At 71.4% G+C, this 53,752-nt stretch carries 50 protein-coding genes, 1 tRNA gene and 1 pseudogene; 34 read left to right on the top strand and 18 right to left on the bottom strand.

What is annotated here, in order from left to right; translation table 11 throughout:
- Positions 1–39: 39 nt before the first annotated feature.
- The 3 genes from AYO52_RS09270 to AYO52_RS18275 are packed head-to-tail and all read right to left on the bottom strand — an operon-like array spanning position 40 to position 1,573.
- A complete protein-coding gene (locus AYO52_RS09270; protein ID WP_067716258.1) occupies positions 40–921 on the bottom strand; it encodes an MBL fold metallo-hydrolase in 882 nt (293 codons plus the stop codon).
- Positions 922–926: 5 nt separating this feature from the next.
- Entirely contained in the window at positions 927–1,403 is a 477-nt protein-coding gene (locus AYO52_RS09265) for a RidA family protein (RefSeq protein WP_067716255.1), read from the bottom strand.
- Positions 1,403–1,573 carry a hypothetical protein gene (locus AYO52_RS18275; RefSeq protein WP_156523578.1) on the bottom strand — a complete coding sequence of 57 codons (171 nt, stop codon included), beginning with the start codon at positions 1,571–1,573 and terminating at the stop codon, positions 1,403–1,405. Before AYO52_RS18275 ends, AYO52_RS09265 begins: the two co-directional genes overlap by 1 nt.
- A gap of 66 nt (positions 1,574–1,639) precedes the next feature.
- Here AYO52_RS18275 and AYO52_RS09260 point away from each other — a divergent pair, with 66 nt between their 5' ends.
- Together AYO52_RS09260 and AYO52_RS09255 are read left to right on the top strand one after the other, a co-directional pair.
- Positions 1,640–2,695, top strand: coding sequence for an ArsA-related P-loop ATPase (locus tag AYO52_RS09260; RefSeq protein ID WP_082923908.1), 1,056 nt, complete (start codon positions 1,640–1,642; stop codon positions 2,693–2,695).
- Position 2,696: 1 nt separating this feature from the next.
- Positions 2,697–3,806, top strand: coding sequence for an ArsA-related P-loop ATPase (locus AYO52_RS09255; RefSeq protein ID WP_067716252.1), 1,110 nt, complete (start codon positions 2,697–2,699; stop codon positions 3,804–3,806).
- A gap of 106 nt (positions 3,807–3,912) precedes the next feature.
- Here the strand turns inward: AYO52_RS09255 and AYO52_RS09250 are convergent, their stop codons facing one another.
- On the bottom strand, positions 3,913–4,290 hold the full coding sequence (locus tag AYO52_RS09250) for a WhiB family transcriptional regulator (RefSeq protein ID WP_082923905.1): 378 nt from the start codon (positions 4,288–4,290) through the stop codon (positions 3,913–3,915).
- A gap of 263 nt (positions 4,291–4,553) precedes the next feature.
- Here AYO52_RS09250 and AYO52_RS09245 point away from each other — a divergent pair, with 263 nt between their 5' ends.
- The 4 genes from AYO52_RS09245 to AYO52_RS09230 all read left to right on the top strand — a co-directional run bounded on the left by AYO52_RS09245 (position 4,554) and on the right by AYO52_RS09230 (position 10,327).
- The gene (locus AYO52_RS09245) at positions 4,554–6,935 is read left to right on the top strand and encodes a transglycosylase domain-containing protein (protein ID WP_067716250.1); all 2,382 of its coding nucleotides are present in this window, start codon (positions 4,554–4,556) and stop codon (positions 6,933–6,935) included.
- A 28-nt stretch (positions 6,936–6,963) separates the two neighbouring features.
- Positions 6,964–7,947 (top strand): metallophosphoesterase, encoded by a 984-nt coding sequence (locus tag AYO52_RS09240; protein ID WP_067716247.1) that lies wholly within the window; start codon positions 6,964–6,966, stop codon positions 7,945–7,947.
- Positions 7,948–7,999: 52 nt separating this feature from the next.
- Positions 8,000–8,073 (top strand) — tRNA-Pro (locus AYO52_RS09235).
- 160 nt (positions 8,074–8,233) lie between these two features.
- Positions 8,234–10,327, top strand: a complete 2,094-nt coding sequence (locus AYO52_RS09230; RefSeq protein WP_067716244.1) for an acyl-CoA dehydrogenase — start codon at positions 8,234–8,236, stop codon at positions 10,325–10,327.
- A 111-nt stretch (positions 10,328–10,438) separates the two neighbouring features.
- Here the strand turns inward: AYO52_RS09230 and AYO52_RS09225 are convergent, their stop codons facing one another.
- Complete coding sequence (locus AYO52_RS09225) at positions 10,439–11,896, bottom strand: hypothetical protein (RefSeq protein WP_067716241.1); 1,458 nt, start codon at positions 11,894–11,896, stop codon at positions 10,439–10,441.
- A gap of 137 nt (positions 11,897–12,033) precedes the next feature.
- On the opposite strand from AYO52_RS09225, the gene mbhE reads away from it, so the two are divergent.
- The 9 genes from mbhE to AYO52_RS09180 all read left to right on the top strand — a co-directional run bounded on the left by mbhE (position 12,034) and on the right by AYO52_RS09180 (position 21,724).
- Positions 12,034–15,108: a hydrogen gas-evolving membrane-bound hydrogenase subunit E gene (gene mbhE, locus AYO52_RS09220; protein ID WP_067716239.1), complete on the top strand. Its 3,075-nt coding sequence runs from the start codon at positions 12,034–12,036 to the stop codon at positions 15,106–15,108.
- Positions 15,105–15,437, top strand: a complete 333-nt coding sequence (locus AYO52_RS09215) for a sodium:proton antiporter (RefSeq protein ID WP_067716236.1) — start codon at positions 15,105–15,107, stop codon at positions 15,435–15,437. The genes mbhE and AYO52_RS09215 overlap by 4 nt, the downstream gene beginning before the upstream one ends.
- Positions 15,434–17,029 (top strand): proton-conducting transporter membrane subunit, encoded by a 1,596-nt coding sequence (locus tag AYO52_RS09210; RefSeq protein WP_067716234.1) that lies wholly within the window; start codon positions 15,434–15,436, stop codon positions 17,027–17,029. Before AYO52_RS09215 ends, AYO52_RS09210 begins: the two co-directional genes overlap by 4 nt.
- Positions 17,026–17,358, top strand: a complete 333-nt coding sequence (locus AYO52_RS09205) for a Na+/H+ antiporter subunit E (RefSeq protein ID WP_067716231.1) — start codon at positions 17,026–17,028, stop codon at positions 17,356–17,358. The genes AYO52_RS09210 and AYO52_RS09205 overlap by 4 nt, the downstream gene beginning before the upstream one ends.
- A complete protein-coding gene (locus tag AYO52_RS09200; protein WP_067716228.1) occupies positions 17,355–17,627 on the top strand; it encodes a monovalent cation/H+ antiporter complex subunit F in 273 nt (90 codons plus the stop codon). Before AYO52_RS09205 ends, AYO52_RS09200 begins: the two co-directional genes overlap by 4 nt.
- 5 nt (positions 17,628–17,632) lie before the next feature.
- The gene (locus tag AYO52_RS09195) at positions 17,633–17,989 is read left to right on the top strand and encodes a monovalent cation/H(+) antiporter subunit G (RefSeq protein WP_067716225.1); all 357 of its coding nucleotides are present in this window, start codon (positions 17,633–17,635) and stop codon (positions 17,987–17,989) included.
- Positions 17,986–19,371, top strand: a complete 1,386-nt coding sequence (gene mgtE, locus AYO52_RS09190; protein ID WP_067716223.1) for a magnesium transporter — start codon at positions 17,986–17,988, stop codon at positions 19,369–19,371. Before AYO52_RS09195 ends, mgtE begins: the two co-directional genes overlap by 4 nt.
- 171 nt (positions 19,372–19,542) lie before the next feature.
- A complete protein-coding gene (locus AYO52_RS09185) occupies positions 19,543–20,670 on the top strand; it encodes a TIGR03857 family LLM class F420-dependent oxidoreductase (RefSeq protein ID WP_067716220.1) in 1,128 nt (375 codons plus the stop codon).
- Positions 20,663–21,724 (top strand): phosphotransferase family protein, encoded by a 1,062-nt coding sequence (locus AYO52_RS09180; RefSeq protein ID WP_067716218.1) that lies wholly within the window; start codon positions 20,663–20,665, stop codon positions 21,722–21,724. Before AYO52_RS09185 ends, AYO52_RS09180 begins: the two co-directional genes overlap by 8 nt.
- Positions 21,725–21,842: 118 nt before the next feature.
- Here AYO52_RS09180 and AYO52_RS09175 read toward each other — a convergent pair whose 3' ends face one another.
- Both AYO52_RS09175 and AYO52_RS09170 read right to left on the bottom strand, forming a co-directional pair.
- Positions 21,843–23,369, bottom strand: coding sequence for a catalase (locus tag AYO52_RS09175; protein ID WP_082923904.1), 1,527 nt, complete (start codon positions 23,367–23,369; stop codon positions 21,843–21,845).
- Between the two features lie 69 nt (positions 23,370–23,438).
- Positions 23,439–23,879, bottom strand: coding sequence for a Fur family transcriptional regulator (locus AYO52_RS09170; RefSeq protein WP_067716276.1), 441 nt, complete (start codon positions 23,877–23,879; stop codon positions 23,439–23,441).
- Between the two features lie 211 nt (positions 23,880–24,090).
- Between AYO52_RS09170 and AYO52_RS09165 the strand changes: the two genes are divergently transcribed.
- Complete coding sequence (locus AYO52_RS09165) at positions 24,091–24,945, top strand: universal stress protein (RefSeq protein WP_067716215.1); 855 nt, start codon at positions 24,091–24,093, stop codon at positions 24,943–24,945.
- Positions 24,946–25,305: 360 nt separating this feature from the next.
- Here AYO52_RS09165 and AYO52_RS09160 read toward each other — a convergent pair whose 3' ends face one another.
- Entirely contained in the window at positions 25,306–26,964 is a 1,659-nt protein-coding gene (locus tag AYO52_RS09160; protein WP_253702033.1) for a hypothetical protein, read from the bottom strand.
- Between the two features lie 114 nt (positions 26,965–27,078).
- Here AYO52_RS09160 and AYO52_RS09155 point away from each other — a divergent pair, with 114 nt between their 5' ends.
- Both AYO52_RS09155 and AYO52_RS18575 read left to right on the top strand, forming a co-directional pair.
- The gene (locus tag AYO52_RS09155) at positions 27,079–27,999 is read left to right on the top strand and encodes a class E sortase (RefSeq protein ID WP_082923907.1); all 921 of its coding nucleotides are present in this window, start codon (positions 27,079–27,081) and stop codon (positions 27,997–27,999) included.
- A 4-nt stretch (positions 28,000–28,003) separates the two neighbouring features.
- On the top strand, positions 28,004–28,156 hold the full coding sequence (locus tag AYO52_RS18575; protein ID WP_172812140.1) for a hypothetical protein: 153 nt from the start codon (positions 28,004–28,006) through the stop codon (positions 28,154–28,156).
- A gap of 57 nt (positions 28,157–28,213) precedes the next feature.
- Here AYO52_RS18575 and AYO52_RS09150 read toward each other — a convergent pair whose 3' ends face one another.
- Positions 28,214–29,005 (bottom strand): SurA N-terminal domain-containing protein, encoded by a 792-nt coding sequence (locus tag AYO52_RS09150; RefSeq protein WP_253702030.1) that lies wholly within the window; start codon positions 29,003–29,005, stop codon positions 28,214–28,216.
- A 149-nt stretch (positions 29,006–29,154) separates the two neighbouring features.
- The gene (locus AYO52_RS09145) at positions 29,155–30,294 is read right to left on the bottom strand and encodes a hypothetical protein (protein ID WP_067716212.1); all 1,140 of its coding nucleotides are present in this window, start codon (positions 30,292–30,294) and stop codon (positions 29,155–29,157) included.
- Positions 30,295–30,400: 106 nt separating this feature from the next.
- Here AYO52_RS09145 and AYO52_RS09140 point away from each other — a divergent pair, with 106 nt between their 5' ends.
- Complete coding sequence (locus tag AYO52_RS09140) at positions 30,401–32,050, top strand: MFS transporter (protein ID WP_067716266.1); 1,650 nt, start codon at positions 30,401–30,403, stop codon at positions 32,048–32,050.
- 50 nt (positions 32,051–32,100) lie between these two features.
- On the opposite strand, the gene AYO52_RS09135 is transcribed toward AYO52_RS09140, so the two are convergent.
- Both AYO52_RS09135 and AYO52_RS09130 read right to left on the bottom strand, forming a co-directional pair.
- Positions 32,101–32,433, bottom strand: a complete 333-nt coding sequence (locus AYO52_RS09135; RefSeq protein ID WP_067716210.1) for a cupin domain-containing protein — start codon at positions 32,431–32,433, stop codon at positions 32,101–32,103.
- A gap of 74 nt (positions 32,434–32,507) precedes the next feature.
- Complete coding sequence (locus AYO52_RS09130; protein WP_067716207.1) at positions 32,508–34,577, bottom strand: NADPH-dependent 2,4-dienoyl-CoA reductase; 2,070 nt, start codon at positions 34,575–34,577, stop codon at positions 32,508–32,510.
- Between the two features lie 333 nt (positions 34,578–34,910).
- Between AYO52_RS09130 and AYO52_RS09125 the strand changes: the two genes are divergently transcribed.
- The 3 genes from AYO52_RS09125 (at position 34,911) to AYO52_RS09115 (ending at position 37,092) form a co-directional block, all read left to right on the top strand.
- Entirely contained in the window at positions 34,911–35,462 is a 552-nt protein-coding gene (locus tag AYO52_RS09125) for a CAP domain-containing protein (RefSeq protein ID WP_067716204.1), read from the top strand.
- 253 nt (positions 35,463–35,715) lie between these two features.
- Positions 35,716–36,360 carry a CAP domain-containing protein gene (locus AYO52_RS09120; RefSeq protein WP_067716201.1) on the top strand — a complete coding sequence of 215 codons (645 nt, stop codon included), beginning with the start codon at positions 35,716–35,718 and terminating at the stop codon, positions 36,358–36,360.
- A gap of 162 nt (positions 36,361–36,522) precedes the next feature.
- Positions 36,523–37,092, top strand: a complete 570-nt coding sequence (locus tag AYO52_RS09115; RefSeq protein WP_007628333.1) for a CAP domain-containing protein — start codon at positions 36,523–36,525, stop codon at positions 37,090–37,092.
- Positions 37,093–37,135: 43 nt separating this feature from the next.
- Here AYO52_RS09115 and AYO52_RS09110 read toward each other — a convergent pair whose 3' ends face one another.
- The gene (locus tag AYO52_RS09110) at positions 37,136–37,672 is read right to left on the bottom strand and encodes a TetR family transcriptional regulator (protein ID WP_067716199.1); all 537 of its coding nucleotides are present in this window, start codon (positions 37,670–37,672) and stop codon (positions 37,136–37,138) included.
- A 106-nt stretch (positions 37,673–37,778) separates the two neighbouring features.
- Between AYO52_RS09110 and bioB the strand changes: the two genes are divergently transcribed.
- The 4 genes from bioB to bioD are packed head-to-tail and all read left to right on the top strand — an operon-like array spanning position 37,779 to position 42,295.
- Positions 37,779–38,930, top strand: coding sequence for a biotin synthase BioB (gene bioB / locus AYO52_RS09105; RefSeq protein WP_067716196.1), 1,152 nt, complete (start codon positions 37,779–37,781; stop codon positions 38,928–38,930).
- 1 nt (position 38,931) lies between these two features.
- Entirely contained in the window at positions 38,932–40,326 is a 1,395-nt protein-coding gene (locus AYO52_RS09100; protein WP_082923902.1) for an adenosylmethionine--8-amino-7-oxononanoate transaminase, read from the top strand.
- On the top strand, positions 40,323–41,507 hold the full coding sequence (locus AYO52_RS09095; RefSeq protein WP_067716193.1) for an 8-amino-7-oxononanoate synthase: 1,185 nt from the start codon (positions 40,323–40,325) through the stop codon (positions 41,505–41,507). Before AYO52_RS09100 ends, AYO52_RS09095 begins: the two co-directional genes overlap by 4 nt.
- Entirely contained in the window at positions 41,504–42,295 is a 792-nt protein-coding gene (bioD, locus tag AYO52_RS09090) for an ATP-dependent dethiobiotin synthetase BioD (protein WP_067716190.1), read from the top strand. The genes AYO52_RS09095 and bioD overlap by 4 nt, the downstream gene beginning before the upstream one ends.
- Here the strand turns inward: bioD and AYO52_RS09085 are convergent.
- Positions 42,273–43,196 carry an acyl-[acyl-carrier-protein] thioesterase gene (locus tag AYO52_RS09085; protein WP_067716187.1) on the bottom strand — a complete coding sequence of 308 codons (924 nt, stop codon included), beginning with the start codon at positions 43,194–43,196 and terminating at the stop codon, positions 42,273–42,275. The two genes, bioD and AYO52_RS09085, sit on opposite strands and share 23 nt — an antisense overlap.
- Before the next feature lie 201 nt (positions 43,197–43,397).
- Between AYO52_RS09085 and AYO52_RS09080 the strand changes: the two genes are divergently transcribed.
- The 3 genes from AYO52_RS09080 (at position 43,398) to AYO52_RS09070 (ending at position 45,214) form a co-directional block, all read left to right on the top strand.
- Positions 43,398–44,192: a phosphatase PAP2 family protein gene (locus AYO52_RS09080; RefSeq protein WP_156523577.1), complete on the top strand. Its 795-nt coding sequence runs from the start codon at positions 43,398–43,400 to the stop codon at positions 44,190–44,192.
- Between the two features lie 112 nt (positions 44,193–44,304).
- Complete coding sequence (locus tag AYO52_RS09075; RefSeq protein WP_067716182.1) at positions 44,305–44,493, top strand: antitoxin VbhA family protein; 189 nt, start codon at positions 44,305–44,307, stop codon at positions 44,491–44,493.
- Between the two features lie 16 nt (positions 44,494–44,509).
- Positions 44,510–45,214 (top strand): Fic family protein, encoded by a 705-nt coding sequence (locus AYO52_RS09070; protein ID WP_067716179.1) that lies wholly within the window; start codon positions 44,510–44,512, stop codon positions 45,212–45,214.
- Positions 45,215–45,267: 53 nt separating this feature from the next.
- On the opposite strand, the gene AYO52_RS09065 is transcribed toward AYO52_RS09070, so the two are convergent.
- Positions 45,268–45,618, bottom strand: a complete 351-nt coding sequence (locus AYO52_RS09065) for a helix-turn-helix transcriptional regulator (RefSeq protein ID WP_067716176.1) — start codon at positions 45,616–45,618, stop codon at positions 45,268–45,270.
- Positions 45,619–45,716: 98 nt separating this feature from the next.
- Between AYO52_RS09065 and arsB the strand changes: the two genes are divergently transcribed.
- The 3 genes and pseudogenes from arsB (at position 45,717) to AYO52_RS18865 (ending at position 47,662) form a co-directional block, all read left to right on the top strand.
- Entirely contained in the window at positions 45,717–46,829 is a 1,113-nt protein-coding gene (arsB, locus tag AYO52_RS09060; protein ID WP_067716174.1) for an ACR3 family arsenite efflux transporter, read from the top strand.
- A pseudogene (locus AYO52_RS18870) lies at positions 46,826–47,230 on the top strand (low molecular weight phosphatase family protein); the annotation flags it as partial. The gene arsB and the pseudogene AYO52_RS18870, both read left to right, overlap by 4 nt.
- A gap of 18 nt (positions 47,231–47,248) precedes the next feature.
- Complete coding sequence (locus AYO52_RS18865) at positions 47,249–47,662, top strand: arsenate reductase ArsC (RefSeq protein WP_067716261.1); 414 nt, start codon at positions 47,249–47,251, stop codon at positions 47,660–47,662.
- Between the two features lie 55 nt (positions 47,663–47,717).
- On the opposite strand, the gene AYO52_RS09050 is transcribed toward AYO52_RS18865, so the two are convergent.
- The 3 genes from AYO52_RS09050 to AYO52_RS09040 all read right to left on the bottom strand — a co-directional run bounded on the left by AYO52_RS09050 (position 47,718) and on the right by AYO52_RS09040 (position 50,986).
- Positions 47,718–49,220: a glutamine synthetase beta-grasp domain-containing protein gene (locus tag AYO52_RS09050; protein ID WP_067716171.1), complete on the bottom strand. Its 1,503-nt coding sequence runs from the start codon at positions 49,218–49,220 to the stop codon at positions 47,718–47,720.
- Between the two features lie 92 nt (positions 49,221–49,312).
- Positions 49,313–49,990: a trimeric intracellular cation channel family protein gene (locus AYO52_RS09045; protein WP_067716169.1), complete on the bottom strand. Its 678-nt coding sequence runs from the start codon at positions 49,988–49,990 to the stop codon at positions 49,313–49,315.
- 15 nt (positions 49,991–50,005) lie between these two features.
- Positions 50,006–50,986, bottom strand: coding sequence for an LLM class flavin-dependent oxidoreductase (locus tag AYO52_RS09040; protein ID WP_067716166.1), 981 nt, complete (start codon positions 50,984–50,986; stop codon positions 50,006–50,008).
- Between the two features lie 305 nt (positions 50,987–51,291).
- Between AYO52_RS09040 and AYO52_RS09035 the strand changes: the two genes are divergently transcribed.
- Positions 51,292–52,446, top strand: a complete 1,155-nt coding sequence (locus AYO52_RS09035; RefSeq protein ID WP_067716163.1) for a phosphotransferase family protein — start codon at positions 51,292–51,294, stop codon at positions 52,444–52,446.
- A 90-nt stretch (positions 52,447–52,536) separates the two neighbouring features.
- Positions 52,537–53,652: a hypothetical protein gene (locus AYO52_RS09030; protein ID WP_067716160.1), complete on the top strand. Its 1,116-nt coding sequence runs from the start codon at positions 52,537–52,539 to the stop codon at positions 53,650–53,652.
- Positions 53,653–53,752 lie beyond the last annotated feature (100 nt).

The following is a 53,752-nucleotide window of genomic DNA, read 5'->3' as shown; positions in this document are numbered from 1 at the left end:
GCGGGGCGGGCGGGTCGGGCGGGTCAGGTCGCGGGCGGGTCAGGCGTCGGCGGCGCCACCCGTGCCCTCCGTGCCCCCTGTATCCAGGCGGTCGAGGTAGCGCAGCGCGACCTTGGTGGACTGCTCGGCCACCTTGAGCAGGAACGGCGTCACGTCGCGGTAGATGTGCTGCGTGATCGCCTCGGCCGAGGCGTCGCGCCCCAACTCGGCCCGGGCGGCGATGATCTGGTCGAGTCGATCGCGCCGGTGCCGACCGAGTACCTGGGCCGCGCGGCCGGTGTTCTCCACGTCGGGCCCGTGCCCCGGGATGCCGATCACCCCGTCGGCCCGCGCCGCGAGGAGATCCATGCTGCCGAGGTAGTCGCCGAGATCGCCGTCGGTCGAGTCCAGCACCGTCGAATCCCGGCCGAGGATCGTGTCCCCGAGGACCACGCAGTCCGGCCGAGCCGTGAACCCGGTGCCCGCGGCCCGCACCTCGAGACTGATCGAGTCGGCCGTGTGCCCCGGGGTGCCCAGTACGATGATGTCCAGGCCGGCGGCGTGGATCACCTCGTCGTCGTCACCGCCCGTCACCAACGGCGCGGCGTCCCGGCAGAACCGTTCCTCCACGGCCCTGACGGGGGCGGAGGTGAATCCGCGCAGGTGATCGATGCCGTCGGTGTGGTCGCCGTGACGATGGGTGACGACGACGAGCTCGATCTCCCCCACGATGGCCGCGATCCGCTCGGCGTGCGCGAGGTCGTCGGGCCCGGGGTCCACCACCACGCAGGTGTGCGACCCCGGGGCCCGCAGGATGACGGTGTTGGTCCCCTCGAAGGTCATCTCGGAGGGGTTGTCGCAGAGGATGACCCCGGACAGCTCCGTGACGGGCCGGAGGGTCTCGTACGCCGGGAAGCTGATCGGGGCCAGGCCTGCGGACATCGCGTCTATCCCTCGACCTCGACCACGAGCTCGACCTCGACGGGCGCGTTCAGTGGCAGCTCGGACACGCCGACCGCCGACCGGGCGTGGACGCCGGCGTCGCCGAAGATCTCACCGAGCACGTCGGAGGCGCCGTTGAGGACACCCGGCTGCCCGCTGAAGCCGGGCGCGGAGGCGACGAACCCGACCACCTTGACGACCTTCACCACCGAATCGATGCCGACGAGCCCGTCGACGGCCGCCAGCGCGTTGAGTGCGCAGGTGCGGGCCAGGTCGGCGGCCTGCTCGGCGGTGACCTCGGCCCCCACCTTGCCCGTGGCCGCCAGGGCGCCGTCGACCATGGGCAGCTGCCCGGAGGTGTAGACGAACGCGCCGGTGCGCACCGCCGGGACGTAGTTGGCGACCGGCGGGACGACCGTCGGCAGCTCCAGACCCAGCTGCTCCAGCTTGCGGGTCCAGTAGCCGGTCTCGGTCTCGGGCATCAGAGCCGTCGCTTCATGTAGGCGACGTGCTGCTCACCCGTGGGGCCGGGCAGCACGGAGACCAGCTCCCAACCGTCGCCTCCCCACTGGTCGAGGATCTGCTTGGTGGCGTGCGTCAGCAGCGGGACCGTGACGTACTCGAACCGGGCTGCTCCAGTGGATTCGCTCATGTGACCCACTCTAGGTAAGTCACGAGCGCCCCGCGCGCGGTGGTGTGAGCGCTTAGTGTGGAACGCATGCCGTCCACGATGAGTCCAGGTACGCGGTCGACCCGGTCGACCATCGCCGACGAACTGTCCACCGGGTGGTCCGACAGCTCCGCGCGGGCCGAGTTGCACTACGTCTCGGGGAAGGGCGGGACCGGCAAGACGACCGTCGCCACCTCCCTGGCGCTCGCGCTGGCCTCCACCGGTAAGCGGGTGTTGCTGGTGGAGGTGGAGGAACGTCAGGGCATCGCCCGGATCTTCGACCGCGCCCCGCTGCCGTACCGCGAGGAACTCGTGGCCAGGGTCGACGGCGGCGGCAAGGTGTTCGCGCTCGCGATCGACATCGAGGCCGCGATGCTCGACTACCTCGACACCTTCTACCGCCTCGGGGTGGTGGGCAAGGTGATGAAGTCGGTCGGCGCGATCGAGTTCGCGACCACCATCGCACCCGGGCTCAAGGACGTCCTGCTCACCGGCAAGATCTATGAGGTCGTCGCGCGCGAGCACGCCAAGCGCGAGGTCGTCTACGACGCCGTGGTGGTCGACGCCCCGCCCACGGGCCGGATCGGCAAGTTCCTCGACGTCACCACCGCGATGGCCGACCTCGCCGGCGGGGGCGGCCCCATCCGACGCCAGGCGGAGGCAGTCTCGGAGCTCGTCCACTCGACCCGCACGGTCGTGCACCTGGTGACGTTGCTGGAATCGTTGCCGGTGCAGGAGACCATCGAGGCGATCGCCGAGCTCGAGAGCCACGGCCTGCGGATGGGCCAGGTCATCATCAACCGCGCCGAGACCCGGCACCTCGACGACGACGCGCTCCGGCGGATCGCCGAGGAGGACATCGACGCCGAGGCCGTCGCGGACGGCCTCGACGCGACCGGCGTGGAGGTCGACGACGAGGGACTGCAGGGCCTGCTGGTGCAGGCGATCGAGCACGCCCGCGTGGCCCGCGGCCAACTCCGCGCCGGCGAGACGCTCACCTCCGCCGCCTGCCCCACCCTCGTGCTGCCGGCGCTGCCCAACGGGGTGGAGGTCGCGGACCTCTACGACCTCGCCTCCGCCCTCGTCGACCAGGGAGTCCACTGACATGACACGCCGCCTCGACATCACCGCCATGCTCACCGACCCCGCCACCCGGGTGGTGGTGTGCACCGGCGCCGGCGGCGTGGGCAAGACGACCACCGCCGCGGCGGTCGCCCTGCGGGCCGCCGAACTCGGCCGCGACACGGTCGTGTTGACCATCGACCCGGCCCGTCGCCTCGCGCAGGCCCTCGGCATCGACGAGTTGTCCAACGAACCGTCCCCCGTGGATCTCGGGCAGGAGAAATCCGCCGCCGGCGGGTCACTGCACGCGATGATGCTGGACATGCGCCGTACGTTCGACGAACTGGTGGTGGCCAACACCACGGAGGCCAAGGCCCGGGACATCCTGGACAACCGCTTCTACAAGACGATGGTCACCTCCTTCGCGGGGACCCAGGAGTACATGGCCATGGAGAAGTTGGGGCAACTCCTCGACGACTCCGCGTGGGACCTCGTCGTCGTCGACACCCCTCCGTCGCGCAACGCACTGGACTTCCTCGACGCACCGCGCCGCCTCGGCGCGTTCCTCGACAGTCGGCTCATGCGGTTGCTCTCCACGCCCGGCCGCGGGGTCGGACGCCTGGTGACCGGCGCGATGAGCACCGCGATGCGCGGCGTGTCCACGGTGGTGGGGTCCTCGATGCTCAAGGACGCCTCCGAGATGGTGGTGGCGCTGGACTCCACGTTCGGCGGGTTCTCCACCCGCGCGTCCCGGACCCAGGCGATCCTGCGCCGCAAGGGCACGGAGTTCCTGGTGGTCTCCTCCGCGGAGCGGCCCGCCCTGCGCGAGGCCGCGTTCTTCGCCGAGCGCCTGTCCGAGGAGAAGATGCCGCTGGCGGGGGTCGTGGTCAACCGCACCCATCCGCGACTGACCGACCTGAGCGCCGAACAGGCCTGCGCGGCCGCCGACCGCCTGGCCGGGGAGAACCCGGAGGCCGAGGCGGTGCTGCGCATCCACGCCGACCGGGCGGGCACCGCCAAGCAGGAGGTCCGACTGCTCGAGTCGTTCACCGACACCCACCCGGACGTGCGGATCGTCGGCGTGCCCTCACTGCCGTTCGAGATCTCCAACCTGGAGGCACTGCGGTCGGTGGGCGACCAACTCTGCGGCTGACGGATACGAGCGCGGCCCGCGGCGGGTGCCGCGGGCCGCGCTCGAGGTGTCCGGGCCTCGACTCGCCAGGACTCGGTGGACCTCAGGACTCGGTAGACCTCTGGACTCAGTAGACCGCGGTGTGCCGCTCGATCTGCTGCGCGAAGAAGTCTGCCCAGGAACGGACCTCGGGGTGCTGCTTGAGCAGGGCGCGGCGCTGACGCTCGGTCATACCGCCCCAGACACCGAACTCGACGCGGTTGTCGAGAGCGTCGGCGCGGCACTGCAGCAGGACGGGGCAGTGCCGACAGATGGAGGCGGCCTTGCGCTGCGCCGCGCCGCGGACGAACAGCTCGTCCGGATCGATGTCCTTGCACCGGGCCTGGGCCACCCATTCCTGGCGGCCCTCCCCGATGATGATCTCCTCGGAGCCGAGGGGGTTGCCGGCACCGGGGCGGACCCCGTGGTCGGAGGTGCGGGTGGTCCCGGGGAGGGTGGCCGTCATCGAAATACCCCTTGCGTGAGTGGAGTCGTGGACGGGTTGACCGCGCACGTCTCCGGCCTTCTGAGCCCGCCCGGCGCGGCGGGCTCACTGTGTCCGTGGGCGGTCGCACCTGGGATTCGTGTATCGCGATCCTATTCCGATCCGTCCCGCGTTCCCCCATATTGTTACCGCAGTCACACAACAGAAGTAAAGAGTCGACACATGATCGCCGCGCGACGGGTGGTCCCGGAGGGGTGGTCACGTACCCTGTGCGTGTGTCGGCTATGAGTTCGCTGGGAAAGCTGGTCGCGACGTGTGTCGCCGCCGGGGTGGTCACGGCGGGGTCCCTGTTCCCGATCGCGGGGGCAGCGGGGCTGGCCTCCAACAAGATGGCCGACACGTTGGCCGGGACGTCCGCGGACCTCATCAAGGGTGACCTGCCGTCGATCTCCACGGTGACCGACTCGGCCGGCGCCCCCATCGCGTGGCTGTACGACCAGCAGCGCGTGCCGGTGCCCAGCGAGGAGATCTCGCAGCAGATGAAGCTGGCGATCATCGCCATCGAGGACCGCCGGTTCGCGGACCACAACGGCGTCGACTGGCGAGGCACCGTCCGCGCGGCCCTGACCAACGCCACCTCCGGCGAGGTCGAGCAGGGCGCGTCGACGATCGACCAGCAGCTGGTCAAGAACTACCAGTTCCTCGTCTCCGCCGAGAACGACGCGGAGCGTCGCGCCGCGGTCGAGACCACGCCCGCGCGCAAGATCAAAGAGATCCGGATGGCGCTCACCCTCGACGGGGAGTTGAGCAAGGACGAGATCCTCACCAAGTACCTCAACCTGATCTCGTTCGGCAACGGTACGTTCGGCGTCCAGACCGCGGCACAGACCTACTTCGGCGTCGACGCCCGCGACCTCAGCGTCTCCCAGGCGGCGATGCTGGCGGGCATGGTGCAGTCCACCAGTCGGTTCGACCCGTACACCAACCCCGAGGGCACCACGCAGCGCCGCAACACCGTCATCGACACGATGGTGCAGACCGGCGCCATCACCCCCGCGGAGGGCGAGGACTACGCGGCCGAACCGCTGGGCGTGCTCGAGCGACCGAACCCGCTGCCCCGGGGATGCATCACCGCCGGTGACAGCGGATTCTTCTGCGACTACGTCCTCCAGTACCTCGAGGAGAACGGCCTGAGTCGGGACATGGTGGAGCAGGGCGGGTACACGATCCGCACCACCCTTGACGAGACCGTGCAGTCGAACGTCCAGCGCTCGGTCGACACGTACGGCAACCCGACCGCCCAGGGCGTGGCCGAGGTCATGAGCGTCGTCCGGCCCGGCAAGGACGCCCACAAGGTCGTCGCGATGGCCTCCAGCCGCCAGTACGGACTCGAACTGGGCGACAGCCAGACCGTGCAACCGCAGCCGTTCTCGCTGGTCGGTGACGGCGGTGGCTCGGTCTTCAAGGTCTTCACCGTCGCCGCCGCCATGGAGAAGGGCATGGGCACCAACACGAGCCTCCCGGTGCCGCGTCGCGTCCAGGTCTCCGGACTCGGCGCCGGTGGCGCCGCCGGGTGCCCGCCCGCTCAGTACTGCGTGGAGAACGCCGGCTCGTACCCCTCTTCCTTGTCCGTGACCGACGCCCTCGCGCAGTCGCCCAACACGACGTTCGTGAATCTCATCAAGGACGTGGGCGTCTCGCCCACCGTCGACATGGCGGTCCGCCTCGGCATGCGTTCCTACGACCGCAAGGGCACCGCGCCCGGAGGCGACTCGATCAGCGAGTTCGTCAAGAAGAACAACCTCGGCTCGTTCACCCTCGGGCCCACCGCCGTCAACGCGCTGGAACTGTCCAACGTCGGCGCCACCATCGCCTCCGGCGGCGTCTGGTGTCCCCCCAGTCCCATCGAGTCGATCACCGACCGCACCGGCGCACCCGTCGAGCTGAACGAGCCGGAGTGCGAGCAGGTCGTCGAGGAAGGGCTCGCCGACACCCTCGCCGTCGCCATGTCCAAGGACCACGTGGGCGCCGGCACGGCGGCCGGCGCCGCATCGGGCGCCGGGTGGAGCCTGCCGATGTCCGGCAAGACGGGCACATCCGAGGCCAACCGGTCCTCCGCCTTCCTGGGCTTCACCAACAACTACGCGGCGGCCGTCTACGCGTTCAACGACGGCACCACCACCACCGAGCTGTGTACCAGCCCCCTGCGCCAGTGCTCGTACGGCAACCTCTTCGGTGGCCTCGAGCCGGCACAGACCTGGTTCTCGGCCTTCTCCCCGATCGCCGACATCTACGGCCCGCTCCGACTGCCCGCACCCGATCCCGCCTACCAGGCCGGGACCAGCGGGGCCGCCGCCCCGGACGTCGCGGGCATGAGCCAGTCCGCCGCGACGTCGCTACTCACCAACGCCGGGTTCGTCGTCAACACGCAGTTCGTCTCCGGCACCGGCCGCCCGTACGGCACCGTCATCGGCGTCGACGGCAGCACCGGCATCCCCGGGTCCCAGCTCACCCTCCGCGTCTCCGACGGATCGGGCGGCGGCGGGGGCGGGGGCACCGGCGCGCAGGGGCAGGGCGCCTCCGGCCCGGGGGCGCCGGTCGGGGACGAACCCATCGTGCTCAACGTGCCGGGCCTGGCCCCCATCACCATCTCGCCGCCGCGGTGACCCCGCCCGGCGTCGGTAGTCTGGACTGATGTCACGCCCTTCACGCAAGACCCGGGTTTCGACGACCTCCCCCGCCCGCGCGGCGGCCGTCCTCGCCGGGGCGGTCGTGGCGGGAACCGTGTACGCCACGGGCTGGGAGCGCAACGCCTTCACGCTGCGCCGCCACTCCCTGCCGCTGCTCGCGCCCGGCTCGCGGCCCCTGACGATCCTCCACGTCTCGGACCTGCACATGATGCCCGGCCAGAAGCGCAAGCAGCAGTTCGTCAACTCGCTGGCGGAGTTGGAGCCCGACCTGGTCGTCAACACCGGTGACAACCTCTCCGACGCCCGGGCGGTGCCCTCCGTGGTCCAGGCCCTCGGGCCACTGCTCGACCGGCCCGGGGCGTTCGTGTTCGGCTCCAACGACTACTACGCCCCGGTCCCCAAGAGCCCGCTGCCGTACATCGGGATAGGCCGCCAGAAGCACTCGGCCGTCCCGTTGCCGTGGCGGGATCTCAGGGCCGCCTTCAACGAGCGGGGCTGGGTCGACGCCACCCACCAGCGCGCCGAGATCGCGGTCGACGGCCGTAGCGTGCTCGTCGCCGGTGTCGACGACCCCCACATCGGACGGGACCACTACAACGAGATCGCCGGACCCGCCGGGCCCGCCTTCGACCTGCGGATCGGGTTGCTGCACTCCCCGGAGCCACGCGTGCTGGACCGGTTCGACGCCGACGGGTACGACCTCGCGCTCGCGGGGCACACCCACGGTGGTCAACTCTGCCTCCCCACCGGCGCGATCGTCACCAACTGCGGCATCGACCGCTCGCGGGCCCAGGGTCTGTCCGCGTGGGGCCGGAACCTGGTGCTGCACGTCTCCGCCGGCCTGGGCACCTCCCCGTACGTGCCGGTTCGGACGTTCTGCCGCCCGGAGGCGACCCTGCTGGAACTGGTCGCCGCCCCCGGTGGTGGCGGCGAGGGATCCGAGGTCCCGGTGACCCCGCAACGGGTGAAGGTGCCCCTGCCGGCCTGACCCGGTTTCGCGATTCCGGCGGCGGGGCGCTAGAGTATCCCTCGTTGTCGACCGGGGTGTGGCGCAGCTTGGTAGCGCGCTTCGTTCGGGACGAAGAGGCCGTGGGTTCAAATCCCGCCACCCCGACAATGCGAGGGCCCGGATCACGTCGGTGATCCGGGCCCTCGGTCTTTTCGTGCCCTCGGCCAGTTCGTGCCGTGCCCTCGGGTTCCCCCTGCCGTGGTGCCGCCGACGTGGGGCCGCTCTTCCGGTGCACAGCGGCGCGGACTCTCCGTAGAGTCGTGTCATGACCTCCGAGACCGACGTCCAGAACGCCGCCGCCGCAGGGGACAGTGCACCCGGGACCGGCCCGGCCGTGCACCCGAACTACGGCCGCATCACCACCACCGGGGCGGGGGACGCGGTCCTCGCGGCCTCGCTGCAGAAGGTCCTCGACGGGACCTGGGCCGATGCCCGCGAGTTCACGCGCGAGGCCATGACCCCGGACATGCTCAACCCGATCGGGCTGGGCATGGAGGAGCATCGCGACCATGTACTGGCGCAGCTCCAGCGCCTGGCCGACTCCGGGATGCCCAAGCTGGGGTTCCGCGAGGAGGACGGTGGGACCGGTGACACCGGCGGGGCGTTGACGTCCTTCGAGATGCTCGGCCACCTCGACCTGTCCCTCATGGTCAAGGCCGGCGTCCAGTGGGGCCTGTTCGGCGGCGCGATCGCCAACCTCGGCGACTCCGAGACCCGTAAGAAGTACCTGCCGGACGTCATGTCCCTGGACCTGCTCGGCTGCTTCGCCATGACCGAGGTCGGCGGCGGCTCGGACGTGCAGAACCTGGAGACGACGGCGACGTTCGATCGTGAGACCGGCGAGTTCGTCGTCAACACCCCCACGCCCAGTGCGGAGAAGGCCTACATCGGCAACGCCGCCCGCGACGGCCGGATGGCCGCCGTGTTCGCCCAGCTGATCACGACCGCGGACGACGGCGGGGAACTCCGCCACGGTGTCCACTGCCTGCTCGTGCCGATCCGCGACGAGGCCGGTAACGACCTGCCGGGGGTGCGCACCTCCGACCACGGCCCCAAGGGCGGCCTCGCGGGCGTGGACAACGGCAAGATCTGGTTCGACGACGTGCGGGTCCCGCGGGAGGCGCTGCTCGACCGCTTCGGCGCCGTCGACGCCGACGGGGAGTACTCCTCCCCCATCGATTCGGTGGGCGCCCGATTCTTCACCATGCTCGGCACGCTCATCCGCGGTCGGGTGTCGGTGGGAGCGGCGGCGGGCGCGTCCGCGCGCACCGCGCTGGCGCTGGCCGTGCGGTACTCGCTGGTCCGCCGGCAGTTCGACCACCCGGAGACCGGCAAGGGCATCCCGCTGCTGGAGTACCGCGAGCACCAGCGTCGGCTCATGCCACGGGTCGCCCGCGCGTACGCGTTCGCGTGCGCCCAGAACGCCATCATCCTCGAACTGGACGAGTTCGAGAAGAACCCGGAGGCCTTCGACGAGGTCCGTCGCCGCGAGATGGAGACCCACGCCGCGGGCATCAAGGCCTCGGTCACCGCGTTCGCCAACGACACGATCATCGAGGCCCGCCTGGCCTGCGGCGGCGCCGGCTACATGGCGGAGAACCTGCTCACAGAGATGCGCAAGGACTGCGACGTCTTCTCGACCTTCGAGGGCGACAACGTGGTGCTCACCCAGTTGGTGGGCAAGGAGCTCCTGAGCTCCTACGCCGCGGACTTCGGCGACATGGACCAGCGCGAGACCGTCGCGTTCGCGCTGAGCACGGCCGTCGACGTGGTGCAGGAGAAGGCCCGCGCCTCCACCCTGTGGCAGAAGCTCGTCGACGCCGTGACGGACCGCGAGCACACCGACCTGCTCGATCGCGGCAACCAGCTCCAGCTCCTCGTCGACCGCGAGGAGCACCTTCTGGAGACGGTCGCGCGACGGCTGCGCAAGGCGCAGGGCCAGGACGGTTCGGCGGCGTTCAAGGTCTTCAACTCGGCGCAGGATCATCTCCTGCAGGCCGGTCGCGCCCACATGGACAGCTGGGTGTTCGCCCGCTTCGCCGAGGCCGTGGAGGCCTGCGAGGACCCGGAGGCCAGGGAGGTCCTCGGGATGTTGTGCGACCTGTACGTGCTCGACATCGTGGACGGCGACAAGGGCTGGTTCCTCGAGCACAACCGCCTGACGACCGAGCGGACGAAGGCGGCCACCGCGGCCCGCAACCGTCTCTGCACCAAGTTGGCCGGCCGGGCGCGCACGCTGGTCGACGCCTTCGCGATCCCCGAGTTCGTCTTCAGCGTCCCCATGCTCACCGACGGCGGCGTGGACGCGATCACCGACGAGCCCTCCGACGAACACGAGGTCGTCGGCCTGGCCGACTGACCTCGCGCGACCCCTGCATCCCGAAGAGCGTTCCGCACACGTTTCCCGAGAGGGAGGCGTGCGGAACGCTCTTCTCGTCGGCGCGGGAGCGGGTCCGCCTCGGCGCGACGTCTACCGGCGGGCGCGGGGCCGCCCGGCGACGATCACCGCCAGAAGCGAGAACACCGCGACCGCCAGCAGGACCGCCGCGCCGGTCCAGGCGACGGAGGCGGGCCCGGACAGGAGCACGGCGTCGAGCGCCGCGGTGGCCTGCCCGGTCGTGGTCGCCGAGGTGACGGTGACGATCGCCGAGGGCGCACCGCCGGCGACCCACACCCACCACGCCGCGCCGGCCGACGCGGCGGCGAGGATCACCGCCGTGATCCGACCGGGCCACGGGCCGAGCACCGCGACGAGTGCGCGCCACAGGGCGGAGGAGGCGACGACGACGAGGGCGACGAGAGCCACGGCGGCAGTAGCCCCGCCCGCGGTGGGGCCGTCGGCGGTGGCCAGCGCCCACGCGGACAGGCCCGCGGTGAGCAGGGTCAGCGCGAGAACCGACTCCGCGATCGACGAGCCGGGCCGGCGGACGAGCTGGACGAGCAGTGCTCCGAGCATCGCTGCGGCGGCCACGCCGAGGATTCCGGCGGAGGTGCGGCGCTCGGAGTCGTCGGCGGCCGCGGCGGCCTCCAGCCCGGCGTCGCCCTGCTCGACGGCCAGGGCCCGCCCGGTCTTGCTGATGGACTCCTGGGTGCGGCCGGCGGAGTCGGCGACGCTGGCCGCACCGTCGCGGAGCGTGTCGGCTCCCGTGGCGAGCTCGCCCGCGCCGCCGGCGAGTTCGCGGGCGCCACGGGTGGCGGAGTAGACGCCGTCGCGCAGCTCGGCGCCCGGGGCGGAGAGTTGGCGGGCGAGTTCCGCCGCGCCGGAGTCGAGCTGGTCGAGGTTGCTCAGCGTGTTCTGGTCGAGGCCCTGGGTGGCCAGCTGGTCACGGAGCCCGGTCAGGGCGTTGCGCGCCTGGACGACCTCGGGGGCGTCGCCCTGCAGCCGCGACAGGGCGTCCTCGATCGCGGTGGAGACCTGCCCCTGGATCACGGCGACCCCGCGGACCGCACCCACGACCTGACGGACGCCGCCCGCGACCTCCTCGGCCCCGGATCCGGCCTGCCCCATCCCCGCCTGCAACTGCTCCATGCCCGTGGCCAGCTCCGCGGAGCCGTCGCGCAGCTGCCCGGCACCGTCGGCGAGTTCGGCCGTCCCGGAGCGCAACTGCTCTGCTCCGGCGACCGTGAACGACGAGTTGGCCGACGCCTCCGACAGCGCCGAACGCAGCGGCCCGCCGGCGCCGGGGGCGGCGTCCTCCTGCTGGGGGGTCGGCCCGACCACCGCCCACAGTGCGGCCAGGACGAGGGGCAGGACGATCAGCGCCAGGCCCAGCAGCCGCCGCGCGGGTCCCCCGCGGGCGGCGCCGACCTCGTGGCCCGGGGCGTCCGGCGCGTCCGGGGGGTCTGATCGAGGGGAGGTGCCGGGGTCGGTGACGGGCAGGATGTCGGTGTGCGGCGAGGTCTCAGAGGGGGCGTCCGAGGAGGTCATGGCCGGATCGTAGCCCCCTGGAACCGGTGTTCCCGCAGGTCACTCGGCATGCCCCCGCATCGGTGTCCGTGGCTGTTGATAAACTTCCGTGGAAACCTTCGCACCCCTCGCCACCCGCTGCCGCGCAGGAAGGAGCCATGAGCCCCGTCCTCGCGATCGCTGCTGCAGGTCTGGCCACCCTGCTCGCATGGCCGCTCACACGGTGGTTGGGCCGGGGCGCGGGATGGCCGCTCGCGGCGCTCTACCTACTGGGGGCGTCCGCGCTCCTGTGGCCGCTCTCGCTGGCCCTGTCGGGGAGGCCCACCGAGGTCGTACGCATCCCCTGGGTGCCCGCCCGCGACTGGACCCTGGACCTGTTCGCGGACCCCACGGGCCTGCTCTTCGCGATGCTCGCGTTGGTGATCGGCGCGATCGTGTTGATCTATTCGTCGTCGTATCTCTCCGGCGGCGGTGACCACGGGCACGGGCGTCGGCACGCCCGCGGGCGGCGCCCACAGCACTACGGCTTCTACCAGCTCATGACCCTGTTCACGGTATCCATGCTGGGGCTCGTCCTCACGGACTCGATGGTGCTGCTCTACGTGTGCTGGGAGCTCACGTCCCTGGCGTCGTTCGCGTTGATCGCCAACTCGGGCCGCCCCGCCTACGCCGCCGCGCTGCGCACCCTCACGGTGACCGTCGTCGGTGGCCTCGTGCTGCTGGGCGCGCTCGTGGCCATGTGGTTGCGCACCGACACCACCTCCATCTCGGAGGCCCTCGCGCACGACGTGTGGTCCACCGACCCCGGCTTCACCGCAGCGATCGCGGTCGCCGTGGCGGTGGCCGCGTTCACCAAGTCCGCCCAGTTCCCGTTCCACTTCTGGCTGCCGGACGCGATGGCGGCGGCGACCCCGGTGAGCGCGTACCTGCACGCCGCGGCCGTGGTCAAGGCCGGGATCTTCCTGTTCATGCGGTTCTCCCCGGCCTTCCACGACGTGCCGGTGTGGAACGCACTGCTCGTGTCCGTGGGCATGGGAACCGCCGTGATGGCGGCCGTGTTCGCCCTGCAGAAGACCGACCTCAAGCAGCTCATGGCCTATTCCACCGTGAGCCAGCTGGGGTGGATCACCGCGGCGATCGGCGTGGGGACGCAGGAGGCGCTCGCCGCCGCCGCACTGCACACCGTCGCCCACGCCCTGTTCAAGTCCGGGCTGTTCATGCTGGTCGGCGTGGTCGACCACGAGGCGGGGGCCCGCGACATCCGCGACCTCGGCCCGCTGTGGCGCCGCATGCCGTGGACGTTCGGCGCCACCGTGCTCGGCGCGGGCGCCATGGCCGCCGTGCCGCCCACCCTGGGCTTCGTGTCCAAGGAGTCCATGCTCATCGCGTTCGGCGACGTCGCCGGCGGGAACACGGTGGCGGTGACCGCCCTGCTGACCGCCGCCGTGATCGGGGCGATCCTCACCTTCCTCTACTGCGCCCGGATCGTGCTGGGCGGCTTCCTCGGCGTCTACCGCGACCCGGCCCGGACGGCGGCCGACCCGGACGAGGTCCACGAGGCACCGGTCCGGCTCTGGCTGCCCGCGGCCCTGCCCGCCGCGATCGGGTTGCCGCTGGCGCTCGTGGTCTGGGTCTTCGACGTGCCGATGTCCGCGGTCGCCGAGGCCGCGGCCGGTTCGTTCGGCTGGCCCCCGAACGAACCGGGCACCGCCGTCGTCTATGGCACCGCTCCCGCCGGGACGATCGACGACCTGACCTACGAGGCCCACTTCGTCCTGTGGCACGGGCTGACCCTCGAGGTCGGGCTCACCGCCCTGATCCTCGTCGTCGGTGCCCTGCTGGCCTGGAAGCGCACGCCGATCGACCGCGCACTCGACCGGGCGCTGCTGCCCTTCACGGGCGCCTCCGTCCTCGAGGGCCTGACGTCGGCGGCCACGCGCGCCGGCCGCGCGCTGGTCCGTCCCACCGCGTCGGACTCCCCCGCTCGGCACGCCGGCGCCCTGCTGGCGGTCCTGAGCGTCTACGCGGTCGGGATCGGCGGCTGGGCACTGGCGACGGGCAGTGAGATCCCCCCGCGCGTCGGCGGGCTCGAGAACGCGATCGACGTCGTGTTGCTCCTCGTGGTCGCGGTGGGCGTGCTGGGGCTGTGCGTCACGCGCTCGCGCCTGTCGGCCGCGGTGCTGCTGTCGGCCGTCGGGATCGCCGTGACCATCCAGATCTTCGGCCTCGGCGCGCCCGACGTCGGACTGACCCAGCTGCTGGTCGAGGCGCTCACGATCATCATGTTCGTGCTCGTCCTGAGGCGGTTGCCCCGCGACTTCATCACCGCCTCCCGCCCGAGGAACACCGCCGCCATCGTGCTGGCCGTCCTCACCGGCATCACAACCACCATCGGTGTGCTGGTCTTCACCGGGCGCCGGGAACGCTCCCCGATCGGCGTGTACCTGCTGGAGAACAGCCCCGAGATCACCGGCGGGAGCAACATCGTCAACACGATCCTCGTGGAGTTCCGCGCTCTCGACACCTTCGGCGAGGTGGCCGTGCTCGGCGTGGCCGGCATCGCGATCCTCGGCGTCCTCGGCTCGGTCCGGGCCACCGCCCAGACCATGGATCCCGAGTCCGTCCGCGAGACCCTGCCCGGTTCCGCGAAGAGCACCGGCACGGCCGCGGAGGCGTTGGAGGACGCCGCCCGCAACACCGTGCCGTTGAAGCTGCTCGCACGGGGCGTGACGCCGGTCCTCGCCGTGGTCTCCGTGATGCTGCTGTGGCGTGGCCACAACGAGCCCGGCGGCGGTTTCATCGCCGCCCTGGTCGCGGCGTGCGCATTCGCGCTGGTCTACCTGGCCCGCGAGTCGGATCGCCCCGTGAGCCGACGCTCCACCCCGGTCGCGCTCATCGGCGGGGGGCTGGTGGTCGCCGGACTCACCGGGATCGGCGGCTACGCGCTCGGGCAGTTCCTCCAGCCCGCTAACGGGTACTTCCTGGGCCAGCGCCTCTCCAGTGCCCTCATCTTCGACCTCGGGGTCTACGCCGGCGTCCTCGGACTGGTCATGACCGCGTTCAACACGCTCGGCGCGGGCCGCGCCCCCGCAGAGGTCGTCTCCGGCCCCGACGCGCCGGACACCGGCCGCCGGAAGTCAGGCCCGCGGAAAACCAGTGGTGGGGCCGGTACCGGCGTAACCGGGGGCACCCCGGGGACTCGTCGCGGAACCGACGAGGAGGTCGCCCGGTGACCATCGCGATCATGATCGGCGTCCTCACCGCGGGCGGCGTCTACCTGATGATGCAGCGCGGCATGGTCCGTGTCGTGTTCGGTCTCGCGCTCATCAGCCACGCGGTCAACCTCACGTTGCTCAGCGCTGGCGTGGCGGCCTGGCGGGCCGAGCCACTCGCCGACGTCAACGCAGTCGACGTGTCCGCCGACCCGCTCCCCCAGGCGTTCGTCCTCACCGCGATCGTCATCACGCTCGCGGTGACCGTGTTCATGCTCTCGCTCGCGGTGGTGAGCCGCGACGACGACACCCACAACGTCCCGCCCACCGGTGAGGAGTACGCGTCGTGACCGCCCTGCTCCTGCCCCTGCTGGCAGCCATTCCCGTGATGGCGGCCGCCGTGACGGCGATCCTGCCGTCCCGGCAGGCCGGCCGTCTCGTGGCGCTGGCGGTCCCGGCGGCTACCGCGGTCGCCGGGGTCGTGCTCCTCGTACTGCACCGGTCCGAACCGGTGATCGCCGCCTCGGTGGGCGGCTTCGTGCCGGGCGTCGCGATCCCCTTCGTCTCCGACTCGTTCGCCGCGCTCATGCTGGTCACCACCGGTGTGGTGGCGTTGATGTCCCTGGTGTTCTGTGACCAGACCGGGGAGTTCGGCCGGAGCCGCTACTTCGCCCCGCTGGCCCTGCTGCTGCTCGCCGGCGCCAACGGCGCCCTGCTCACCGGCGACCTGTTCAACCTCTTCGTCTTCGTCGAGGTCATGCTGCTGCCCTCGTACGCCCTCATCGCCATGACCGGTACGTGGCGCCGCCTCGGCGTGGGCCGGTTGTTCGTCGTGATCAACCTCCTCACCTCCACGCTGCTGCTCGCGGGCGTCGGCTTCGTGTACGGCACCGCCGGGAGCGTCAACCTCGCCGTGCTCGCGGGAGCGGCACAGGAGGACGGCCGGGTCGCCGCCGCCCTGGGCGTGGTGCTCATGGCCCTGTGCATCAAGGCCGGCGCCGTACCCGTCCACGGGTGGCTGCCCCGCGCCTACCCCGGCACCTCCGCCGGGGTCATGGCGCTGTTCTCCGCGCTGCACACCAAGGTGGCTCTCTACGCGGTCATCCGGATCTGGGCCACCGCCTTCGACCTCGATCCGGCATGGGGCCGCGTCCTGTTGGTCGTGGCGCTGGTGACCGCGCTGTGGGGTGCCGTCGCCTCGGCGTCCCCCGTCGGTGCCCGCGAGATCCTCGCCTGGCAGATGGTCTCCGGGGTCGGCGTCATCCTCGCCGCGCTGGCGGTCGCGCAGGCTCCCGGCGGCGCGATCGTCTACATGATCCACCACATGGTCACCATCGGGGCGCTCGTGATGCTGATCGGTGCCGCCGAGCACGTCTACCGCAGCGGGCAGCTGGGCGGGCTGTCGGGCCTCTGGTACCGCGAACGTCCGCTGGGGGTGCTGCTGGTGCTCGCCATCGCGGCCCTCGTCGGACTGCCGCCCACCTCGGGGCTGACCGGCAAACTCGAGGTCGTGACCGCCGCCCTGGGGACGGGTGGCGCATGGGGAGTCGCCACCGTCGTCGTCGTCCTGGTCTCCTCCCTCATCGGGCTCGTGGCCATGCTCCGGTTGTGGCGCGGCATCATGTGGGGCGGACCCGCGCCCCGTCCCGGCGATGACGACGGTGACAGCGACGAGCGCCAGCGGGAGGTCAACGAGCACGGCGACGACGGTGACGATGATGACGACGACAACGTTCGCCCGTCTCCGCGCGTGCCGGCGCGTCTGCTCGTGCCCGGGGGCGTACTCGCGGCCCTGTCGGTGGCCATCTTCCTGGGGTACGGGGCGATGGCCCCGGAGGTGGACCGGGCGGTGGCCGGCCTCGTCGACACCGACGCGTACGTCTCGGCCGTGCTCGACGGCCCCGATGCGATGACGGACTCGACGATCGGGGGACGCTCGTGATCCGCCGGGTACTCCGCGCCCCGGTCGTCCTGGGATGGTTGTTGTGGAACGTCGTGCTGTCGTCGGTGGCCCTGGCCAAGGAGGCCGTCACACCCGGTCCGATCGGCACCCCGGTGCTGGTGCGCTATCCCATGCGCTGCCGCACCGACGTGGAGATCACGGCCCTGGCCTGGGCGATCACCGTCACGCCGGGGACACTGGTGACGGTCATCGGTGACGACGAGATGTGGGTCCACGTCGTGCTCGGCGGGCCCCGTCAGGAGATGATCGAGTTGCTCGGTCAGACCGAGGACCGGGTGCTGTCCGTTCTGCGAGGTGAAGACGAATGAGCCCGCTGTTGACGGTGCTGCTGGCCGTGTCGACCGTGATCGTCGTCGCGAGCATGGTGGTGGCGGCGGTCCGCGCGGTACGTGGACCGGGCGACGCCAACCGTGCCGTCATGGCCGATCTGAGTTACTTCTGCGCGGTGGCACTGTTCGTGTTGTTCGTGATCCGTCAGGGATCTGCGGTGGCCCTGGACGTGGTAATGCTCGGATCGCTCATCGGTGTGCTCTCGACCGTCGCCCTCGCGCGGTTGCTCTCCCGAGGACAGCGGTGACGGGGATGGAGGGCTCGATGATCGCGGACCTGGTGATCGGTGTACTGGCGCTTCTCGGGTCGCTGTGCTTCCTGGTGGCCGCGGTGACCATGTCCCGGGCCGGCGACGCGCTGACCCGGATCAACATCCTTTCCGTGGCGACCGGCCTGGGGATGATGCTGTTCATCTTCTCGGCCTACGGGCACGAGCTGAGATCCGGGTTCTCCTGGGCGCAGCTGCTCATGGCGCTGGTGGCCCTGGGAGCGACGGTGGTGGTGACGACGGTCGCCTCCATGACGCTGGCCCGCGCCGCCTACCGGGCGGACGGCAGACTCGATCCGCTAACGGCCTACGACGACATCGCCGAGGAGACCGGGACATGACCGGGCCGGGTGACGCGCGCGACGGCCGGGACCAGACCCTGCGTGATCCGGCCGACGCCGCCCGACGGATCGACTCACTGATCGCCAGTGGTGACCTGCGCACGGCCTCCGACATGGTCGAGGAGATGCCGCCCTGGCTGATCGTCGACGTCCTCGAGCGCAGCGGCGCCAAGGACCGGGCCGTGCTGTTCCGGTTGCTGTCCAAGGGCACCGCGCTGGTGGTCTTCGAGGCCCTCGACCCGCCGCTGCAGTCCGAGCTGATCCGCGCGCTGCACACGGACCGCGTCAGCCAGATCTTCACCGACCTCGACCCCGACGACCGGGCCGGGCTGATCGACGAACTCCCGGCGCGCGTCGCCACCCGGCTCATGCGGGAACTCGACCACGACGAGCAGGCCCTCACCGCAGCGGTGCTCGACTACCCGGTCGGCTCGGTCGGTCGGCGGATGAGCCCGGAGTTCATCTCCACCCACCCCGACGTCACCGCCGGCGAGACCCTCGACCGTGTGCGCCAGCGGATCGACGAGGCCGAGACGATCTACGCCATCCCGGTGACCGACGACCAGCGTCGCCTGGTGGGGATCGTGGGCCTGCGCGCGATCATGCGCGCCGAGCCGGGGACACCGGTCCGCGACCTGATGAACGACGCGATCACCGCGCGGGCACGCGAGTCCGCCGAGACCGCCGCGCGAAGGTCAGCGGAGGAGCGCCTCATCGTGATGCCGGTCGTCGACGACGAGGGCCGGCTGGTCGGGATCCTCACGTTCGACGACGCCCTGCGGGTCCTCGAGGACGCCGAGACCGAGGACACCGCGCGCGCCGGTGGTGCGGAACCGCTGCGCGCGCCCTACCTGGCGACCCCGGTGCGATCGCTGGTGCGGTCGCGTGTGGTGTGGCTGCTGGTCCTCGCCCTCGGCGCCGCGCTCACCGTCCAGGTGCTCGAGGTGTTCGAGGGGACGATCGAGCAGGTGGTGGCACTGTCACTGTTCGTGCCGCTCATCATCGGCACCGGCGGCAACACCGGAAACCAGGCGGCCACCACGGTGACCCGCGCGCTCGCGCTGGGGGACGTGCGTCCCCGGGATGGGCTGCGCGTACTGGCCCAGGAGGTGCGGACGGGGTTCACGCTGGGTCTGGTCCTCGGCGGGGTCGGGGCGCTGGCCGCGGGACTGATCTACGGCACCGATCTGGGACTCGTGATCGGGTTGACGCTGCTCATATTGTGCACCGTCGCGGCGACCGTGGGCGGGCTGATGCCGCTGCTCGCGCAGGCCGTCCGCGCCGACCCGGCCGTGTTCTCCAACCCGTTCATCACGACGTTCGTCGACGCCACCGGGCTGATCGTCTACTTCCTCATCGCGCGGGCGGTCCTGGGCCTGTAGGCCGAACTCCCCGGTGCGCTGCGGTGCGCTGCGGTGCGACGCTCGACCCGCGACACCGTAGGGCGACCGTGCCGACGGAGCGCGGGAACCGCCGCTGCCGGACACCACGTGGCGCTAGGGTGACACATGTCACATCCGGTTCGTCCGGAGTCCCTCGCCCCGAAGGTGCCCATGGCCGACGACGCCGCCCGACCGCCTGCCGCTCCCCCCGCCCTCATGCCCGAGCTCGCCTGCTACGGGCTGGCCGGACACAGCGCCTCTCCGGCGGATCTCATCGCCGAAGCCGCGCGGGCCGAGGAGCTGGGCCTGGGATCCATCCTGCTGTCCGAGAGGTTCGCGCTCAAGGACGCCGCGGTGATGGCGGGCGCGGCGGTAGCGGCGACCTCCCGGATCGGAGTGGGCACCGCCGCGACCAACCACAACACCCGCCACCCGCTGGTGACCGCGACCATGGCGACGACCCTGCACCGGATGTCCGGCGGGCGCTACGCCTTCGGACTGGGCCGGGGCATCTCCCTGCTCTTCGACATCATGGGCCTGCCGCACGTGACGTCGGCGCAGCTCGAGGACGCGATCGGTATCTACCGCACGCTGTGGGGCGGCGGGGCGGTGGTCGGTCACGACGGCCCGGCCGGCAGCTACCCGTACCTGATGCAGGACGCGTCGTTCGACGAGGACATCCCGGTGCTGATGATGGCGATGGGCGACAACCAGCTGCGGCTGGCCGGGCGGATCGCCGACGGCGTCGTGCTCCACACCTTCATGTCGGATGCGGCGGTGCAGCGCTGCGTCCGCCTGGTCCGGGAGTCCGCGGAGCAGGCCGGCCGCGACCCCGCGGGCGTGCGGATCTGGTCGGTGATGGCGACCATCGAGGACTCGCTCGACGAGACGGCCCGGTTGCGCAAGCTCGTCGGGCGATTGGCCACCTACCTCACCGGCTACGGCGATGTCCTGGTGCGGGTGAACGGGTGGGACCGGGCGGAGCTCGAGGCGTTCCGCGCGGACGAGCGACTGTCCTCCCATTCCGGCGCGCTCGACGCCACCGACGATCTCGACCTTCTGCGCCATGCCCGCGAGGTCCTGCCCGAGGCGTGGCTCGCCACGGCCGCCGTCGGCAGCGCCGCGCAGTGCGCCGACCGGATCGAGGGCCAGCTCGCGCTCGGCGCCGACTCGGTGGTCCTGCACGGTGCCACTCCCGACGAGCTCGCCCCGGTGCTCACCGAGTGGCGCGGGCGCCGGGACCCCGACCGCTTCGCCCACCTCGAGCCCAATCCCGGAAGGATCTCCCGTCATGACTAGTGTCGCGTCGAACCCGCAGGTGGTCTGTACGCCGGAGGAGGTCACCGCGCCGTGGCTGTCGCAGGCCCTGGGCACCGAGGTCCGGTCGGCGCGGACGGAGCTGGTCGGCACCGGTCAGATCGGATGCGGCCTGCTCGCCCACGTCGACGGCGACGGGCTCCCGCCGACGCTGTTCGTGAAATTGCCGAACCCCGACGAGGGCATGCGGCCGCTGTTGCACGGCGTGTACCGGACCGAGGTGCTGTTCTATCGTGACCTCGCGCCGACCGTGGCCGTGCGGGTCCCGCGGGTCCGGTTCGCCGCACTCGGCGAGCGGGAGGGCGAGTTCACGCTCATCCTCGACGACGTCACCCCGCTCGTCCAGGGCGACCAGCTCGCCGGGCTGACGATCGACCAGGCCCGCGACTGCGCCGTCAACCTCGCAGGACTCCACGGACCGCGCTGGTGCGACCCCACGCTCCGGAGCATCGAGGGCCTCGCGGCGCCGACGGTCGAGGACAACGTCACTCTCCAGGAGCTCGGCGGGCCGGCGCTGGAGGCGTTCCTCTCCGAACTCGGGGGAAGACTCGACGACGACGAGCGCCGCATCATGGCGGAGATCGCCCCGCTGATCGCCCGGTGGGCCAACGGGCGGGCCGAGCGGTTCGCGCTCCTGCACGCCGACTACCGGGCCGACAACATGCTGGTGGACCCGGCCGGGAACCGTCCCTCGCTGGCCTGCGACTGGCAGACGCTCGCGGTGGGCCTGCCCGGGCGTGACCTGGGCGGGTTCCTCGGTTCGAGCCTCACCGTGGACGACCGGCGGGCAGCCGAGCGCGACATCGTGGCGGACTACCACCGGGCCCTGCTGGATCACGGTGTCACCGACTATTCCGCCGACGCCTGTTGGGACGACTACGTCTACGGCCTGCTGCAGACGCCGGTGCTGGGGATCTTCGGCTGGATGTACGGCACCCGGACGGATCGGGGTGACGAGATGTTCGCCCTGCTGATGCGGCGGGCGTGCCGCGCCATCGCGGATCACGACGCGCTGGCGGTGGCCCGGGCCGGTTGACCGACGACGACACAACGAAATCCGCTACCCCGCCCCCGGATTCGCTAGTCCAATCGGAGTAGCGAATCCGTAGGGGGAGTAGCGGATGTCGGCCTGCTACTGGCCGGCTACCGGGGTGTCACTCCTGCAGCGTGTGGTTGCCGCGGGGGCTCGCCTCGACGCCTGCCTTGACGGCCTCGCAGAGGCCCTGGTCGACGGCGGCCCAGTAGGCATAGACGCGGTCGAGCAGCTCGGTCTCCGACGGGTCGATCGCCGAGACGTGACCGGCGATGTTGGCCGCCAGCCGCTCGCGGGCGGCGTCGTCGAGGACCTCGCGGTACAGGATTGAGGCCTGGACCGAGTCGGTGTCCTCGGCGTGCGGGCTCACGTCGCCGCGGTGGATGTCCGAGCCCTTGGTGTCCCAGGCGCCGATGTCGAACGCCTTGGACGCGTCGGCGGTCGGACCACCCAGCGAGTTGGGGTGGTACTCGGCCTGCGCGGGGTGCGGGTACTCGTACTGCATGGCGCCCTCCTTGGAGTAGGAGTTCACCGGAGACAGCGGACGGTTGACCGGCACCTGCTGGTAGTTGGCGCCGATGCGGTAGCGCTGGATGTCCGGGTAGGCGAAGACGCGGCCGAGCAGCATCTTGTCGGGCGAGAAGCCGATGCCCTTGACGATGTTGGTCGGCGCGAACGCGGCCTGCTCGATCTGCGCGTGGTGGTTCTGCGGGTTGCGGTTCAGCGTCATGGTGCCGACCTTGCGCAGCGGGTAGTCCTTCTGCGACCACGTCTTGGTGAGGTCGAAGGGGTTGTACTTGTACCCGTCCGCCTCGTCGACCGGCATGACCTGGACGTGAAGGTCCCAGGACGGGAAGTCACCGTTCTTGATGGACTCGAACAGGTCCTGACGGTGGTAGTCGGCGTTCTCGCCGGCCAACTTGTCGGCCTCGGCCTGCGTGAGGAAGTCGATGCCCTGGTTGGTCTTGAAGTGGAACTTGACCCAGTGGCGGACGCCGGCGGCGTTGATGAACTGGTAGGTGTGCGAGCCGAACCCGTCCATGTGGCGCCAGGTCTTGGGGATGCCGCGGTCGCCCATGAGCCAGGTCACCTGGTGGGTGGACTCGGGGCTCAGGGTCCAGAAGTCCCACTGCATGGCGTGGTTGCGCAGGCCGGAGGCGTTCTTGCGGCGCTGCGAGTGGATGAAGTCCGGGAACTTCATCGCATCGCGGATGAAGAAGATCGGCGTGTTGTTGCCGACCATGTCGTAGTTGCCCTCTTCGGTGTAGAACTTCAGGGCGAAGCCACGCGGGTCGCGCCAGGTGTCCGGGCTGCCCTTCTCACCGGCGACGGTGGAGAAGCGGGCGAGCATCGGGGTCTTGACGCCCTTCTGGAACAGGCCGGCGCAGGTGATGTCCGAGATGTCCTCGGTGGTCTCGAACTCGCCGAACGCGCCCGAGCCCTTGGCGTGGGGCAGGCGCTCCGGGACGTTCTCCCGGTTGAAGTGGGCGAGCTTCTCGATGAGGTGGAAGTCGTGGATCGGCTGCGGACCCTGCGGGCCGACCTGGGCGCTGAACTCGTCGTGCGGGACGGGCTGGCCACTGTCGGTGGTGGTGTGGGAGTTCGGCTGAAAGTCGCGCACGCCGCGGTCTGCGGGATGAATGGTCACGTCAGTTGCTCCTCGAGATGGGGTGTGGAGTAGAAGGTGCGGAGTAGTGGTGTGGTCCAGGCCTCAGTATCAGACAAGCGAGGCCTGCCCTGCCTGGCATTCGGGGCAAGTTCCCCAGTAGTTGACCTCTGCTTCATCGATCTCGAAGCCGTGGTCCCGGTCGGCGGTGAGGCAGGGGGCGTGTCCGACCGCGCATTCGACGTCCTCGATGCGCCCACACTTCCGGCACACGAGGTGGTGGTGGTTGTCCCCCGTCCGACGCTCGTACAGCGCCGGGGAGCCGGCGGGTTCGATGCGGCGCATGAGGCCGACGTCGGTGCACACGCGCAGCGCGTCGTAGACGGTCTGCGTGGACACCGCGCCCAGCCGTTCCCTGACGAGAGTCGCGACGTCCTCCGCCGCGATGTGGGGACGACCGGCGACGACGGCGAGGACCGCCAGCCGCGGCGAAGTGACCCTCAGCCCGGCATCGCGGAGCACTGCCCCCTGGTCCTCGGTTGCTGTCGTCATGGGCATCACCCTAGCCCACTTTCTGGAACAGGTCCAGAAAACGAGGGGCTCTGTTCTAGGAATCCCATCGGCCGACCCGGCACGCGTCCGGGGTCCGCGGAGCACGGGCGACCGTCAACGGGCTGCGACTAGGCTGGACCCGGACCCCGGATCGCCGTCACCGCACCGCGGCGGCCCTGACCGCGTGCCCCCGAACCTGCAGGAGGAACCCATGTCGGAGACCACCACCGGACCGGTCGTGTGCGGGTACGACGGTTCGCGTGACGCCCGCAGAGCCGTGGCCTGGGCGGCCGCCTGGGCCCGCGACCACGGCACGTCACTCGAGGTGATCTCCGCCGACCGGGCGGTGGGCCGCGTCGTGGCGTTCGACGAGACCGCCCGCGCGAACGTCGAGGGCGCGATGCGCGACCAGCTCGCCGACCTCACCGCCGACGTGCCGACCACCCACCGGGTGATCGCGGACAGTCCCGTCAGCGCGCTGGTCGGGGTCGGCCGCGACGCCTCGGCGATCGTCGTGGGCAGCCGCGGCCTCACCGCGCGCGAGGACTTCGCGATGGGGTCGACCTCCGCCGGCGTCGTCGAGCACGCGACCTGCCCGGTCCTCGTCATCACCCCGCGGACGCCCGAGAGCCCCACCGGGGGCCCGGTCGTCCTGGCCGCCGACGGTTCGGCGGCGAGTGACCCCGCCGTGGCGTTCGCGTTCGCCGAGGCCGAGCGCCGGGGTGTCACCCTGCGCGCCGTGCACTCGGTGGAGGTGCCCAGATTGCCGGGCACGTCACTGTTCGACCTCGATCAGCTGGCCGAGAGCGTGCTCGCCGAGGACGAGAAGGACATCCTCGACTCCCTCGCCCCGCACGAGGCCCGCCACCCGGAGGTCAGCGTCGAGCTCATCCTCGTCGTCGGCGAGCCCGCCGTCACGGTCGCTGACGAGGCCACGGGGGCGTCACTGCTGGTCACCGGCTCGCGTGGCCACGGCGGATTCGCCGGATTGCTGCTCGGGTCGGTCAGCCGCCGCCTGCTCCAGACAGCGCCGTGCGCGGTCGCGGTCGTCCGCCCCGCCGACTGACCCCCGCCGCCTGACCCACCCACCGCCTGATTCGCGCGCCTGACCCACGCACCGGCTGACCCCACCCACCACCTGACCCACGCACCGCCTGACCCGCGCGCCTGACCCGCGCACCGCCTGCCCCCACCCGCCGACAAGAGGATTTCGCGTGTATCGCCCGAGAGCGGCCGCGCGTTTTCCTCTTGTCGGCGGCAGGGTCGGCTTGTCGGCGGCAGGGTCGGCTTGTCGGCGGCAGGGTCGGCTTGTCGGCGGCAGGGTCGGCTTGTCGGCGGGTGCGCGGGTGCGCGGGTGCGCGGGTGGGCGGGAATACAGTTCGGGGCGGGTGGGCGGGCGTGCGTTGCAGCGGTCGCGCGATCGGCGTCAGGCGGGGCCGATGCGGAGCATGCGCGTGAGGGTGGGTTGCCACATCACGCCGGGCGCGTCGCCGCGGGAGGCGATGGTGCCGGTGAGCTCCATCGGTTCGTCCAGCGGGGCGTGGCCGAGGAAGCTGCGGGCCACCTCGCGGCCGGTCTCCACATCGGTCGAGGTCACGTCGACGGGCCCGAACTTCTGCGCCAGACCCTGATCGAGCGCCGAGGCGAGCCCCGGGTCGGTCGCGGAGCCGGGCGCGGACAACACTCGGGGCGGGCCGTAGGCCAGCGCGTGGATCTGCCCGTCGCCGGTGGTGAGCTTCGGCAGCGACGCCGTCCGGGACAGCGAGGTCCACGCGCGCGAGCACGCGTCGTCTCCGGCGCCGACGCCGACGCCGTCCGGTCCCCCGGCCCCGTCGGATCGCACGTCGATTCGGGTCATCCCGCCCGTGTACGGCGCCGACGGGGGCACCGCGGGACCGTCGACGGCGAACGGCGGGTATTCGAACCCGTACGTGTTGACCAGCACCAGCGCGTTTCCGGTCGCGATGATCGAGTTCTCGGTGGCCGAGGGCCCGTCGATGAGGACCCCGTCGGTGGCGGCCGAGTCGGGCCGCAAGGTCGTGGCGAACGCGGGCATCCGGCACAGCTGCGACCCGTCGTCGCGGCGCAGGACGATCAGCTCGGGGTGCTCGGCGTCGTCGGTGATAGCCACGAGCGAGTCGCCGGGCCCGAAGTAGGTGGGCGTGGTCCCCGACCCGTGGGCGAGCAGGCCCGGTTTCCGCGCCTGCCCCACCTCGTAGCCGCGCCGCCAGCGCACGCTCGGCGTCCCGTCCTCGGAGCTGTCGATCTCGTAGAGGGCGCGGGTGGTGATCACCGATGCGCCGCCGGGCCGGACCGTCAGCCCGTTGGAGATCTTCTCCCCTGCCGGCAGGGCGAGACTGCGGAGCTCGTCGTCGTCGCCCCCGGGCCGCACGGTCCCCACCACCCCGCCGGAGGTGGCGAACCACACCCGCCCGTCGAAGGCGGGCATGAGGCCGGTGACCGCGTCACCGGCCGGGACGGACCGGGAGAGATCGGCCAGGACGTCGACCGTCATGCGCCACGGGCCGGCGTCCGTGCGCTCGTGCCCGACGGCCAACAGCCTGCGGTTGCCGTCCGCGACCACCACCCGGTCCTGCTCGTCGAGGTATCCGTAGACCCCGCCGAGCAGCGCCCCCTTGGCCAACTGCACCTCCGCCAGGACTGCCGCGGTGTCGGGGTGGAACAACTTGACCGTCGGCGCGAGCGGGGTGGGCGGGGCGAGTCCGACGTACGAGGTGCACAGGGCGACCGGGAGGCCGTCGGTGCCGACGAAGACGGTCGAGCAGGTGGCTCCGGTGAGTGCTGACGCGACTGCCGGGTTCGTGCCGGGACCGCGGCCGGGCAGGGTGTCGGTCGAGGCCGCGTCACCGTGGACGGTGGCCGTGCCCGCGGGACCGAGCCCGGGCGGGGCGGCCGCCTGCGGCGCGGCGACGGCGGGCGCCGACGGTGCTTGCGCGGTGGCAGAGGCGGGCAGCAGGACCGCGCCGGTGCCGAGGCCGACGACCAACGCCGCAGCCGAGACCGCCCGGGCGGCCGAGACCCTCCGGGCAACCCGGACCGTCGTCGCCGGGGGCTTCCGTCTCATCGAGCGCATGGGGTTGATTCCATCACCGCCGGGGCCGCGGTGTCCCCGGATCCCGTCGTGAGACCATTCCAGCGTGGCGCCGAGGCACGGGCATGCACCGGGGTGGTCGAGCAGATGAGCCGACCCCCCGCCCCGTCGCGCACACCGGCCCGCAGCGCAGCCGGCGACTCCCGCCGCGAGCCCGGCGAGCCCCGCCGCTCGCCCGGCAAGCCCCGCCGCGCACCGGGCGTCGGCCAGATCCTCGGCGAACTGCTGCTCACCGTGGGTGCGGTCCTGCTGCTGTACGGGTTCTACGAGGCGTTCTGGACGAACCTCGCCTCCGGGCGACTGCAGGCCGAGGCCGCCGCCGGCCTCGAGGAGCAGTGGGGCGACGGTCCCGGCCCCGACGCGAGTGGCCCCGGCGCAGCCGGTCGGCCCGCCCGCGAACCGATCCCGCCGCCTGTGCCGACGCTCGGCGACCCCTTCGCCCGGATCCACCTGCCGACGCTCGGCCCAGACGCGGTCTACGCGGTGGTGGAGGGGACGCGCGCCGAGGACCTGCGCACCGGGCCGGGCCACTACCCCGGAACCCAGCTGCCCGGCGAGCCGGGCAACGCCGCGCTCGCGGGCCACCGCAACGGCTCCGGCGCCGTCTTCGAGCACCTCGACCGGCTGGACTCGTGCGATGCGATCGTCATCGAGACCGAGACACAGTGGCAGACCTACCGGCTCCTGCCGGTGGAGCCCGGCGGCGCGGATCGGCTCGCAGCCGCGCGCGAGTGCCTCACCCCGCAGCAGGCCGACCGCGTCGCCGTCGGCGACTACGCCCACGTCCCGGGCCGGCACATCACGACCCCCGACGCGGTCGAGGTGATCGCCCCGGTCCCCGGCGTGGCGGGCGCGCCCGCGGACGACGCGACCGAGGCCCCCGAGCGCCTGCTCACCCTGACCACCTGCCACCCGATGTACAGCAACGCCGAGCGGCTCATCGTGCACGCCGCCCTCGTGGAGACCACCGCGAAGACCGACGGCCGCCCGGCCGCCCTGGAGGAATGAGCCGATGTACGCCTACCTGTGGCGATCCCTGCCCGGCCCGCGGCCGGTCAAGGTCGCGCTCGTCCTCATCCTGCTGACGGCCGTGTTCCTGCTGCTCATGGAGGTCGTGTTCCCGTGGGTGGCGCAGCAGCTGCCGCACACCGACGTCACCGTATAGACAGAACCGCCGCGCAGTCGCCGTGACCGTGGCGGCGACGCCACCGCGGCGGGCCCCCTAGATGTGGACGGTCACGTCCGCATCCGCGCGGAGCTTCTGCGACAGCTCCTCCATCGCGCCGGCCTCCTTCTCGGCCCGCACCTGCTCCTCGACCTGGCCGCGGACCTGCTCCAGCGGCGGCAGCCCGCCACCGCCGGCCGCACCACCGCCGGACATCGCCTGCTGCTGCGCGACCTGCTCGTAGGCGGCCTGCACCTCGGCGTCGGTCGCCTCGAACACCCCGTACTCGTCGATGATCAGCTTCTGGACGCGCAACTGCTTGTCGATCTGGTCCAGCACGGCCTCGCGGTCCAGGCCCTGCCCGCCCATCGCCTCGACGAACTCGTCGGTACTGACCTGGTTGCGCTCGGCGAACACGGCCAACTCGGCCTGGATCTCCTCATCGGAAACCTCGATCCCCCGAGTGCCGGCCTCCTGCGTGAGCAGTTCGGTGCCGATCAACCCGTCAGTGGTCAGCTCCTTGAGCTGCGCCTCGTCGACGGGCTGGCCGGACATCTGGGCCTGCATGCTCATCTGCTGGTACTGGTTCTCGAACACCGACAGGAACTCGTCGCGTGAGATCTCGGTGCCGTTCACCTCGGCCACCGGGTCGGGGATGTCGGAGGTGTCGGGCCCGTCCGCGGACTGCTCGCCCTCCTGCCCGGGCTCAGCTGCCTGTTCGGACTGCTCGGCTGCTGCCTGCGTCTGGGCGGCGCCGCCCTCGTCGTCGTCGCCCCCGGTACCGCACCCCGCGACCACCAGTACGAGTCCTGCGGCGGCGACCGCCGACCTCCACGTTCGTGTGCGCACTCGATCTCCTGACGTTGACGTGTGCGTGAAGCCGCGACGCTACACATCCGAGTTGAGCGGGAGCTGTGCACGAGACGCCAGCGGGTGCGGGCAGCGCGCCGTCACGCGCCGCCCGCACCCACGTCGGCGTCGGGGGCCGGCGTCGGGGGTCAGAATCGGAGGATCGCGCCCTCCGCCACGTCCTTCGGCAGGGAGTCCACCACGACCACCGATCCGGACGTGGCCAGAACCTGACCGACCGCGGTGTCCAGATCGTCGGGGCCGTGCTCGGCGGTGCAGCGGCGACGGGTGAGCAGCAGCGTCTCGACGCGTCCCTCGCGGGCGGCGTGCAGGATGTCCGACCCGCCACCGGCCAGTGCGCGACCGGCGCCGATCGCGTCACCGAAGCGTTCCGCGACCGCGTCGGACTGCCGTTGCATCGCCGGCCGGACCACCGCCCACGCACGCTCGTGCAATTCGGCGGGCGACAGGGCGTCCGGGTTGCCGGCGGCCACCTCGTCCACCAGGTGTTCGTAGTTCAGGTACCCGCGGAACTGCGGGAGATGCTCGGTCACCGCCGCCAGGACGACGGGCCGCCGATCGTTGGGGCGCAGCGCCTCCTGCAGCCCCTTCGCGATCTGCCGCAGGAACTTCTCCCGCTGCACGTCCCCGACCTCGGCGCCCGTGCCGTGACTGTGCACCATCCCCCCGCCGGCCCTGTTCGCCCCGGGGCCGGCGCCGGCGGCCCCGCTGAACCGCTGCTGCTGGTGCGAGGGCGGCTGGATATCGCCGGCCATGTCGTCGATCGAGGACGGGATCGAGCCCAGGTCGAGCTCGCGGATAGTCGAGGCGGTGCCCTCGAGCAGGCGGACCTTGTTCTGACTGCCGGCGAGGACCAGGAACTCGCCGTCACCGACCGCGGCCGGCACGATCGGCCGGACGGCGAACCGGTCGCTCACGTGGACCGCCTCGGCGACGTCCGTGGACAGGCGGTACGCGCGCCAGAACCCCTTCGACGCGAACAGCGCGAGACCGTCGGACAGGCGCTGCCAGTACGCGTCGTCCTCCAACAGGGCGACCAGCGGGCCGAGGATCTCGTCGGACTCCTCCTGGGCCACGCCGTGCGCCTTGAGTCGGGTCTCGGCGTCCTTGATGAGCGACTTGGCGCGGATGGGGTTCTCGCGGACCTCTGCCCCGGCCCGGGCCGTGGGCAGGAAGATCGACACGGCCCGGCCGCTGGCGGTGCCCAGCTCGGCGAGGTCGGTCAAGGGGATCGGATCGACTTCTGCGGTGCGGGTGACATCAGCCATGACCCGACGCTACTGACCGCAGCGGCGCACGGGTAGGTCGTGACAGGGTTGTTGCGCGCCCGTGACCTTCGGGCCCGGGGCGTCCGCCGTGGATACCATCGCGGAAGTGACCGATGCGCCCGTGACCCCCGCGACGACCCGGCCGGTCAGCACCGCCCGGGTCCTCACCACCCTGATGGTCCCGATGTTCATGGCGCTGCTCGCGCTGTCGGTGATCAACGTGGCGCTGCCGGTGATCGGCACCGCGCTGGACTCGGATTCGCAGGGCCTGCAATGGGTGGTGTCCGGGTACGCGCTCGCGTTCGGGCTACTGCTCGTGCCGTCGGGGCGGCTGGGCGACGCGACCGGGCGCAAGCGCCTGTTCCTGGCGGGCGTGGCGGTGTTCGTCGGCGGCGCGGTGGTCGCCGGGTTCGCGCAGTCGATCGAGATGCTCAACCTGGCGCGCCTCATCCAGGGTGTGGGCTCGGGGATGCTCAACCCGCAGACGTTCGGCCTCATCCAGAAGTACTTCAGCGGCGGGGCGCGGGCGCGCGCGTTCGCCACGCTGGCCACGACGGTCTCCGTCGCCACCGCCTCCGGGCCGCTCGTCGGCGGGGTGCTCATCGAGGTCCTCGGCGACGACCTCGGCTGGCGCGCGATGTTCCTGGTCAATGTGCCGCTCGGCGTGCTGGCGCTGGTGTTGGGGTGGCGCTGGTTGCCCGACGACCGCCGCCTCCCGCCCGGCGAGGCGGGGCCCGACGTGGGCGGGTCCGCCGCGCGCGCCGGCGCCATGGCGCGGCTCGCCGCGCAGGGTGACGGTGGAGCGCGGGGTGATGAGGCCGCACGTAGGGGTGAAGCGGCACGTGGGGGTGAGAGTGGATACGACGACGAGGCCAGCCGCGCCTCCAGGATCGCGGCCGCCGTGAACGCAGGCCTGCCGAGGCCTCGGCACCGGGGCCGGCGGGATCGCCTGGACCTCGACCCGGTCGGCATCGTTCTGCTCGGCGTGGCCGTGCTGTCGCTGATGCTGCCGTTCCTGACCCGTGGCGGGAACCTCGCCTACTGGGCCCTGGTGCCGGTGGGGCTGGGCCTCATGGCCGCGTTCGTCTGGTGGGAGCGGCGGTACGAGCGGATCGGGCGGCCTCCGCTGGTCAACCCGGACATCTTCCGGGATCCCGCGTTCCGCAACGGCATGGTCATCGTGTCGATCTACTTCGTGGGCGGCACGAGCCTGTGGATCGTCATGCCGATGTACCTGCAGTTCCACCTGGGTTACGCGCCCATCGATTCCGCGTTCGTCAGCCTGCCCGCTTCTGTGCTCGCGGCCATCTCGGCACAGGTGGCGGGGCGGTTCGTGCTCCAGCTCGGGCGGCGGATGGTCATCGGCGGCTTCTGCCTGACGATCACCGCGCTGCTCACGTTCATCCTGCTCGCGGGCGTGGTGGACTCCGGGGCGGTGAGCTATCTGATTTTCATGGTTCCCGCCGCGATGATGGGCACCGCGCAGGGCATGACCATCTCCCCCAACCAGACGCTCACCCTGCGCGCGGTGGATCCCGAATACGGTGGGGTCGCCGGCAGCATCATCTCGCTGGGCCAGCGCATGGGTACCGCGGTGGGCACGGCGATGGTGCCGGGCGTGCTGTTCTGGATCGTCGAAGAACGGGACGACTGGCTGCTCGCGTTCCGGGTGGCGCTCGGCGTGATCGCGGTGTTGGCCGCGGGCGCGTTGGCGTTCAGCATCGTCGACCGCCGCCGCGAAGTGCGCTGCGGCTGACCGGCCTCGGCCCTCACCGCTGACCGCCGTGTGCCCGGCCGGTATGGGTGCTACCCGATTTTTGCCACTGTCAGGAGGACGACCGAGTCCTCTTCAGCCTCGAGTCCGTGCCGACTGTCGGGGATCCGGAGCAGGTCCCCCGGTGAGCCGTTCCACGCGTCATTCTCGACAGTGAGCGACACCCTGCCCTGGAGGACGTAGACGGTGGCCTCCCCGGGGTTGTTGTGCTCGGTCAGGGCCGTTCCGGCGGTCAGCGCGATGAGCGTCTGGCGCATGACGTGCTCATGGCCGCCGAACACCGTGTCCGCACTGCGGCCACTCGTCGACTGTTGCGCGGTTGCCAACAGATTCCGCCCGAGCGCGGTCAGGGAGTTCTTCTTCATGTGGGTTCTCCTGTCTCCTACGACCCACTGTGCCAAGAGGGCGCAGGGTCCGTTGACGGAATGGCCCACTCGGATCACAAGGTTGCTGCCAGCTCCACGCCCTGCTTGATGGCGCGCTTCGCGTCGAGTTCGGCGGCCACGTCCGCCCCACCGATCACGTGGACACGCGAGCTCCGCCCGTGCGGGCCACGCTGCGCCTCCAGCCCGGCGACGAGATCGCGGACCGACTCCTGCCCTGCACACACGACGACCGAGTCGACCTGCACGACCCTCGAGAGTCCCTGCGCATCGCGGATGTGCAACCCGTCGTCGTCGACCTTCACGTAGGTCACCCCGGTGTGCTTCCGCACGCCGCCGGCCTCGAGCTCGGCGCGGTGCACCCAGCCGGTGGTCTTGCCCAGGTCCCGGCCGATGCGGGAGGTCTTGCGCTGGAGCAGGTGCACCTCGTGGGCCGGCTGGGCATGCACGGCCGTGCCCAGTCCCGCGCGCTCGAGCGCCGGATCGGTCACGCCCCAGTGGCGCCGCCACGCCTCCACATCCGTGGAGTGGCCGGTCGGCTCGCGACCGTCGACGGCGATCCCGGGCCCGCCGGCCAGCAGGAACTGCGAGACGTCCACGCCGATGCCACCGGCGCCGATCACCGCGACCCGGCGGCCGGGCGTACGCGCGCCGGTGAGCAGCTCGGGATAGGTCATGACCATGGGGTGATCGGCGCCGGGGATCGTGATCTCGCGCGGCCGCACCCCGGTGGCGATCACCACGTGGTCGAAGCCCGCGAGATCGTCCGGGTGGGCGCGGCGGCCGAGGTGCACCGGCACGCCGAGGACGTCCAGGCGCCGGCTGAAGTAGGCGATCGACGCCGCGAACTCCTCCTTGCCCGGCACGCGCATCGCGTAGCGGAACTGCCCACCGAGCTCGTCCTCCGCCTCGAAGACCTCCACCGCGAGCCCGCGGGACGCGGCGGCCTCGGCGCACGCCAGCCCCGCGGGTCCCGCGCCGACCACCGCCACCCGCCGTCGTGTGGGGGCCACGGTGAGCAGGAGCTCGGTTTCGCGGCCGGCGCGCGGATTGACCAGGCAGGAGGCACGTTTGTTGGCGAAGGTGTGGTCGAGACAGGCCTGGTTGCAGGCGATGCAGATGTTGATCTCGTCGGCCCGCCCCTCGGCGACCTTGGCGGCGAACGCCGGGTCCGCCAGCAGCGGCCGCGCCATGGACACCAGGTCCGCCTGACCGCCGGCGATGATCTGCTCCGCGATGTCCGGGGTGTTGATGCGGTTGGACGCGATCACCGGGACACCGACGGTCTGCTTGAGCCGGGCCGTGAGGTCGACGAACGCGGCCCGCGGCACGGAGGTGACGATGGTGGGGATGCGGGCCTCGTGCCAGCCGATGCCGGTGTTGAACACGTCGACACCCGCGGCCTCGAGGCGCTGCGCGAGCTCGGCGGTCTCCTCCCACGACTGGCCGCCGTCGACCAGGTCGAGCAGGCTGATCCGGTACTGCAGCAGGAAGTCGCGGCCCACCTCGGCGCGGACGCGGCGCACGATCTCCTCTGGCAGCCGCATCCGCCTGCTCGCGGTGCCGCCCCAGGAGTCGGTGCGGTCATTGGTCCGGGCGGCGAGGAACTGGTTGATGAGGTAGCCCTCCGAGCCCATGATCTCGATGCCGTCGTACCCCGCGCGCCGCGCCAGGCGGGCGGCGCGGACCCAGTCGTCGATCGTCCGCTCGACACCCCGGGCGCTCAGGGCGCGGGCTCTGAACATGCTGATCGGCGATTTGGTCGACGCGGCCGAGCGGACGAACGGCTGGTAGCCGTAGCGGCCGGCGTGGAGGACCTGCAGGAGGATGTGGGCACCTTCGGCGTGGACCGCCTCGGTGAGGCCGCGGTGCTTGTCGGCCATCCTGCGCGAGGCCATCATCGACCCGGCCGGCAGCAGCCATCCCTCCACGTTGGGCGAGTACCCGCCGGTGACCATGAGGGCGGCCCCGCCGCGCGCCCTCTCGGCGAAGTAGGCGGTGAGCTCGGGCAGGTGCTTCGAGCGGTCCTCCAACCCGGTGTGCATGGACCCCATGACCACGCGGTTGCGCAGGGTGAGATGCCCGACGGCGAGGGGACTGAGGAGGTGAGAGTGACTGTGGCCCATGGGGGCTGATTCTGCCCGGTATCCGGTCCCCCGACACCGCCGTAGAGGAATTTTCGCTCACCGGGGCGTCCGGACCGCCCGTGGCGATGCGGGCCGATCAGGGGCACGCCCGAACATCGATCCGGAGGCGTCGCACGCCTTAACTGGACGAACGTCTGTGTGACGAGTCAGCAACTTGGGCGCCTGACCTGCAGTTTTGAGGGTGCACAAACTTGTGTCGCGGGGGTCGATAATGCGGCGATCTCGAAGAACTGACCTTATCCTCAGATTCGTGGCTTCCCTCGGTCACATGTCCTCCCCCGACGTTCCCCCAACCCCTCAGGAATCCCCTCAATGCGAACCATCGTCAGGCGGCGCATCGGCGCCGTCGCCGCCGCTGCCGCCACCTTCCTCGCCCTGGCCGCCCCCGTCACCGCCGCCCAGTCGCTCCAGTTCACCGTGGGCGCGCCCGCCCCCTGTGAGCAGGCGACCCCGGCGGAGACCGAGCAGGTGATCGCGGACATCCACGAGTACACCAACCGCGAGCGCGTCTCCCGCGGCCTCAACCCCGTCACGCGCCTCGCCAGCCTGGACCGGATCGCCCAGGACTGGAGCGAGCAGATGGCCAGCGTGGACAAGATGACCCACAACCCGCAGATCGAGACGCTGATGGAGATCACCTACGACGGATCTCCGCTGAGTGACGGGGACTGGAAGAGTTACGGCGAGAACGTGCTGCAGAACTGGTGCGGCGCCTCGGGCGAGGCGCTCGTCCAGCAGTGGATGAACTCGCTTCCGCACCGCCTCAACCTACTCAACCCGTTGCACACCCACCTCGGTGTGGGCGTGGAGGTCGCCGACAGCCGGAAGCTGTACTCCACCCAGAACTTCGCCCGACTGACCTGACCCCCGCGGCCCCCTCGGTCGTCGCCCCCTCCTACGGCGCCCCCACCCCCGGTCCACACCGGCGGCGGGGGCGCCGTCGTGTCGGCGCCGTCTCGCGCGCCGCCATACGAATGGGAATCGCATCGGTGTAACGCATGTGACTAGAGTGACGACAGAGGCAGGAGTGAACCGGCTTGGGTGGCACCGTCCGATCCGGCACACGCTCCACACGCAGGCCACGGCGCGAGCCGCGGCCCGAGGAAAGGACCATCGCGTGCGTCATCCCCTTCGTTCCGCCGTCGCCACCGGCGCGGCCGCCCTCCTGCTCGCCTCCGGCACTGGCACGGCGGCCGCGCAGGGCTCACTGGAGCTCGCGCTGCCGTTCTTCGCCACCATCCCCGGCCTGGCCTCCCTCACCCCGGACGCCCCCGGGGCACGCTCCGCCCCGGCGGCCGACCCGGCTGCCGCGGCCGCGGACGATCTGCTGCCCGAGGAGATCAGGCTGATGGCGTTCGAGGGCAGCGTGGTGGCCGCCGTCAACGAGGCCCGCCTCGTGGTGGGCGCCGACCGGCTCGTCACCGACCCCCGACTCGAGGCGTCAGCCCGCGAGCGGGCCGCCCAGCTCGCCGCGGGCGACCCCACGACCGGCGAGGTGACCGTCCCCGCGGATGCGCGAGTCGACGCCGATACTCCCGGCGCGGACGCTCCCGGCGAGGCCGCGGACGTCGACCAGTCCGGCGACCGCACCGTTCTCGCGCTGCCCGCCGGCGCGACCCCGCAGAAGGCACTCTCGGCCCTGCTCGCCGACACCGGCATGCGCGAGCGGATGCTGGACGGCCGGTTCGTCCGAGTGGGCGTGGGCGTGGCCACCGCCGAGGACGGCACCGTGCACGTGGTGCAGGACTTCGCCCGCGACTGACTGCCGGACGATCGTCCAGCGGGGGTGGGGTGGATAACGCCCCTCCCCTGCTCACGGTGGTTACGGGGTCATGACGGCTGGCTTAGGGCTGGAGCCGGTTCCTACCGTTGCGCTCGGCGACCCGACAGTCGGGTCCCCAGCACCCGAAAGTTACCGACACTCGTGACCCGAGCCCTCCAGCACCTGCGTCGTGGCCTGATCCTGGCCGCCGCGGCTTCCGCCACCCTCGCCCTGAACGCGGCCCCGCAGGCCTCGGCCCAGGCGCCGCAGATCCAGCTGCCCCAGATCCACCTCCCGGGCCTGACGATCGGTTTCGCCAACCCCGCCCCCGCCGGCACCGCGCCGACGATCGACCCCGCCTCCGCCGAGTACCGGGCCCAGCTCGAGGGCGCCACCAACGCCGCCCGCACCGCACACGGCCTCGCCCCTCTCGCCGTCAACGGCGGCCTCACCGCGGTGGCCACCAACTGGAGCGGCACGCAGGCCGCGCAGAACCGCATGTTCCACAACCCGGACGTGGGCGCGCAGATCCCCGCCGGGTGGGGCCACTACGGCGAGAACGTGCTGCAGAACTACGCGCACGCCACCCCGCAGCAGCTGGTGGACCAGTGGATGGCCTCCCCCGGCCACCGCGTGAACCTGCTCAACCCGGGCCACACCTCGATGGGCGTCGGCGCCGCGGTGGCCGCGGACGGCAAGCTCTATGCCACCCAGGTCTTCGCCCGCTACTGAAGCGCCCAGCCCCCGCCCCGGACGCTCTTCTCGATGGGAGTCGTCAGGCCTGGACGCCGGCGAGCATCGCGTCGAGACCCTGCCGGAAGCGCGGATCGAACTCGACCGTCGGCGTCGCGGGGTCGGCGACCGTGAGGTTGTGGTGGGTCTGCTCCTCCAGGCTCAGGCCCACCACGTAGCCCGTCAGGGCCGTGGTCAACCCCGGCGCGCGGCCCTCGAGTCCGTGGCGGGAGCACGCCGCCTCGACCACCTCGGCGACCGGATTCACCGCACCCGCGGCCAGACCCAGCGCCACGATCTCGGCGCCGTCCGGAACGCCGGTGACGGCCGCGCGCAGCGCCTGACCCACCGCCCGTAGTTCGTCGGCGGCCGAGTTCCCCTCCCCGACGGGACCCATCGTCGCCAGGATGCGCTCCGCGACGACCGTGAGCAGCGCCTGCTTGGACGGAACGTGCCAGTACAGCGCGCTCGGTTGGACCCCCAGCCGGGTCGCCAACGTGCGCATCGACATGCCGGGTAGCCCCGACTCGCGGAGCAGTTCCAGGGCGGTGTCGACGACCGCCGTCTTTGTCAGGGCCACGGGCGCCGATCCTACCGGCCGCCACCACCCTCTTCTGAACGCTGTACAAGTCGACGACCGTGCGCTAGCTTGAACGGCGTTCAATGAACGGCGTTCAGGAGGAACCATGGCCATCACGACCCCCCGCTGGCACGAGCTCGCGGATCACGTACTCGACGGCGGAGTCGTCACCGCGGCGGACGCCCTCGCCGTGCTCCGGTCCCCGGACTCCGAGCTCATGGAGGTGGTCGCGGCCGCGTCCCGGCTGCGGTTCCAGCACTTCGGCAACAAGGTCAAGGTCAACTACCTGGTCAACCTCAAGAGCGGCCTGTGCCCGGAGGACTGCTTCTACTGCTCGCAGCGGCTCAACTCCACCGCCGGCATCCTGCGCTACACCTGGCTCAACACCGAGGAGGCCGTCACCGCGGCCAAGGCGGGCATCGCGGCCGGCGCCTCCCGAGTGTGCCTGGTCGCCAGCGGCACCGGCCCCAGCAATCGCGAGGTCGGCAAGGTCTCCGACATCATCGAGGCCATCAAGTCCGACACCCCGGGCGTCGAGGTGTGCGCCTGCCTGGGTGCACTGAAGGATGGCCAGGCGGAGAAGCTGTGCTCCAGCGGCGCCGACGCCTACAACCACAACCTCAACACGGCCGAGAGCCATTACGAGGACATCTGCACCACCCACACCTACGCCGACCGGGAGCACACGGTCGCCCAGGCCCACGGCGCCGGACTCTCGGCGTGCTCGGGCTTCATCGCGGGCATGGGCGAGACGCACGAACAGCTCGTCGAGCTCGCCTTCGACCTGCGAGCCAAGGACGTCGACTCGATCCCGGTCAACTTCCTGCTGCCCTTCGACGGCACCCCGTTCGAGGGCGTGGACACCCTCAACCCGCGCGACTGCCTGCGCATCCTCGCGATGGTCCGCTTCGTCGCCCCCGACACCGAGATCCGGATGGCCGCCGGCCGCGAACGCCACCTCGGCTACCTCCAGGGCATGGGCCTCTACGTGGCCAACTCACTCTTCCTGGGCGACTACCTCACCAGCGAGGGCCAGCCCGGCGGCGAGGACCTGCAGATGATCGCCGACGCCGGCCTCGAGGTCCTCCAGATGGACCACCCGGCCGGGGACACCGGGGACGGGACCGTGGAGGCCGCCACCGCGAACGCGCCCGCGAATGCCGCCGGGCCGGCCACGCCCGCCGTCGCCACCGGGCGGGACCAGAAGGTGGCCATCCGCACCCGCGGGGCCGGCACCAGCGAGCCCGCGAACGCCTGACATGTCCGCCTCGGTCCACTCTCCCGGTGCCCGGGACCTCGTCGTCGTCGACACTCCCTCCTCCCCCTCCACCCCGGACGACGCCGCGGCGATGCTGGCCGCCGACGCCGAACAGGCCGCCACCACCGCGCTGCTCGCCGCCGACGCCGAGCACGTCTGGCACCCCTACGGTGGGTTCCCGGCGAGCACGCCGCCGCTGCCGGTCGTCTCCGCCTCGGGGGTCCGGCTGCGGCTGGCGGACGGGCGCGAGCTCATCGACGGCATGAGCTCGTGGTGGGCGGCCATCCACGGCTACCGGCACCCGCACCTCGACGCGGCCGCGCACCGGCAGGTCGACACGATGAGCCACGTGATGTTCGGCGGGCTCACGCACGCACCGGCCGTCGAACTGGCGACCCGGCTCGCCCGCATGTCGCCGGGCGAGCTGAACAAGGTGTTCCTCACGGACTCGGGCTCTGTATCCGTAGAGGTGGCCGCGAAGATGGCGATCCAGTACCAGCGTTCGCTCGGCCGCCCCGAACGCACCCGGCTGGCGACGTGGCGCGGCGGCTACCACGGCGACACCCTGTCGCCCATGAGCGTGTGCGACCCCGACGGCGGCATGCACTCGATGTGGCGCGGGGTGGTGGCCGAGCAGGTCTTCGCGCCCGCCCCGCCCGCCGACTACGACCCCGCTTACGTCGCGGAGCTCGAGCGGGTGATCCGTGGGAGCGCCGACGAGCTGGCGGGGATCATCGTCGAGCCGGTGGTCCAGGGCGCGGGCGGGATGCGCTTCCACCACCCCGGTTACCTGCGCGACCTGCGCCGGTTGGCCGACGAGACGGGCATGCTGCTCATCTTCGACGAGATCGCCACCGGCTTCGGCCGCACCGGCGAGCTGTGGGCCGCCGACCACGCGGGCGTCGCACCGGACGTGATGTGCGTGGGCAAGGCCCTGACCGGCGGGTATCTCACCCTCGCCGCGACACTCACCACCGACCGGGTGGCCGAGGTCATCAGCGCCGGCGAGGCGGGGGGCCTGGCGCACGGGCCGACGTTCATGGGCAATCCGCTGGCGTGCGCGGTGGCGTGCGCGTCGTTGGACCTGGTGGCCGGCGGCGGGTGGCGGCGCGATGTGCCGCGCATCGAGGCGCGACTGCGCCACGGGCTGGCGCCCGCGCTCGACGTGCCCGGTGTGGTCGACGTGCAGGTGTTGGGGGCAATCGGCGTGATCCAGCTGGCCGAGCCGGTGGAGATGACGACGACGACAACAGCCATCACCTCGCACGGCGTGTGGCTACGCCCCTTCCGGGATCTCATCTACACGATGCCGCCGTACACCTCTACGGATGACCAGATCGATCGGATCTGTGCGGCGGCGGTTGCAGGGGCTGCAGCGGCAGGGGCGGGCCGATGACCATGCAGACATCCCCCGCCCTGGACTGGCTCGACGACGCCGCCGCCGACCGGGCCGCCCGGCATGTGCGGCGGGTGCTGGCCCCACGCGCGGCCGATGACGGCGTGATCGACCTCGCCTCCAACGACTACCTCGGGCTGGGTCGGCACCCCGAGGTCGTGGACGCCGCCGTGGCAGCGACGCGCCGTTGGGGTGCGGGCGCGACGGGATCACGCCTGGTCACGGGCACGACGGAGGAGCATCTGGCGCTCGAGGACGAGCTCGCCGAGTTCACTGGCAAGCCCGCCGCGCTGGTCTTCTCCTCCGGGTACACCGCCAACCTCGGAGCCGTGGTGGCGCTGTCCGGGCGGGGATCGCTCATCGTCTCCGACGGCGGCTCGCACGCGTCGTTGGTGGACGCGTGCCGGCTCGCGAGGGCGCGTGTCGTCGTCGTCGACCGGGGTGACGTCGCGGCGGCGGCACGCGCCCTGGCCGAGCGCACCGAGGAGCGCGCGCTGGTCGTTACCGACTCGGTGTACAGCGCCGACGGTGAGCTGGCTCCCCTGCTCGCGCTGCACGGGGCGAGCCGCGCGCACGGCGCGGTCCTGCTGGTCGACGAGGCCCACGGCCTCGGCGTGCGCGGCGACCGCGGGCGGGGGCTCGTGGACGAACTGGGGTTGAGCAGGCACGAGGACGTGGTGGTCACGGCGACGCTGTCCAAGGCGCTCGGGTCGCAGGGCGGGGTGGTCCTGGCGTCCGAGCGGGTGCGCGAGCACCTCATCTGCAGCGCGCGCACCTTCATCTTCGACACCGGCCTCGCCCCCGCCGCGGTCGGCGCGGCCCGCGCCGCCCTCGGCGTCCTGCGCCGCGACCCCTCGCTCGCCTCGCGCGTGGTGGAGGTCGCCGAGCACCTGGCCGCGGTCACCGGCGCCGAGCAACCACGCTCGGCGGTGGTGTCGGTGATCCTCGGCGACCCCGCCCGCGCGGTCTCCGCCGCCGGCAGGTGCCTCGAGCTGGGCGTCCGGGTGGGGTGCTTCCGCCCGCCGTCGGTTCCCGAGGGCACCGCGCGGCTGCGCCTCACCGCCAGGGCAGACCTCTCCGACGCCGACCTCGCGCGGGCGAGCGACGTGCTGGCGCAGGTGTTGGGCGAGCACGGGCACCCGGTTGGCACGGCCACGCGGCTCGAGGGGGCCCGCGCATGACCGCCGCGCCCGCCCCGGTGCCGATCGTCATCACCGGCACCGGCACCGACGTGGGCAAGACCGTCGCCACCGCCGCGCTGGCCGCCCACGGCCTGGCGGAGGGCCTGGACGTGGGGATCTGCAAGCCGATCCAGACGGGACTGGGCCCGGGCGAGCCGGGCGACGCCCACGAGGCCGCGCGCCTGTCCGGGGTGCGGCGGGTGCTGGAGGTCCGTCGGCTGCCCGATCCGCTGGCGCCCGAGACCGCCGCCCGCGTCGCCGGCCTGCCGCAGTCCACGCTGCCCGAGTTGATCGATCCGATCCGCGCGTGGCTCCGCGCCGACGGCGGGTCGGCGTCCGACGCCGCGGCGACTTCCGGACCTGCAAGCGGCCGCCTGGATCTGGTCGAGGGCGCCGGCGGCGTGCTCGTCCGGCTCGGTACCGACCTCACCGTCCTCGACCTCGCCCGGTCGCTCGACGCCCCGGTCATCGTGGTCGCGAGGGCCGGACTGGGCACGCTGTCGGACACCGAGCTCACCGTCCGCGCGATCGAGGCGGCGGGTCTGCGGTGCGCGGGGATCGTCATCGGGTCCTGGCCGGCCGATCCGGACCTCGCCGAGCGCTGCAACCTCGAGGATCTGCCCCGCCTGACCGGGGTTCCGGTGCTCGGCCGGGTGCCCGCGGGTGCAGGGGCGCTGTCGCAGGCCGAGTTCGGGCGGCGCGCACCGGGGTGGTTCGACTCGGGGCCGGTGACCGCCCTCCGGCGGGACGACCCCAGCGCGCAGGTCACTCCTGCGGTCGGTACCTGACGGAGGCGGTGGGGCTGGCGGAGGCGGGGCTGGCGGAGGCGGGGCTGGCGGAGGCGGCGGGAATCGGGGTGACGAGAACGGCGGCAGCCACGATGCCGTCGACCATCAACCACAGCTCGAGCCGGTCCCCCGCGCGTCGGCGGCGGACGGTCATCGTCGCCCCCTGTGTCACCGGGCGGAGGTACTCGATGACGACCCGGTGACGGCGCTGCAGCAGGTCTGCGTGCTGCTGGAGCTCGTCTTCGACCACCGCCAGATACGCGGCGTTGTTGACATGCTGCAGCGGGTCGAAGTCGGTGCTGCGCAGGAGGTGCGGCCTGTCCTGCGGCTCGCCGGGCCGCTCAGGTGGGCAGCCCTGCGTCAGGCCGGCCCACCGGAGGCGGTGGATGTCGGTGGTGCCGGCCAGGCTGGCCATGCCGGAGTCGCTGATCCGGGCGGGCAACCCGGCCGCAGTGACGTTGATCCAGAACGCCTCGGTCTCCACCAGCCCGCCTCGGCGAGTCGGGGGGCCGGGTGCCGCGGTGCCGGGTGCTGGCATGCCGTCGGGGTCCTCAGGGTTCTCGGAGTCCTCGACGGTCAGCCGCACGCGCATGTTCGCCCACCGGCTGGACAGGCCGGAGCACCACCGCTGGAGTCCGACGGTGGCCGGCCACGAGATCGGTTCGATCACGTCGATCACAGTTCGGCGCACGATCCAGAACGGGTCGGTCCGGGCATGACCGGTGGCGTCGAGGTTGTCCGCGGCGATGTCCTGGAGGTAGCGGGCGACGCTGTCCAGCCGGAGCCTGCGCTGGGGATCGACGTCGCCCGTCCGCACCCGACGGCGAGTGGAGAATCCCGCCTCCGGCGAGGGCGGCGGTTCAAGGGCGTGCAGTGACGCACCGCGACCGAGATCGTCCATTCGAGGGACCCCTTCCACACCATCGAGCACCACAGCTCGCCGGCCACCGGGCACACAGAGCGGCGGACCGCTGTGCGGGTGAGCTCGGGCGGTGGTGGGAGCAGAGTACCGATCAACGGGCCGTGGCGGGAGCACTCGCTCGCGCCGATCCGGGCTCGTCCGATCCGCGTGCTCTCGGTGAACCTCCCTAGGCTGGTCAGCGTGACGTCTGACAACACCGGCCCAGAAGCCGACCCGGAAGTCGAGCCGGTGGCCGACCGGGGAACCGACCGGGACGGGAACCCCGTCGGCCGGAGCCTGGCACGCAGATCGGTGTCGGCTCTCGCGGTGGCCGGGCTCGCCTTCTTCGTCCCACTCCTGTTCTTCGTCCTGCTCGCGGAGGACGTGGCCGAGCAGGAGATCTTCCCCTTCGACCGACCGGTGATGCTGTGGCTCCATTCGGTGTCGACCCCCTCGCTCACGGCGGTGATGGAGGCGGTGACGCTGCTCGGGGGGATCGTCGTGGTCCCGGTGGCTGCGACCGGAGCGGCGGTGGCACTGTGGTGCCGCGGCTCCCGGCGGAACGCCACGCTGCTGGCGGCGGCGGTCGTTGGATCGACACTGCTCAACACCGCGCTCAAATCGGTATTCCAACGGTCCCGCCCCGATTTCTGGGAACACCTCGTCACGGAGAACTCCTACTCGTTCCCGAGCGGCCATGCGATGGCCAGCATGGCGCTCGCGGCGGTGCTAGTGGTCCTGGCCTGGGGAACGCGGTGGAGGTGGAGGGCCGTGGTCGCGGGGGCGGTGTACGTGCTCGCCGTCGGGATCTCGCGGATGTACCTGGGAGTCCACTACCCGAGCGACGTGATCGCGGGCTGGTGTGTATCCGTGCTGTGGGTCGCGGTGGTCGTCGTGGTCCTGGATCGCATCGTCACGGATCGCATCGAGGCGTGGCGCCACCGGCGGGGCGGCGGCACCGACCGGCTCGCCCGAACACCCCGTCGCGAGCGCTGAGTGCCGGCCACCCCCATCACCGCCGAGGTCTCGCCGCACGGTTCAGTTCACCAATGCTCCTCAGTGCCGCTGAGCAGGTAGAATCGGCTGCACGTCGACGCAAGGAGACTGTGTGGCCACCCGTATCCGCCCGACCACCGACCAGGCACTCGCAGGAGCCGCCGCCGGCCATCGCATGGCCGGCATGGAGCCGTCACCCGAGGCCCTCGAGATCACCCGCCGGTTCGCCGACGGGCTCCTCACCCGCGACCGGGCTCTCGCCGAGATCCGCGCCGCGGTGCGTGAGCGCACCGCTCCCTGACGCTGCCCTCACGCCCATGAACCCCCGAGATCCGTACAAGGAACCCTCGGGGGTTCTGCGTAACCGACTGGGCATCTCCGACCCCGCCGAACTGGCGGAATACGAGCGCGACCTGGCCTTCTTCCGGGTCGTGGAACTGGAACTCAGCCCACTGGAGGGTCGATTCGATTTCGAGCACCTCCGCGCGATCCACCTCTACATCCTCCAGGACATCTTCGACTGGGCCGGCGAGCTCCGCACCGTCGACACCCGCGCCCTCGGCATCCCTCATGCCCGCCCGCAGTTCCTGCCCGACGAGCTCGACCGGGTCTTCCGGCAGATCGCCACCCGACCGCCCAGCACCACCGACCCCGACGCGGCCACCGACACCATCGCCGAGCACTGGTCCGAGCTCACCCTCGTACACCCGTTCCGCGACGGGAACAGCCGCACTCAGCGAGTCTTCTTCGACCAGATGTTCCGCCACGCCGGGTGGGCCGTCAACTGGGCCGACATCGACGCCTCAGCGGCCCACGCCGCCCGCCATATGTCGGTGTACGGGCGGCCGGACTACCTCGCCGACCAGCTCAGACACGGCGTCCACCCGGCCACCGAGCTCGCCGAGGGCCGCCTGGCCACCACCCTGGGCAACCGCTCGCTGCTCGACTCCTCCGCGCACTTCCGCGCCATGCGCGAGCACCACAGGGCCGCGGTCATCACGCCCTACGGTCGCACTGGGTAACCGACTGTCGACCGGGCTACCCACCGGGCTCCCCACCGCGTTGTCGCGCCCGGTCAGGACAGGTCGAGGAAGCTACGCAGGTCGTCGAAGGACTCGCGCACCACCGAGTAGTGCGCCCACTTGCCGCGCTGCTCGCGGACCAGCAACCCGGCCTCGACGAGCTTCTTGAGATGGTGGCTGATCGTCGGCTGGCTGATGTCGACCACTTCGAGGAGGTCGCACGCGCACACCGAGTCACACCCCTGAGCCGCGATATGCGACAACAGGCGCAGCCGCATCGGGTCCGCGAGCGCCTTGAGTCGCGCCGACATCCGCTCGGCGGTGGGAGCGTCCACCGGCCCCGCCGACATCGAGCAACACGCGTCCTGCACCGGGGCCGACAGGCCGGGTTCCACTGTTGTCATCGTCCACCTCACCTGACCCCGAAGATACATTGACACTCACCGATATGTCAGCCTAGCCTCCCCCATAGACAATCATCGATCTAAGGACGTTCTCCCGGATGAGCACCATGATGACCGGGCCCGGCGTGGCACCGGTCGCCAAGAAGATGTCGTTCCTCGACCGCTGGCTGGCCCTCTGGATCCTCACGGCAATGGCCGTCGGGCTGCTGCTCGGACGGTTCATCCCCGGCCTCGACCGGGCGCTGGACTCGGTGAAGATCGGCGGGATCTCCGTCCCGATCGCCATCGGCCTGTTGGTGATGATGTACCCGGTCCTCGCGAAGGTCCGTTACGACGAGACCCACCGGGTCACCGGTGACCGGAAGCTCCTCACACTGTCGCTGTTCCTCAACTGGATCGCCGGTCCGGCGTTCATGTTCACCCTCGCGTGGGTCTTCCTACCCGACCTGCCGGAGTTCCGTACCGGGCTGATCATCGTCGGCCTGGCCCGCTGCATCGCCATGGTGTTCATCTGGAACGACCTGGCCTGCGGCGACCGGGAGGCCGCGGCGGTGCTGGTGGCGATCAACTCGGTGTTCCAGGTCGTGGCGTTCGGCGCCCTGGGCTGGTTCTACCTCCAGCTGCTGCCCTCCTGGCTGGGGCTGGAGACCACGACGGCCGAGTTCTCCGTGTGGGCGATCGTGCTCTCGGTGTTGGTGTTCCTCGGCATCCCGCTGCTGGCCGGCTTCCTCACCCGAGTGTTCGGCGAGCGGGCCAAGGGCCGGGAGTGGTACGAGGAGACGTTCCTCCCCCGGATCGGCCCGTGGGCCCTCTACGGGCTGCTGTTCACGATCGTGTTGCTGTTCGCCATGCAGGGCGATGCCATCACGTCCCAGCCGCTCGACGTGGCGCGGATGGCCGTGCCCCTCCTGTTGTACTTCGTCCTCATGTTCCTCGTCAGCCTGTTCGCCTCGCGGGCGGTGGGGCTGAACTACGCCAAGTCGACCAGCGTGGCCTTCACCGCGTCGGGCAACAACTTCGAACTGGCGATCGCGGTGTCGATCGGCACCTTCGGCATCGCCTCCGGCCAGGCCCTCGCAGGCGTGGTCGGGCCGCTCATCGAGGTCCCGGTCCTCATCGGGCTCGTCTACGTCGCCCTGTGGGCCGGACCGAGACTCTTCCCGGGCGACCCGACGCTGCCCGATCGTTCGGTGACCGGGACCCGCTCATGACCGGGGAGCAGCAGGCGCACCACGTCCCCGGCGTTCTGTTCGTGTGCGTCAAGAACGGCGGCAAGTCCCAGATGGCGGCGGCGCTCATGCGCCTGCACGCCGGCGACGCGGTCGCCGTCCATTCGGCGGGCACCAAGCCCGGTTCGGCGGTCAACGCGCTCGCCGCGGAGGCGGTCGCCGAGGTCGGCGCCGACATGTCCGGCGAGACACCCACGGCCGTCGACCCCGACCTGCTGCGACAGGTGGACCGGGTGGTCGTCCTGGGCGACGAGGCCGCCGGAGAGGTCGACGACGACGAGGTCAGCGCGCTCGAGATCTGGCGCACCGACGAGCCGTCGCACCGGGGCATCGAGGGGCTGGAGCGCATGCGTCTGGTCCGCGATGACATCGACCGCCGCGTCCGCACCCTGCTCGCAGAGCTGACCGATTCCAGGCCCCGCGTGCTGTTCGTCTGCGTCCACAACGCAGGGCGCTCCCAGATGGCCGCCGGCTACCTGTCCCACCTGGCCGGAGGACGAATCGACGTCCTGTCGGCCGGGTCGGCACCCAAGGATCAGATCAACCCGGTCGCCGTCGAGGCGATGGCCGAGGACGGCGTCGACATCACCTCGGCCACGCCGAAGATCCTCACCACCGACGCCGTCCGCGCGTCCGACGTGGTCATCACCATGGGCTGCGGTGACGCGTGCCCGGTCTTCCCCGGCAAGCGCTACGAGGACTGGGAGCTCGCGGACCCCGCGGGCCAGGGAATCGAGGCCGTCCGGCCTATCCGCGACGAGATCAAGCGGCGGGTCAGCGCGCTGATCTCCGAACTGCTCGAGACCGGATCGTAGCGGGCGGGCAGGGGGCTGGCCCGCTCCCCCGGACCACCTCGCCGACCGGGCAGGTTCAGCCGACGTGCCAGTGACGGCGGATGAGCTCATCCCGGTCGGCCTCTCCGCTTCCGGAGTCGCCCACCTCGTCGTCGTCGTCGTTGCCGTCGTCATCGTCGTCGTCATCACCGCGTAGCCCCGCGAGCACCGAGTCGATGAGCGCGGCGGGGAACACACCGTCGGCCTCGAATATTTCGCGCTCGGCCTCCAGCACGTCGGCCGACTCCGCGCACGAGGTGGGCAGGGTCTCGAAGTCCTCGCCGTCGGCGGCGTTGAGGCGCTCGGCCTGCTCCAGGCTGCCCGGGTCGTCGAGCCCGCGCCTGGCCGCCACTGCCATGCCCGCCAGGAGCAGGTGCACGTCGGCTGAGCCGTCGCCGAGCCGGAACTCGACGGTCTGGGGGTGCGTGGCGGGCTCGGGGATCGGCTCGGAGCTGCCGGGGTTGGCGTGGGCGACCATGTCGGCCAGGACGTCGCCGCCCCAGGCCAGCGGGACCCGGACCAGGCCGGTACGGTCCTGCATCCCCCAGCAGATGTCCTCGGGCGACTCGTCGCCCTCGGCGAACCGCAGGTAGGAGGTGGGGACGGTGTTGCCGAACGCGGACAGTGCCCGGGCGGCCGAGAGGTAGCCGGCGATCAGTCTGCGCGCGGTGTCGGTGATGCCGGCGTCGTCGACGATGACGTTGGTGCCGTCGCGCACCAGGCGGCTGTGGATGTGCAGTCCGTTGCCCGCGCCGTCGCCGCTCACCAGCGGGGCGAAGGTCGCCTCGAGGCCGTGGGCGTAGGCGACCTGACGCACCACCCACTTGGTCAGGACGATGGCGTCGGCGGCCTGCTCCAGCGGGACGGGCTGGAGTTCGATCTCGTGCTGGACCAGCTGTCGGTCATCGGTCAGGATGTTGCCGACCTCGCCGTGCACGTACTTCATCGCGACCCCCATCTCGCGGAGGTGCCCCAGCACCTGCTCGCGGACCCGCTCGTGCTTAGAGAAGGGCGCCGACTCCTGGTAGCCGCGTTCGGACTCGACGGGGTAGATCGGCTCGGGCTCGGCGGCGAGATAGTACTCCAGCTCACCGAAGGCCTCGAGCGTCATGCCGGTCTCCCGCGTCAGCATCTCGGCGGCGCGGCGCACGACCTGCTCGCGCGCGTAGGGCAGCGGCGTGCCGTCGGGAGCGTAGAACGAGCAGAGCGCGTCGAGTGAGGTGCGTTCCCCGAAGGGGTTGAGGAAGGCGGTGCGGTGGCGCGGGACGATGTAGACGTCGCTGGCCTCGGTGTCGGTGCCGGGGAAGACGCTCGAGCCGTCCACCCGCTCGCCGCGGGTGAGCACCTCGTGGAGGTGCTCGCGCGAATTGATGGGGAAGGCGAGCGTCTTGAGCCTGCCGTCGCCGCCGACGTAGCGCAGGTTGACCTGGCTCAGCTCCAGCTGTTCGGCGGCCCGCACGAGGTCGGCGGCGGTGAAGTCGGCCGTCGGCTTGCCGAGTAGGCGGACGAGCGGGTGGGGTTCCAGTGCGTCGATGGCCATGCCCCGTTCTACCAGCGGCAGGGCCGGTACGCTTCCGGTCGACCGGGCGCCCGCGCTGCCGGGGACGCGCCGTCCTTGACGAGCCCGATGCGTCAGTCCAGGTCTCTAGACGAGACCCGGCTCCAGCGGTGCCGACGACGTCCGGGTCGACGGTGCTCGATCTCCTGGTAGTCGAACACCGGTAGTGAGAGTCTGAAGCGGATCGCGGCCACTCGCAGGCCGAACCCCACGACCAGAGTGATCGCCGCGCCCCAGTTCTCCGGGACGCCCGCAGCCGCGAGACCCACGTAGACGAGCGCGGCCAGGATGGCGACACTGGCGTACAACTCGTGCCGGAACACGAGCGGCACCCGGTCGCACAGCAGGTCACGCATGACTCCCCCGAACACGCCCGTGATGACCGCGGCAGCGACGGCGATGACGACGCCGTGGCCCATCTCGAGGGCGATCCGGGCACCGAAGATCGCGAAGACGGTCAGCCCGAGTGCGTCGAGCCCGAGGAAGAGCACCCTGAAGTGCCGCATGAGCGGGGCGACGAACACGGTCACGACCGCGGCCAGCGCGACCAACGCGAGGTAGGACGGATTCTCCACCCAGATGAGCGGATAGTGGCCCAGCAGGACGTCCCGGATCGAGCCACCGCCGATGGCGGTGACGCACGCGACGATCACCACTCCGAACAGGTCCATGCGCTCGCGACCGGCGGCCAGCGCGCCGGTCATCGCCTCGGCGGTGATACCGATGAGGAACAGTATGGTGAGGAATTCCATGGGTTCGACGCGCTACTAGAACCAGAGGTCGGCGAGCAGCTCGATCGACCGGTTCCGCACGACCGGGTCGTAGGCGTAGGTGACGGTGATGAGTTCGTCGGCGTCGGTGCGCTCGACGAACTCGTCCAGCTGCGCCTTGACCGTGGCGGGCGAGCCGACGGCGCTGATCTCGAGCATCGCGGGCGTGCTGCCGGCGAACTCGGACGGGTCGACGGGCGGCTGGATCTTGCGGCTGCGCCCGGCCCGCAGGTCGAGGAACATCTGCTGAAGCGTGGTGAACTGCCGCTGCGCCTCCTCGTCGGTGTCGGCGACGACCACGTTGATACCGGCCATCACCTGGGGTTTGTCGATGCGCGCGGTGGGCGCCTCGGTGCTGAACGAGTCGCGGTAGACGCGGATGGCGTCATCGATCTGGTCGGGCGCGAAGTGGGAGGCCAGCGAGAACGGCAGGCCCAGCTGACCGGCGATGGAGGCGCCGTTGACGGTGGAGCCGAGCACCCAGATCGGCACCTCCGTGTTCTGCGAGACCGACGACAGGATCGGGGTGCTGCGCGCCGTGCCCTCCTCGCCGAACCAGCCCTGCAGGTCGTAGATGTGCCGGGCGAAGGCCTGCGGCTCGGCGGACGAGCGGCTCAGCGCCTGGGCGGTCATGCCGTCGGTGCCGGGCGCGCGGCCGAGTCCCAGGTCGATGCGGTCGCCGTGGATGTTGGCCAGCGTGCCGTACTGCTCGGCCACCATGAGCGGGGCGTGGTTGGGGAGCATGACGCCGCCGGAGCCCACCCGGATCCGTTCGGTCACCGACGCGGCCTGGGAGATGAGCAGCGCCGTGGCGCTGGAGGCGAGGTTGGGGGTGTTGTGGTGCTCGGCGAACCACAGCCGCGAGTAGCCCAGCCGGTCGGCGAGCTGCGCGGACTCCATCGAGGCGGCGATGCCCTCACGCGCGGTGGAGCCCTCCGAGATGGAGACCAGGTCGAGGATGCTCAAGGGGACCGACACAACACACCTTTTTCTACGTTCACCGTTGCAGTAAGGGCCGTGGCGGCCCACGCCCAGAGGCTACCGATCCGCCCATGTCGGTGACGGATCACCGATCTCCCCACCCCCTGTCGGTCCGGGGAACTACCGCGAAGCACTGCGTCGAAGTACGACGACGAGGTCCGCCGCCCCAGACCGCGTGGGCGACTGCGGGGATGCGCATTTCGGATCCCCCGGATTGTGCGTTGGGCCACACTGTGCTCATCGCGGGTCCCGCCCGCGCATCAGGTCCGTACGAAGGGTCCGAACCACATGACGACGATCGCATGACCACCGCACGCTCCGACGAACCACTGCACCAACGGGTGACCTCGGGCGAGGCGGACCTGGACGAGTTCCGCGACCGCCTCACCGCCTGGCTCGCGGCCCGCGACGAGGTCGACGCCTCCGCAGGTGTCGAGGTCTCGGCGGTGAGCAGGCCGGAGAGTTCGGGGATGTCGAACATCTCGGTCCTCTTCGACGCCACCTGGACCCCGGCCGGCCCGGCCTCGACAGGGGGCACAGCCGAGCCCCAGTCCGCGCAGCTGGTGGCCCGGATGTGTCCGCAGGACGACGCGTTCCCGGTGTTCCCCGTCTACGACCTGGCCAAGCAGTTCGACGTGATGCGGGTGGTCGGCGAAGGCACCGACCTGCCGGTCCCCCGTGTCCGCTGGCTCGAGCAGGACCCGGCCATCCTCGGCACGCCCTTCCTGGTGATGGACCGCGCCTCCGGGCACGCGCCGGTCGACAATCCCCCGTACGTCTTCGACGGCTGGTTGCTCGAGATGTCGCCCGAGCAGCGGGCCGAGCTCCAGCGCGAGTCCGTGGCAGTGCTCGCTGCGATCCACCGCATTCCCGCGCCCGCCGACCTCCTGCCGACGCTGGCCCCGGCGCCCGGGATGAGCGCGCTGCGGGCGCACGTCGACGAGCAGCGCGCCTACTACGAGTGGACTGCCCGTGAGGACGGGCTGCGGATCCCACTGATCGAGCGCGCCTTCGACTGGATCGAGGTCCACTGGCCGGCTGAGACCGGGCCTGACGTGTTGAGCTGGGGCGACGCCCGCATCGGCAACATCCTCTACGAGGGCACCACCCCGACGGCCGTGTTGGACTGGGAGATGGCCGCCATCGCTCCGGCCGAGGTCGACCTGGGCTGGTTCCTGTACTTCCACGACCTGTTCCAGGACCTCGCGGTGACCTTCGGGTTCCCCGGGATCCCGGACGTGTTCGACCGCTCCGAGGCCGTCGAGCAGTACGAGCAGCTGACCGGCTCCACCGTCAGTGACCTGCCGTTCTACTACGTCTACGCCGGGCTGCGGCAGGCCATCATCCTGTCGCGGATCACTCGTCGTCGTATCCACTTCGGTGAGCAGGAGGCGCCCTCCCACCCGGACGAGTACGTCCTCCACCACCCCATGCTCGCCCGCCTGATCGCCGACTGACCTCGCCCATCCCGCCGGACCGCCCCGATCGCCCGCCCCACCGCACCGCACCGCACCGCCCGACCGCCTCCCCCGGCCCCGAGGATCCACGTGAAACCCACCCCGCTCGACGAGTTCCCCGTCCACCAGACGCCGCTGCCCATGGCACAGGTGGTCACCAGCGACCGGAATTTCTACGACCGCTACTACTTCAACGCGCACGACCGCACCGGCGACGTGTTCCTCGTGACAGGGTTCGGTGTGTATCCCAACCTCGGGGTCGTGGACGCGTTCGTCACCGTCCGCCACGGCGACACCCAGCGATCCGTGCGGTTCTCCGACGCCCTCGACGCCCGCTCACTCGCGCCCGCAGTGGGGGGCTTCCGGATCGAGGTGATAGAGCCGCTGCGCACCCTGCGGCTGGTGTGCGAGCACCCGGACCTGTCAGTGGACATGACGTGGGAGGGGTCGTTCGACGCGGTGCTCGAGGACCGGCACGTGCTGCTCGAGGGCACGCGCGCGATGCTCGACGCGAGCCGGTTCGCGCAGGTGGGCAGCTGGTCGGGCACGCTCTCGGTCGACGGGCGCGACTTCGCCGTGGATCCCGACGTGTGGTTGGGGACGCGGGATCGCTCGTGGGGCATCCGGCCGAGCGGCGAGCCGGATCCCGCCGGCCGGTGGGCGGCCGAGCCGCGGGAGGGCTTCTGGTGGACCTACGTGCCGCTGCGCTTCGACGACTACGCGATGGTCGTGATCCTGCAGGAGAGCCCCGACGGGCACCGCACGCTAAATCACGCGAGTCGGGTGTTCGCCGACGGGAGGATCGAACAGCTGGGCTGGCCGCGGATGGAGGTCGACTACCGCAGCGGCACCCGTCACCCCGACTGCGCGCGGCTGCACCTGACCACGCCCCGCGGCGAGCCGCTGCTGCTGGAGGTCGAGACCCTCGGCGGCGTTCCGCTGAGCATGGGCTCGGGTTACGTGGGCGACCCGGCGTGGTCGCACGGCCGCTGGATGGGCCGCGACTGGAGCGAGTCGGTCTCCTACGACATGACCTCTCCCGACGTGGTGGCGATGCTGCCGTTCAACACCGTCGACCATGTGGCCCGGGCGACCTGCAACGGCGACGTGGGCTGGGGCCTGTTCGAGCACGCGAACCTGGGCCGCCACGACCCGTCGGGATTCACCGACTGGGGCGATATGGCTGGAACATTAAACGCACGCTGAGCGAGGTTGAAGACTAGTTGCCGACCATACGCGTCTCGCACCGTGCCAAGGGTGTCCGAGCGCCCTCGCTCGCGGTCAGACCTGACTTCCACAAGTTGAC

It is taken from the genome of Dietzia sp. 111N12-1 (genome assembly GCF_001658045.1).
Taxonomy (GTDB): Bacteria; Actinomycetota; Actinomycetes; order Mycobacteriales; family Mycobacteriaceae; genus Dietzia; species Dietzia kunjamensis.
The sequence above is the reverse complement of the archived record's forward strand: the minus strand, read 5'-3'. Positions and strand labels throughout refer to the sequence as shown.

Bases quoted from the DNA above. Each gene is read 5' to 3' on its own strand.
- AYO52_RS09270 (WP_067716258.1), bottom strand. From the start codon at position 921: ATGTCCGCAGGCCTGGCCCCGATCAGCTTCCCGGCGTACGAGACCCTC.
- AYO52_RS09265 (WP_067716255.1), bottom strand. From the start codon at position 1,403: ATGCCCGAGACCGAGACCGGCTACTGGACCCGCAAGCTGGAGCAGCTG.
- AYO52_RS18275 (WP_156523578.1), bottom strand. From the start codon at position 1,573: ATGAGCGAATCCACTGGAGCAGCCCGGTTCGAGTACGTCACGGTCCCG.
- AYO52_RS09260 (WP_082923908.1), top strand. From the start codon at position 1,640: ATGCCGTCCACGATGAGTCCAGGTACGCGGTCGACCCGGTCGACCATC.
- AYO52_RS09255 (WP_067716252.1), top strand. From the start codon at position 2,697: ATGACACGCCGCCTCGACATCACCGCCATGCTCACCGACCCCGCCACC.
- AYO52_RS09250 (WP_082923905.1), bottom strand. From the start codon at position 4,290: ATGACGGCCACCCTCCCCGGGACCACCCGCACCTCCGACCACGGGGTC.
- AYO52_RS09245 (WP_067716250.1), top strand. From the start codon at position 4,554: ATGAGTTCGCTGGGAAAGCTGGTCGCGACGTGTGTCGCCGCCGGGGTG.
- AYO52_RS09240 (WP_067716247.1), top strand. From the start codon at position 6,964: ATGTCACGCCCTTCACGCAAGACCCGGGTTTCGACGACCTCCCCCGCC.
- AYO52_RS09230 (WP_067716244.1), top strand. From the start codon at position 8,234: ATGACCTCCGAGACCGACGTCCAGAACGCCGCCGCCGCAGGGGACAGT.
- AYO52_RS09225 (WP_067716241.1), bottom strand. From the start codon at position 11,896: ATGACCTCCTCGGACGCCCCCTCTGAGACCTCGCCGCACACCGACATC.
- mbhE (WP_067716239.1), top strand. From the start codon at position 12,034: ATGAGCCCCGTCCTCGCGATCGCTGCTGCAGGTCTGGCCACCCTGCTC.
- AYO52_RS09200 (WP_067716228.1), top strand. From the start codon at position 17,355: ATGAGCCCGCTGTTGACGGTGCTGCTGGCCGTGTCGACCGTGATCGTC.
- AYO52_RS09195 (WP_067716225.1), top strand. From the start codon at position 17,633: ATGGAGGGCTCGATGATCGCGGACCTGGTGATCGGTGTACTGGCGCTT.
- mgtE (WP_067716223.1), top strand. From the start codon at position 17,986: ATGACCGGGCCGGGTGACGCGCGCGACGGCCGGGACCAGACCCTGCGT.
- AYO52_RS09185 (WP_067716220.1), top strand. From the start codon at position 19,543: ATGGCCGACGACGCCGCCCGACCGCCTGCCGCTCCCCCCGCCCTCATG.
- AYO52_RS09180 (WP_067716218.1), top strand. From the start codon at position 20,663: ATGACTAGTGTCGCGTCGAACCCGCAGGTGGTCTGTACGCCGGAGGAG.
- AYO52_RS09170 (WP_067716276.1), bottom strand. From the start codon at position 23,879: ATGACGACAGCAACCGAGGACCAGGGGGCAGTGCTCCGCGATGCCGGG.
- AYO52_RS09165 (WP_067716215.1), top strand. From the start codon at position 24,091: ATGTCGGAGACCACCACCGGACCGGTCGTGTGCGGGTACGACGGTTCG.
- AYO52_RS09160 (WP_253702033.1), bottom strand. From the start codon at position 26,964: ATGAGACGGAAGCCCCCGGCGACGACGGTCCGGGTTGCCCGGAGGGTC.
- AYO52_RS09155 (WP_082923907.1), top strand. From the start codon at position 27,079: ATGAGCCGACCCCCCGCCCCGTCGCGCACACCGGCCCGCAGCGCAGCC.
- AYO52_RS18575 (WP_172812140.1), top strand. From the start codon at position 28,004: ATGTACGCCTACCTGTGGCGATCCCTGCCCGGCCCGCGGCCGGTCAAG.
- AYO52_RS09145 (WP_067716212.1), bottom strand. From the start codon at position 30,294: ATGGCTGATGTCACCCGCACCGCAGAAGTCGATCCGATCCCCTTGACC.
- AYO52_RS09135 (WP_067716210.1), bottom strand. From the start codon at position 32,433: ATGAAGAAGAACTCCCTGACCGCGCTCGGGCGGAATCTGTTGGCAACC.
- AYO52_RS09130 (WP_067716207.1), bottom strand. From the start codon at position 34,577: ATGGGCCACAGTCACTCTCACCTCCTCAGTCCCCTCGCCGTCGGGCAT.
- AYO52_RS09125 (WP_067716204.1), top strand. From the start codon at position 34,911: ATGCGAACCATCGTCAGGCGGCGCATCGGCGCCGTCGCCGCCGCTGCC.
- bioB (WP_067716196.1), top strand. From the start codon at position 37,779: ATGGCCATCACGACCCCCCGCTGGCACGAGCTCGCGGATCACGTACTC.
- AYO52_RS09100 (WP_082923902.1), top strand. From the start codon at position 38,932: ATGTCCGCCTCGGTCCACTCTCCCGGTGCCCGGGACCTCGTCGTCGTC.
- AYO52_RS09095 (WP_067716193.1), top strand. From the start codon at position 40,323: ATGACCATGCAGACATCCCCCGCCCTGGACTGGCTCGACGACGCCGCC.
- bioD (WP_067716190.1), top strand. From the start codon at position 41,504: ATGACCGCCGCGCCCGCCCCGGTGCCGATCGTCATCACCGGCACCGGC.
- AYO52_RS09085 (WP_067716187.1), bottom strand. From the start codon at position 43,196: ATGGACGATCTCGGTCGCGGTGCGTCACTGCACGCCCTTGAACCGCCG.
- AYO52_RS09070 (WP_067716179.1), top strand. From the start codon at position 44,510: ATGAACCCCCGAGATCCGTACAAGGAACCCTCGGGGGTTCTGCGTAAC.
- AYO52_RS09065 (WP_067716176.1), bottom strand. From the start codon at position 45,618: ATGACAACAGTGGAACCCGGCCTGTCGGCCCCGGTGCAGGACGCGTGT.
- arsB (WP_067716174.1), top strand. From the start codon at position 45,717: ATGAGCACCATGATGACCGGGCCCGGCGTGGCACCGGTCGCCAAGAAG.
- AYO52_RS09050 (WP_067716171.1), bottom strand. From the start codon at position 49,220: ATGGCCATCGACGCACTGGAACCCCACCCGCTCGTCCGCCTACTCGGC.
- AYO52_RS09045 (WP_067716169.1), bottom strand. From the start codon at position 49,990: ATGGAATTCCTCACCATACTGTTCCTCATCGGTATCACCGCCGAGGCG.
- AYO52_RS09035 (WP_067716163.1), top strand. From the start codon at position 51,292: ATGACCACCGCACGCTCCGACGAACCACTGCACCAACGGGTGACCTCG.